The sequence below is a fragment of the Pelodictyon luteolum genome (assembly GCF_001622165.1).
In the GTDB taxonomy this organism is placed as follows: domain Bacteria; phylum Bacteroidota; class Chlorobiia; order Chlorobiales; family Chlorobiaceae; genus Chlorobium; species Chlorobium luteolum_B.
This window is the reverse complement of sequence record NZ_LVWG01000021.1, coordinates 1-55,991: the sequence shown is the minus strand read 5'-3', so window position 1 is coordinate 55,991 and position 55,991 is coordinate 1. Positions and strand designations below refer to the sequence as shown.

Annotated in this window: 52 protein-coding genes, 2 tRNA genes and 2 pseudogenes (1 of these 56 running past the window's edge); 27 read left to right on the top strand and 29 right to left on the bottom strand. The window is 58.2% G+C overall.

Annotated elements, in window-relative coordinates:
- Window positions 1-569, top strand: partial view of a DNA-directed RNA polymerase subunit beta' gene (rpoC, locus tag A3K90_RS03515; RefSeq protein WP_303681202.1) — the 3' end only. The gene continues 3,928 nt to the left of window position 1, outside the view; only the last 569 of its 4,497 coding nucleotides appear in the window; its start codon lies beyond the left edge, outside the window; the stop codon is at window positions 567-569.
- Between the two features lie 289 nt (window positions 570-858).
- Here the strand turns inward: rpoC and accC are convergent, their stop codons facing one another.
- The 3 genes from accC to efp are packed head-to-tail and all read right to left on the bottom strand — an operon-like array spanning window position 859 to window position 3,267.
- On the bottom strand, window positions 859-2,202 hold the full coding sequence (accC, locus tag A3K90_RS03510; RefSeq protein ID WP_303681265.1) for an acetyl-CoA carboxylase biotin carboxylase subunit: 1,344 nt from the start codon (window positions 2,200-2,202) through the stop codon (window positions 859-861).
- 21 nt (window positions 2,203-2,223) lie between these two features.
- Window positions 2,224-2,682 (bottom strand): acetyl-CoA carboxylase biotin carboxyl carrier protein, encoded by a 459-nt coding sequence (gene accB / locus A3K90_RS03505; RefSeq protein ID WP_303681201.1) that lies wholly within the window; start codon window positions 2,680-2,682, stop codon window positions 2,224-2,226.
- 18 nt (window positions 2,683-2,700) lie between these two features.
- The gene (efp, locus tag A3K90_RS03500) at window positions 2,701-3,267 is read right to left on the bottom strand and encodes an elongation factor P (RefSeq protein WP_303681200.1); all 567 of its coding nucleotides are present in this window, start codon (window positions 3,265-3,267) and stop codon (window positions 2,701-2,703) included.
- A gap of 217 nt (window positions 3,268-3,484) precedes the next feature.
- Here efp and A3K90_RS03495 point away from each other — a divergent pair, with 217 nt between their 5' ends.
- Complete coding sequence (locus A3K90_RS03495) at window positions 3,485-3,760, top strand: HU family DNA-binding protein (protein ID WP_303681199.1); 276 nt, start codon at window positions 3,485-3,487, stop codon at window positions 3,758-3,760.
- Between the two features lie 140 nt (window positions 3,761-3,900).
- The gene (locus A3K90_RS03490) at window positions 3,901-4,908 is read left to right on the top strand and encodes an acetyl-CoA carboxylase carboxyltransferase subunit alpha (protein WP_303681198.1); all 1,008 of its coding nucleotides are present in this window, start codon (window positions 3,901-3,903) and stop codon (window positions 4,906-4,908) included.
- A gap of 120 nt (window positions 4,909-5,028) precedes the next feature.
- Here the strand turns inward: A3K90_RS03490 and A3K90_RS03485 are convergent, their stop codons facing one another.
- The 3 genes from A3K90_RS03485 to A3K90_RS03475 form a co-directional block, all read right to left on the bottom strand.
- Complete coding sequence (locus A3K90_RS03485) at window positions 5,029-6,057, bottom strand: 2-oxoacid:ferredoxin oxidoreductase subunit beta (RefSeq protein ID WP_303681197.1); 1,029 nt, start codon at window positions 6,055-6,057, stop codon at window positions 5,029-5,031.
- Between the two features lie 3 nt (window positions 6,058-6,060).
- Window positions 6,061-7,944, bottom strand: coding sequence for a 2-oxoacid:acceptor oxidoreductase subunit alpha (locus A3K90_RS03480; RefSeq protein WP_303681196.1), 1,884 nt, complete (start codon window positions 7,942-7,944; stop codon window positions 6,061-6,063).
- 205 nt (window positions 7,945-8,149) lie between these two features.
- Window positions 8,150-8,443, bottom strand: coding sequence for a hypothetical protein (locus A3K90_RS03475; RefSeq protein WP_303681195.1), 294 nt, complete (start codon window positions 8,441-8,443; stop codon window positions 8,150-8,152).
- Between the two features lie 265 nt (window positions 8,444-8,708).
- On the opposite strand from A3K90_RS03475, the gene alaS reads away from it, so the two are divergent.
- The 4 genes from alaS to A3K90_RS03455 all read left to right on the top strand — a co-directional run bounded on the left by alaS (window position 8,709) and on the right by A3K90_RS03455 (window position 13,843).
- Window positions 8,709-11,372: an alanine--tRNA ligase gene (gene alaS, locus A3K90_RS03470; RefSeq protein ID WP_303681194.1), complete on the top strand. Its 2,664-nt coding sequence runs from the start codon at window positions 8,709-8,711 to the stop codon at window positions 11,370-11,372.
- Window positions 11,373-11,417: 45 nt separating this feature from the next.
- Window positions 11,418-12,800, top strand: coding sequence for an FAD-dependent oxidoreductase (locus A3K90_RS03465; RefSeq protein ID WP_303681264.1), 1,383 nt, complete (start codon window positions 11,418-11,420; stop codon window positions 12,798-12,800).
- Between the two features lie 180 nt (window positions 12,801-12,980).
- On the top strand, window positions 12,981-13,271 hold the full coding sequence (locus tag A3K90_RS03460) for a ferredoxin family protein (RefSeq protein WP_303681193.1): 291 nt from the start codon (window positions 12,981-12,983) through the stop codon (window positions 13,269-13,271).
- A gap of 62 nt (window positions 13,272-13,333) precedes the next feature.
- Window positions 13,334-13,843 carry a ferredoxin family protein gene (locus tag A3K90_RS03455; RefSeq protein WP_303681192.1) on the top strand — a complete coding sequence of 170 codons (510 nt, stop codon included), beginning with the start codon at window positions 13,334-13,336 and terminating at the stop codon, window positions 13,841-13,843.
- A 71-nt stretch (window positions 13,844-13,914) separates the two neighbouring features.
- Here the strand turns inward: A3K90_RS03455 and serB are convergent, their stop codons facing one another.
- From serB to A3K90_RS03430, 5 genes are read right to left on the bottom strand one after another with little or no spacing between them, the layout of a single operon-like run.
- A complete protein-coding gene (gene serB / locus A3K90_RS03450) occupies window positions 13,915-15,135 on the bottom strand; it encodes a phosphoserine phosphatase SerB (protein ID WP_303681190.1) in 1,221 nt (406 codons plus the stop codon).
- Window positions 15,136-15,172: 37 nt separating this feature from the next.
- The gene (locus A3K90_RS03445) at window positions 15,173-15,961 is read right to left on the bottom strand and encodes a sulfite exporter TauE/SafE family protein (protein ID WP_303681189.1); all 789 of its coding nucleotides are present in this window, start codon (window positions 15,959-15,961) and stop codon (window positions 15,173-15,175) included.
- Between the two features lie 9 nt (window positions 15,962-15,970).
- Window positions 15,971-17,512, bottom strand: coding sequence for a glutamine-hydrolyzing GMP synthase (gene guaA / locus A3K90_RS03440; RefSeq protein ID WP_303681188.1), 1,542 nt, complete (start codon window positions 17,510-17,512; stop codon window positions 15,971-15,973).
- Window positions 17,513-17,533: 21 nt separating this feature from the next.
- Complete coding sequence (locus tag A3K90_RS03435) at window positions 17,534-19,792, bottom strand: penicillin-binding protein 1A (protein WP_303681187.1); 2,259 nt, start codon at window positions 19,790-19,792, stop codon at window positions 17,534-17,536.
- A 10-nt stretch (window positions 19,793-19,802) separates the two neighbouring features.
- Complete coding sequence (locus A3K90_RS03430) at window positions 19,803-20,702, bottom strand: alpha/beta fold hydrolase (RefSeq protein WP_303681186.1); 900 nt, start codon at window positions 20,700-20,702, stop codon at window positions 19,803-19,805.
- 84 nt (window positions 20,703-20,786) lie between these two features.
- Here A3K90_RS03430 and A3K90_RS03425 point away from each other — a divergent pair, with 84 nt between their 5' ends.
- The 7 genes and pseudogenes from A3K90_RS03425 to A3K90_RS03395 all read left to right on the top strand — a co-directional run bounded on the left by A3K90_RS03425 (window position 20,787) and on the right by A3K90_RS03395 (window position 25,823).
- Window positions 20,787-21,449, top strand: a complete 663-nt coding sequence (locus tag A3K90_RS03425) for a DedA family protein (protein ID WP_303681185.1) — start codon at window positions 20,787-20,789, stop codon at window positions 21,447-21,449.
- A gap of 360 nt (window positions 21,450-21,809) precedes the next feature.
- Window positions 21,810-21,883, top strand: a tRNA-Pro gene (locus tag A3K90_RS03420).
- A 57-nt stretch (window positions 21,884-21,940) separates the two neighbouring features.
- Window positions 21,941-22,291: pseudogene (locus A3K90_RS03415) on the top strand (putative DNA modification/repair radical SAM protein); the annotation flags it as partial.
- A gap of 140 nt (window positions 22,292-22,431) precedes the next feature.
- On the top strand, window positions 22,432-23,169 hold the full coding sequence (locus A3K90_RS03410; RefSeq protein ID WP_303681184.1) for a TIGR03915 family putative DNA repair protein: 738 nt from the start codon (window positions 22,432-22,434) through the stop codon (window positions 23,167-23,169).
- Window positions 23,170-23,331: 162 nt separating this feature from the next.
- A complete protein-coding gene (gene glpK / locus A3K90_RS03405) occupies window positions 23,332-24,783 on the top strand; it encodes a glycerol kinase GlpK (protein WP_303681183.1) in 1,452 nt (483 codons plus the stop codon).
- Between the two features lie 54 nt (window positions 24,784-24,837).
- On the top strand, window positions 24,838-25,071 hold the full coding sequence (locus tag A3K90_RS03400; protein ID WP_303681182.1) for a cysteine-rich CWC family protein: 234 nt from the start codon (window positions 24,838-24,840) through the stop codon (window positions 25,069-25,071).
- Window positions 25,072-25,166: 95 nt separating this feature from the next.
- Window positions 25,167-25,823: an SRPBCC family protein gene (locus tag A3K90_RS03395; protein WP_303681181.1), complete on the top strand. Its 657-nt coding sequence runs from the start codon at window positions 25,167-25,169 to the stop codon at window positions 25,821-25,823.
- On the opposite strand, the gene A3K90_RS03390 is transcribed toward A3K90_RS03395, so the two are convergent.
- Entirely contained in the window at window positions 25,810-26,652 is an 843-nt protein-coding gene (locus A3K90_RS03390; protein WP_303681180.1) for an MBL fold metallo-hydrolase, read from the bottom strand. The two genes, A3K90_RS03395 and A3K90_RS03390, sit on opposite strands and share 14 nt — an antisense overlap.
- Window positions 26,653-26,739: 87 nt before the next feature.
- Between A3K90_RS03390 and A3K90_RS03385 the strand changes: the two genes are divergently transcribed.
- From A3K90_RS03385 to A3K90_RS03375, 3 genes are read left to right on the top strand one after another with little or no spacing between them, the layout of a single operon-like run.
- A complete protein-coding gene (locus tag A3K90_RS03385; protein ID WP_303681179.1) occupies window positions 26,740-27,555 on the top strand; it encodes an SDR family oxidoreductase in 816 nt (271 codons plus the stop codon).
- On the top strand, window positions 27,555-28,889 hold the full coding sequence (locus A3K90_RS03380; protein ID WP_303681178.1) for a cobyrinate a,c-diamide synthase: 1,335 nt from the start codon (window positions 27,555-27,557) through the stop codon (window positions 28,887-28,889). The genes A3K90_RS03385 and A3K90_RS03380 overlap by 1 nt, the downstream gene beginning before the upstream one ends.
- A gap of 46 nt (window positions 28,890-28,935) precedes the next feature.
- A complete protein-coding gene (locus A3K90_RS03375) occupies window positions 28,936-29,478 on the top strand; it encodes an AAA family ATPase (protein ID WP_303681177.1) in 543 nt (180 codons plus the stop codon).
- Window positions 29,479-29,536: 58 nt separating this feature from the next.
- On the opposite strand, the gene A3K90_RS03370 is transcribed toward A3K90_RS03375, so the two are convergent.
- Window positions 29,537-30,004 carry a hypothetical protein gene (locus A3K90_RS03370; RefSeq protein ID WP_303681176.1) on the bottom strand — a complete coding sequence of 156 codons (468 nt, stop codon included), beginning with the start codon at window positions 30,002-30,004 and terminating at the stop codon, window positions 29,537-29,539.
- Window positions 30,005-30,360: 356 nt separating this feature from the next.
- Here A3K90_RS03370 and A3K90_RS03365 point away from each other — a divergent pair, with 356 nt between their 5' ends.
- Together A3K90_RS03365 and A3K90_RS10280 are read left to right on the top strand one after the other, a co-directional pair.
- Entirely contained in the window at window positions 30,361-32,904 is a 2,544-nt protein-coding gene (locus tag A3K90_RS03365; RefSeq protein ID WP_303681175.1) for an ATP-dependent Clp protease ATP-binding subunit, read from the top strand.
- 372 nt (window positions 32,905-33,276) lie between these two features.
- Window positions 33,277-33,558, top strand: coding sequence for a hypothetical protein (locus A3K90_RS10280; protein WP_369690405.1), 282 nt, complete (start codon window positions 33,277-33,279; stop codon window positions 33,556-33,558).
- A 222-nt stretch (window positions 33,559-33,780) separates the two neighbouring features.
- Here A3K90_RS10280 and A3K90_RS03355 read toward each other — a convergent pair whose 3' ends face one another.
- The 5 genes from A3K90_RS03355 to thiL form a co-directional block, all read right to left on the bottom strand.
- The gene (locus tag A3K90_RS03355) at window positions 33,781-34,062 is read right to left on the bottom strand and encodes a Txe/YoeB family addiction module toxin (protein WP_011358642.1); all 282 of its coding nucleotides are present in this window, start codon (window positions 34,060-34,062) and stop codon (window positions 33,781-33,783) included.
- Window positions 34,044-34,673, bottom strand: a complete 630-nt coding sequence (locus A3K90_RS03350) for a type II toxin-antitoxin system Phd/YefM family antitoxin (RefSeq protein ID WP_303681173.1) — start codon at window positions 34,671-34,673, stop codon at window positions 34,044-34,046. Before A3K90_RS03350 ends, A3K90_RS03355 begins: the two co-directional genes overlap by 19 nt.
- Window positions 34,674-34,740: 67 nt before the next feature.
- On the bottom strand, window positions 34,741-36,108 hold the full coding sequence (locus A3K90_RS03345; protein ID WP_303681172.1) for a TrpB-like pyridoxal phosphate-dependent enzyme: 1,368 nt from the start codon (window positions 36,106-36,108) through the stop codon (window positions 34,741-34,743).
- Between the two features lie 447 nt (window positions 36,109-36,555).
- A tRNA-Leu gene (locus A3K90_RS03340) sits at window positions 36,556-36,644 on the bottom strand.
- 97 nt (window positions 36,645-36,741) lie between these two features.
- Window positions 36,742-37,806: a thiamine-phosphate kinase gene (gene thiL / locus A3K90_RS03335; RefSeq protein ID WP_303681171.1), complete on the bottom strand. Its 1,065-nt coding sequence runs from the start codon at window positions 37,804-37,806 to the stop codon at window positions 36,742-36,744.
- A 486-nt stretch (window positions 37,807-38,292) separates the two neighbouring features.
- Here thiL and A3K90_RS03330 point away from each other — a divergent pair, with 486 nt between their 5' ends.
- Complete coding sequence (locus A3K90_RS03330; RefSeq protein ID WP_303681170.1) at window positions 38,293-39,345, top strand: ATP-binding protein; 1,053 nt, start codon at window positions 38,293-38,295, stop codon at window positions 39,343-39,345.
- A gap of 227 nt (window positions 39,346-39,572) precedes the next feature.
- Window positions 39,573-40,526, top strand: coding sequence for a signal recognition particle-docking protein FtsY (gene ftsY, locus A3K90_RS03325; RefSeq protein ID WP_011358637.1), 954 nt, complete (start codon window positions 39,573-39,575; stop codon window positions 40,524-40,526).
- Between the two features lie 4 nt (window positions 40,527-40,530).
- On the opposite strand, the gene A3K90_RS03320 is transcribed toward ftsY, so the two are convergent.
- Window positions 40,531-41,106: a DUF123 domain-containing protein gene (locus A3K90_RS03320; RefSeq protein ID WP_011358636.1), complete on the bottom strand. Its 576-nt coding sequence runs from the start codon at window positions 41,104-41,106 to the stop codon at window positions 40,531-40,533.
- A 95-nt stretch (window positions 41,107-41,201) separates the two neighbouring features.
- Here A3K90_RS03320 and A3K90_RS03315 point away from each other — a divergent pair, with 95 nt between their 5' ends.
- Both A3K90_RS03315 and A3K90_RS03310 read left to right on the top strand, forming a co-directional pair.
- Window positions 41,202-41,870, top strand: a complete 669-nt coding sequence (locus tag A3K90_RS03315) for a protein-L-isoaspartate(D-aspartate) O-methyltransferase (RefSeq protein ID WP_303681169.1) — start codon at window positions 41,202-41,204, stop codon at window positions 41,868-41,870.
- 33 nt (window positions 41,871-41,903) lie between these two features.
- On the top strand, window positions 41,904-44,009 hold the full coding sequence (locus A3K90_RS03310; protein ID WP_303681168.1) for a peptidylprolyl isomerase: 2,106 nt from the start codon (window positions 41,904-41,906) through the stop codon (window positions 44,007-44,009).
- Here A3K90_RS03310 and A3K90_RS10275 read toward each other — a convergent pair.
- Window positions 43,951-44,235: a HipA domain-containing protein gene (locus A3K90_RS10275; protein ID WP_369690404.1), complete on the bottom strand. Its 285-nt coding sequence runs from the start codon at window positions 44,233-44,235 to the stop codon at window positions 43,951-43,953. The two genes, A3K90_RS03310 and A3K90_RS10275, sit on opposite strands and share 59 nt — an antisense overlap.
- A 372-nt stretch (window positions 44,236-44,607) precedes the next feature.
- Here A3K90_RS10275 and A3K90_RS03305 point away from each other — a divergent pair, with 372 nt between their 5' ends.
- From A3K90_RS03305 to A3K90_RS03295, 3 genes are all read left to right on the top strand, one after another.
- Window positions 44,608-45,777, top strand: coding sequence for an ATP-binding protein (locus A3K90_RS03305; RefSeq protein WP_369690403.1), 1,170 nt, complete (start codon window positions 44,608-44,610; stop codon window positions 45,775-45,777).
- Complete coding sequence (locus A3K90_RS03300) at window positions 45,764-46,063, top strand: hypothetical protein (protein WP_303681166.1); 300 nt, start codon at window positions 45,764-45,766, stop codon at window positions 46,061-46,063. The genes A3K90_RS03305 and A3K90_RS03300 overlap by 14 nt, the downstream gene beginning before the upstream one ends.
- 178 nt (window positions 46,064-46,241) lie before the next feature.
- Complete coding sequence (locus A3K90_RS03295; RefSeq protein WP_157858189.1) at window positions 46,242-46,490, top strand: hypothetical protein; 249 nt, start codon at window positions 46,242-46,244, stop codon at window positions 46,488-46,490.
- 325 nt (window positions 46,491-46,815) lie between these two features.
- Here the strand turns inward: A3K90_RS03295 and A3K90_RS03290 are convergent, their stop codons facing one another.
- From A3K90_RS03290 to coaBC, 9 genes are all read right to left on the bottom strand, one after another.
- Window positions 46,816-47,139 carry a type II toxin-antitoxin system PemK/MazF family toxin gene (locus tag A3K90_RS03290; RefSeq protein ID WP_011358631.1) on the bottom strand — a complete coding sequence of 108 codons (324 nt, stop codon included), beginning with the start codon at window positions 47,137-47,139 and terminating at the stop codon, window positions 46,816-46,818.
- Complete coding sequence (locus A3K90_RS03285) at window positions 47,136-47,348, bottom strand: antitoxin MazE family protein (RefSeq protein WP_041464212.1); 213 nt, start codon at window positions 47,346-47,348, stop codon at window positions 47,136-47,138. The genes A3K90_RS03290 and A3K90_RS03285 overlap by 4 nt, the downstream gene beginning before the upstream one ends.
- Before the next feature lie 179 nt (window positions 47,349-47,527).
- Complete coding sequence (locus tag A3K90_RS03280) at window positions 47,528-48,181, bottom strand: hypothetical protein (RefSeq protein ID WP_303681164.1); 654 nt, start codon at window positions 48,179-48,181, stop codon at window positions 47,528-47,530.
- Window positions 48,182-48,201: 20 nt separating this feature from the next.
- Window positions 48,202-49,527 (bottom strand): type II toxin-antitoxin system HipA family toxin, encoded by a 1,326-nt coding sequence (locus A3K90_RS03275; protein ID WP_303681163.1) that lies wholly within the window; start codon window positions 49,525-49,527, stop codon window positions 48,202-48,204.
- A complete protein-coding gene (locus tag A3K90_RS03270) occupies window positions 49,527-49,769 on the bottom strand; it encodes a helix-turn-helix domain-containing protein (protein WP_011358627.1) in 243 nt (80 codons plus the stop codon). The genes A3K90_RS03275 and A3K90_RS03270 overlap by 1 nt, the downstream gene beginning before the upstream one ends.
- A 414-nt stretch (window positions 49,770-50,183) precedes the next feature.
- Entirely contained in the window at window positions 50,184-51,989 is a 1,806-nt protein-coding gene (ptsP, locus tag A3K90_RS03265; protein ID WP_011358626.1) for a phosphoenolpyruvate--protein phosphotransferase, read from the bottom strand.
- A gap of 12 nt (window positions 51,990-52,001) precedes the next feature.
- A complete protein-coding gene (gene dnaB, locus A3K90_RS03260) occupies window positions 52,002-53,537 on the bottom strand; it encodes a replicative DNA helicase (RefSeq protein ID WP_011358625.1) in 1,536 nt (511 codons plus the stop codon).
- Window positions 53,534-54,133 carry a uracil-DNA glycosylase gene (locus A3K90_RS03255; protein WP_303681161.1) on the bottom strand — a complete coding sequence of 200 codons (600 nt, stop codon included), beginning with the start codon at window positions 54,131-54,133 and terminating at the stop codon, window positions 53,534-53,536. The genes dnaB and A3K90_RS03255 overlap by 4 nt, the downstream gene beginning before the upstream one ends.
- Window positions 54,130-55,386 (bottom strand): bifunctional phosphopantothenoylcysteine decarboxylase/phosphopantothenate--cysteine ligase CoaBC, encoded by a 1,257-nt coding sequence (gene coaBC / locus A3K90_RS03250; protein WP_303681160.1) that lies wholly within the window; start codon window positions 55,384-55,386, stop codon window positions 54,130-54,132. The genes A3K90_RS03255 and coaBC overlap by 4 nt, the downstream gene beginning before the upstream one ends.
- A 115-nt stretch (window positions 55,387-55,501) precedes the next feature.
- On the opposite strand from coaBC, the pseudogene A3K90_RS03245 reads away from it, so the two are divergent.
- Window positions 55,502-55,732: pseudogene (locus tag A3K90_RS03245) on the top strand (hypothetical protein); the annotation flags it as partial.
- Window positions 55,733-55,991 lie beyond the last annotated feature (259 nt).

The window sequence follows — 55,991 nt, the reverse complement described above, 5'->3', positions numbered from 1 at the left end:
TTGAGGTGATCGTTCGCCAGATGCTGCAGAAGGTCCGTGTCGAGGAGCCCGGTGATACTGAACTGCTTCCCGGTGACCTGATCGACCGTAGCGTCTTCCTTGAAGCCAACGAAAACGTGTCCGAAAAGGTGCGCATCACCGAGCGGGGTGATGCTCCGCCGAGAATCCAGGATGACCAGCTCCACCGCCTGCGCGAAATCACCAAGCTCAATCGTGACCTGCGCAAGAACGAAAAGCAGCTCATCGCGTTCGAGCCCGCCCTTCAGGCGACCTCGCATCCGGTCCTGCTCGGCATCACCAGCGCTGCCTTGCAGACCGAGAGCGTGATCTCAGCAGCCTCTTTCCAGGAGACTACAAAGGTGCTCACCGATGCGGCAGTCGCCGGAAAGGTCGACCATCTTGCAGGCCTGAAGGAGAACGTCATCGTCGGCAAGCTGATCCCTGCCGGTACCGGTCTGAAGAAGTATAAGGCCATACGCCTCGCAGGAGAAGCGGTAGAAGCCTCTGAAGCCGTAGCAGCAGCCGCAGAAGCTGAAGCCCAGGCCCGTCGTGAAGCGATGGACGAGTAGAATCCGCTTCATGGTAATAAAGAGATCTCCAGAGAGAACAAGTAAAGCCGCCTTCGGGCGGCTTTACTTGTTTATGCCGCGGCACATCCTGTCTTAAGTGGCTGTTGGTCCGGCTGTTGGTCCGGCTGTTGGTCCGGCTGTTGGTCCGGCTGTTGGTCCGGCTGTTGGTCCGTTAATAAGGGCCGGTTGTGGTGGGGAATAAAAAAGGCCGCCTATCGGGGCGGCCTTTGTAAAAGCGACGTATGCCACTGCGTGCAGAAACCGGAAAACTCCGGGGCACAGTCCCTGCTTACTTCTTTTCAAAGCGGAAGCTGTCGAGGAAGCTGGTATCGTAGTCGCCACTGCGGAATACAGGGTTGTGCATCACCTGCTTGTGGAAGGGAATGGTGGTGCTTATGCCGACGACGATAAACTCATCGAGCGCGCGTGACATACGTTCGATGGCTTCTTCACGGGTATGAGCGGTGACGATCAGCTTTGCAATCATGGAGTCGTAATTGGACGGCACTACGTAACTTGCGTAGCAGTGCGAATCGACCCTCACCCCGTGACCTCCGGGGGTGTGGAACACCTGAAGTTTGCCGGGAGAGGGGCGGAACATGTGCTCAGGGTCCTCAGCGTTGATGCGGCACTCGATGGAGTGGCCCTTTGGGGTGAATACCCGTCCTTTGAGGGATTCACCGGCAGCTGCAAGGATCTGTTCCTTCACGATATCCACATCGTAGCGTTCTTCGGTGACCGGATGCTCCACCTGGATGCGGGTGTTCATCTCCATGAAATAGAAGTCCTTGTGCCGGTCGAGCAGGAACTCGATGGTGCCGGCGCCTTCGTAGTTGATCGCCCTTGCGGCTGCGACAGCTGCGTCGCCCATCTTTTTGCGCAACGCTTCGTCGACGACCGGAGATGGTGTTTCTTCGATCAGCTTCTGGTGGCGGCGCTGTACGGTGCAGTCACGCTCACCGAGGTGTATCGTATTGCCGTGCTGGTCCGAAAGAATCTGGATTTCGACATGGCGGGGGTTTTCGAGGAACTTCTCGATATAGACGCCGCTGTTGCCGAATGCCTGCTCAGCTTCGCTTCTTGCCGTGTTAAGTGCCTTTTCAAGCTGGCTCTCTTCATGAACGACACGCATGCCCTTGCCTCCGCCGCCGGCGGTTGGCTTTATGATGACCGGGTATCCGGTTTTGTTCGCTACTTCAATGGCTTCCTTGAGGTCGGTGACAAGGCCGGGGCTGCCGGGAACGACCGGGACGTTGGCGGCAATCATGGTCGACTTGGCGGTGTTCTTGTCGCCCATCTGGTTGATCATCCTGGCTGAGGGCCCGATGAACTTGATGCCGGCAGAAGCGCAGACGTCTGAAAAATCGGCGTTTTCAGCGAGGAACCCGTAACCGGGATGGATTGCATCGGCATTGGTGACCTCTGCAGCAGCCATCAGGCGCGGGATATTGAGGTAACTCTCCCTTGACAGAGCTGGTCCGATGCAGACAGCTTCGTCAGCATACTTCACATGGATTGAATCGGCATCTACCTTTGAGTAGACTGCAACCGTGCTGATGCCCATTTCACGGCAGGTCTGCATGATGCGAAGGGCGATTTCGCCCCGGTTTGCGACAAGGATTTTCTTGAACACGGTTGTAGGGGATGGCATGTGTTAGGGTTTGATACGGAAAAGCGGCTGGTCGTACTCGATCGGCTGGCCGTTTTCAACAAGGATTTCGGCAATAGTTCCGGAAATCTCGGCTTCGATCTCGTTCATCAGCTTCATTGCTTCGATGATGCAGAGGATATCGCCTTTCTTGATGGTGTCGCCGACGGCGACGAACGGTGCAGAATCAGGTGAGGATGCCTGGTAGAATGTGCCTACGATCGGAGAGCAGACGTCGATGAGCCCTGCTGCCTGAGCGGTGAGGGTGGTTTCGAGGGGAGGCGCCGGAGCTGCGGCGGGTGCTGGTGCTGCAGCTGCTGCCGGAGCAGGAGCCGGTGCGTATTGCACACTCTGGGGTACGTTACGGCGAAGGATGATCTTGAAATCACCTTCTTCGATGATGGCTTCCTGAAGATCAGAGCCGTTAACGAGGCCGATGAGCTGTTTGATTTCGCTGAGATTCATGATAGGTGGGGCTTAAGGTTATTTTTTGACCCGCTCAATATACTCCCCGCTGCGGGTGTCGACGCGGATGATGCTGCCGGTCTGTAGAAACATGGGAACATTGACCTCGGCGCCGGTTTCAATCACCGCGGTCTTGGTGCCGCTGGTTGCGCGGTCGTCCTTTGTGGCAGGACTGGTCTCTGTGATCTCAACTTCGACAAAGGTCGGAAGTTCGACGCTGAGGATTGTTCCGTCGTCGGAAAACACAATCATGGCGTTCACACCGTCCTTGAGGAAGCGGACAGCAGGGCCGATCGCTGATTCGGGGACATTGATCTGGTCGAAGGTTTCATTGTCCATCATGACGAAGTCGCTTCCGTCAGGATAGAGGTACTGGTACTCCTTGCGTTCGGTGACGATGAGGTCGACGGACTCGGTGGCGCTGAAGCGGTATTCGACGTTGCGGCCGCTCTTGAGGTTGCGCATGCCCGCCTGGTAAAATGCACGGAGGTTGCCCGGCGTGCGGTGCACAAGGCTTTCCACGATATGGGGTTCCCCCTTGAAACGGATGATGGAACCTTTGGAGATATTGCTTATTGACGTCATTGCTCAGGTGAAATATTTGCGTACCGGGGCGTCATTCTGTAACCCCCGAATCAAAGATAGTGAATATAACATAGCGCACGGCGAACTTCAAATCGCCGAATCTATTGGCTTTTATGGGTAAAAACAGATTGCATCTTTATGAAGTACTGTTTAAATTCATTCCATTAGTACCTTTGCATTATTGATCGGGATTTATTTCAACAAAAAACAATGCCACATGTCAAAAGCTGAGTTAGTAGAGAAGATTGCCGCACAGGCCAAACTCACCAAAGTCGATGCTGAGCGCGCAGTCAACGCTTTCATCAATGTCGTGACCTCCTCCCTCAAGGGTGGCGACGATGTCACTCTCGTTGGCTTCGGCACCTTCACCACGGGCGACAGAGCTGCACGTCAGGGCCGCAACCCCCAGACCGGCGAGGCCATCACCATTGCTGCCAAGAAAGTTGTGAAGTTTAAGCCTGGCAAGGCGCTTAAGGATGAGGTCGGTGGATAATCACTCCTCTCCCGCTTTGTGCTGTATTATTATAAAAAAGTCCATCCGGGCATCTGCCTGATGGACTTTTTTTATCTCTAACCGCTTCCGGACCCCAGTCGGGGCAACGGGGGCGACCATCTTACCTTATACTTCGCACTATGGCTACGAAAGTCGTGCTGGATTTTGAACGGCCCGTTGTTGAACTGGAGGCTAAACTGAACGAGATGCGCCAGTGTCTCCGGAGCAGCTCCCGCGAACAGGCACCCGTGGAGAGCGATGCGCTCTCGAAAGAAATTGAAACGCTGGAAATGAAGGTCGACGCTCTGCGCCAGTCGATCTACAAAAACCTTACCCGCTGGCAGAAGGTGCAGCTGGCCCGCCACCCTGAACGCCCCTATACGCTTGACTACATCTACATGATGACCTCCGACTTCGTTGAACTTGCCGGTGACCGGCATTTCAGCGATGATAAGGCCATCGTCGGCGGGTTCGCCCGTCTGGAAGACCGTGCATCAGGCTTCATGCAGCCGGTCATGGTTATCGGTCACCAGAAGGGGCGCGATACCAAGTCGAACCTTTACCGCAATTTCGGCATGGCCCAGCCAGAAGGCTACCGCAAGGCTCTCCGGCTGATGAAGCTCGCCGAGAAGTTCCGGAAGCCTGTCATAACCCTCATCGATACCCCCGGTGCCTTTCCCGGCATCGAGGCTGAAGAGCGCGGACAGGCAGAGGCTATCGCCAGGAACCTCTATGAAATGGCCAAGCTTACTGTTCCGGTTATCGTCGTCATTATTGGTGAGGGCGCAAGCGGCGGCGCAATCGGTCTTGGTGTCGGCGACCGCATTCTCATGGCTGAAAACAGCTGGTACTCGGTCATCTCCCCCGAGAGCTGCTCGTCCATCCTGTGGCGGAGCTGGAACTATAAGGAGCAGGCGGCCGAGGCGCTGCAGCTCACAGCAGAAGACCTGCTGAAACAGGGTATCATCGACCGCATCATTCCTGAACCGATGGGTGGTGCGCATACAAATCCCGAGGCTATGGCCTCCACCTTGAAGGGTATGCTCATCGAAGAACTGCAGGCGCTTATGCCGGTGCCGGAAAAGGAGCTTGTCAATAACCGGATCGAAAAGTTTTCCGCCATGGGCGTATGGAATGACGAGGGCTGAACACCCGACTGGTCCCGGGTGTCCCTGACTTATCGTTCCTGGATGAGGTGATAAACAGGAAAAGCCGGCTGTGAAGCCGGCTTTTCCTGTGTTGCCCCGTCCTGTTTGCTCAGGGAGGGGTTACTTGATGGTCCAGGTGCTGTTGCCTGCCAGCAGGGCTTCGAGGGTACCTTCGCCGTTCTCCTGAGCTTTTTCGACCTGTGCGGTGAGCGCGTCTTCGTAAGTGAAGCGGTCTTCCACATAGAATATGCCGAAGGGTCTCGGAAGAAAGTCCTCTGAAGCATTCGGATCGTCGAAGAAGCGTGAGAGGATGTTGGCTTTGTTGAAGTCTCCCTCATCGTGGATCCAGAGGTCGTTTTTCGAGACCGAGGAGTCGTTGAGGTCCACCTTGACCGGCTTGAAGCCGTCGAGGCGGATGCCCTTGTCGCTTTCCTTGCCGAATACCAGCGGCTGACCATGCTCTACATACAGCGTGGTGTCGGCCTTACGCTCGCGGTCGGTGAAAGCCGAGAAGGCATTGTCGTTGAAGATCGGGCAGTTCTGATAGATTTCAATCAGCGAGGTGCCGCGGTGTTCTGCACCACGCTTGAAGATTTCGCGCATGAACTTGCCATCGCGGTCGGTCACCCTTGCCACAAAGGTGCCGCCTGCTCCGAGGGTCAGGGCAATGGTATTGATCGGGTGGTCGATCAGGCCGTTTGGTGAAGTGACGGTGCGCTGACCGATCTTTGAAGTCGGAGAGTACTGGCCCTTGGTCAGACCGTAGATCTCGTTGTTGAGCAGGATCACGTTCAGGTCAGGGTTGCGCCTGATGGTGTGGATATAATGGTTGCCGCCGATGGACAGGGCATCGCCGTCACCGGTTGCTACCCAGACGTTCAGCTCGGGACGGGCGGCTTTCAGGCCGCTGGCAACCGGCAGGGCGCGGCCATGGATGCCGTGCACCCCATATGTGGCCACGTAGTATGGGAGGCGGGAGGAGCATCCGATGCCGGATACCACGACAACCTCTTCAGTCTTGAGGCCTAAATCGGCCATAGCGCTTTTCAGCTGCTGCAGGACTGCATGGTCTCCGCAGCCCGCGCACCATTTCGGCTCCTGATTGGAGGTAAAATCCTTGGCGGTCAGGGTGGTTAGTGTATCGGTCATGATTTAAAGCTCCTTTACGATATCGGTGATTTTTGCTTCGATTTCCATCTCGTTGAACGGCAGTCCCTCGACCTTGTTGAAGGCTACAGGATCGATGAGGAACTGGTCCCTGATCATGAGCAGCAGCTGGCCGCAGTTGTTCTCGGGGATGAGCACTTTCTTGTAGTTCCTGAGAATCTCGCCGAGGTTTTTCGGGAAGGGATTCAGGTAGCGCAGGTGTGCGTGTGCAACGCTGTGTCCCGCCTCGATGGCGCGATTGACGGCAATCTTTATGGCGCCGTAGGTCGAACCCCATCCGAGCACGAGTAGGTCGCCCTTCTCGGGACCGTTGTCGATGGTCTGGAGCGGGATGCAGTCGGCGATGCTGGCAACCTTCTCCATGCGGAGATCCGTCATCAGCTGATGGTTCAGAGGGTCGTGCGAGACGTTGCCGGTTTCATTGGCCTTCTCAAGTCCGCCGATGCGGTGCTCGAGGCCCTTGGTGCCGGGAATGGCCCATTCCCTTACGCCGCGCTGGTCGCGCTTGTAGGGCAGGTAGGGGGCGTCGCCTTCGTTTCGGGGCTTTGCGAAGACAGGTTTCACTTCAGCAAGGCTGTCGGGCGAGGGAATCAGCATCGGTTCGGAGCTGAATGCGAGGTATCCGTCGGTGAGGCAGATGACCGGGGTCATGTGCTCGACGGCGATCTTTGCGGCTTCGTAGGCTGCGTAGAAGCAGTCGACCGGCGAGTAGGCGGCAATCACGGGAACCGGTGCGTCTCCGTGGCGACCGTACATGGCGATGAAGAGGTCGGACTGCTCGGGCTTGGTCGGCAGGCCGGTGGAGGGGCCGCCGCGCTGCACGTTTATGACGACAAGCGGTACCTCCATGATGACGGCAAGGCCGAGCGCCTCGGATTTGAGTGCAAGGCCCGGACCGGATGTGCTTGTTGCTGCCAGCGCGCCGCCGTATGATGCGCCGATGCTTGAGAGCACGCCGGCGATTTCATCTTCAGCCTGGAAGGTCTTTACGCCCCACTTCTTCATGTTGGCGAGCGCCTGGAGGATCTCGGTAGCAGGGGTGATCGGGTATGAGCCGAGGAAGAGTTTCAGGCCGGCTTTCTTCGATGCGGCAGCTAGGCCTATTGCCGCTGCCTCATTGCCTGTGACGCGGCGGTAGGTGCCCTTCTTCATCTCTGCAGGACCAACTTCGAAGCGACCGAACTGTGCGAACATGTCTGTTTCGTCACCGAAATTGTAGCCGGCCTGTACTGCCTTGATGTTGGCATCGGCAATGTCGGCCTTGTTCTTGAATTTTGTCTGCAGGGTCTTGACGGTGGTGTCGATCGGCAGGCTGTAGAGCCAGTAGAGGATGCCGAGGATGAACATGTTCTTGCAGCGGTCGATGTTCTTCACGCTGAGCCCGGTGTCGGCAAGTGCCGCGCGGGTGAGTGAGACGACCGGGATTTCAAAGAGAGTATAGTCCTGAAGCGATCCGTCCTCAAGCGGGCTGTTGCCTTCGCCGTAGCCCGAGAGCTTCAGGTTCTTGGCATCGAATCCGTCGGTGTCGGTGATGATGATGCCGCCGTGGTGAAGCTTGTCGATGTTCGACTTCAGTGCGGCTGCGTTCATGGCGATGAGTACGTCGAACTTTGCGCCGGGAGTATAGACGGCTGTGCTGCCGAACTGCATCTGGAAGCCCGATACGCCCGAGATCGTGCCGGCCGGGGCGCGGATCTCCGAGGGGAAGTTCGGGAAGGTATTCAGGTCCGACCCGTACACCGCGACGGTGTTGGCGAACTGCGTGCCGGTCAGCTGCATGCCGTCTCCAGAGTCACCGGCGAAGAGCACCGTGACGCTGGTTTTCGATGTCACATTGACCTGTCGTTTTGTCGTTTTTGTGTCAGTCATTGTCCCTTAATTACTTTTCAAGGTTGATAAACAGCAAAATCCTCCCAGCGGTGAACATCCCCTCATGGCGTTCATCGGGTCGCTGTATGGTGAAATGTATTGCTGGCGGGTGAAGAGATACAGGGCGCCACCTGTGCATTCTACGCTAAAGGATAGAATATAAGGCATCATTCGGGCTTACGCAAGCCCGAATATCCAGCCTCGGCTATCTCAGGTCGGCGGGCGCCGCCCCTTCCTCTTTGTCTGGATTTTTTTCAATGACGATGTTGTTCGCCTTCAGATAGGCCTGCCACTCGGACTCTTCGCGGATAGGGCAGTCGGAGGCGAGGTCGCAGAAGTCGCAGCGCTGCATGCCGTACATCTGTTCCATCCAGCATCCGCTGTCGCTTTTTTTGACATCGTTGACGTGATTCGGGTTTTCACGCATGATCTTTTCGGAAAGATCCATCAACGCTTTCACCCCTTTGCGGCGGGCTTCATCTTCAACTCCCCAGCTCATAGCGATCCTCCCTTTGGTGTTCAGTATGGCCCCCCGGAGCGGGGGGCTCCATGAATATAAGTCTTTTTTACGGAAGATGGGGGGATTGCATCTGCAGCTCTCTGCCGCCGGAAGTGATGGTTACCGGCGTGAAAAACAATACATATTTAGTTGGCAACAAGGACGTAAAAAGGTTAACTTTGTGGCCGAAAGAGCCAGCCCATTGCGCCTCTAAGGCACATGTCAAGGCATGAACGGCCCTACAGAAACCAGATTCATCCTCGCTATGCATTCCCGAGAAATCAGGCAGTCCTTCCTGGATTTTTTTGCCGCAAAGAACCACACCATCGTCCGTTCAGCTCCGGTCATCCCTGCCGACGACCCGACGCTTCTTTTTACCAACGCCGGCATGAACCAGTTCAAGGACGTCTTTCTTGCCAAGGGCACGAGGCCCTACACCCGTGCCGCCGACACCCAGAAGTGCATCCGCGCGTCGGGCAAGCACAACGATCTTGAGGATGTGGGGCGCGATACCTACCACCACACCTTTTTCGAGATGCTCGGCAACTGGTCGTTCGGCGACTATTATAAAGAGGAGGCCATCAGCTGGGCCTGGGAGCTCCTCACCGAAGTATGGAAACTGCCGGCCGAACGCCTCTACGCCACCGTCTACCATGACGACGATGAAAGCGCCCGCATCTGGGCGGAGAAAACCTCCATCGATCCCTCCCACATCCTCCGCTTCGGTGACAAGGACAATTTCTGGGAGATGGGTGAAACCGGCCCCTGCGGCCCCTGTTCGGAAATCCATATCGACCTCACCCCCGACGGAACCGGCAAAGAACTCGTCAACGCCGGCGACCACCGGGCCATAGAGTTATGGAACCTCGTTTTCATCCAGTATGACCGCCAGCCGGATGGACGGCTTGAGCCGCTGCCGCAGCGCCATGTCGACACCGGCATGGGCTTTGAGCGTGTCTGCGCCGTCATGCAGTCGAAGGCCTCCAACTATGATACGGATGTTTTCCTCCCGCTCTTTCAGCGCCTCTCGGAGCTGACGGGCGTTACCTACACTGCATCCATGGACGGGCGCCAGGATATCGCCATGCGGGTGATAGCAGACCACGCCCGCACCCTCACCTTTGCTCTCTCCGACGGCGCCATGCCTTCGAACGAAGGGCGCGGCTATGTGCTTCGCCGCATCCTGCGCCGGGCGCTTCGATATTCAAGGGACCTCGGATGCCGTGGCCCCATCCTCCATCAGCTTGTCGGTACGCTTGCCGATTCCATGGGTGACGTGTTCGCAGAACTCCGCGACCGGCGTGATGCGGTCGAGCGCATCATACGGGCAGAAGAGGAGAGCTTCATCACCACGCTGGACCGCGGCATGGAAATCTTCGCTGAACTGGCGGCCGTTACCTCCCGGGCGGGAGGCAGGATGCTTAAGGGAGAAGATGCCTTCAAGCTGTATGATACCTACGGGTTCCCTTTCGATCTTACCAGGCTTCTTGCGTCTGAAGCGGGTCTCGAGGTAGACGGCGAAGGCTTCGAGCATTGCATGCAGGAGCAGAAATCCCGTGCCAGAAGTGACAGGCGTGAAAAACAGCAGACCGGAGACGGTGCCGGCAGCTGGCAGTGGTTCAGCGACAGCCATGCCACCACGTTTCTCGGTTACGACCGCCTTGAAATGCCCTCAACCCTCATTGGCGCCGCCCATGCTTCGGGCAATCTTCTTCTGGTCCTCGCCGAGACTCCTTTCTATGCCGAAAGCGGCGGCCAGACAGGCGACCGGGGATGGCTGGAGAGTGCTGCCTACCGCATGCAGGTGACCGACACCCGGAAGGACGGTGACTCATTCGTTCACGTGGTCAGCCGCGCCTTCGACAAGGTCCGTGACACCGAGATCGATCCTATGGACATAGTGATTGAAGAGGCCACTCCCGTTGAGGCATCGGTTGAGCGCCTCCTCCGTCAGGAGACCGAACGCAACCATACCGCAACCCACCTGCTCCACGCCGCTCTCCGCCGGATCCTCGGCAGTCACGTGCAGCAGAAAGGCTCCTTCGTCACAGCTGAACGGCTGCGGTTCGACTTCAGCCACTTTTCAAAAATGACGCCCGAAGAGATACAGGCTGTTGAGGCTGAAGTGAACGAACATATCCGCTGTGCCGCGCACGTTTCAAAGCATGCCGACCTTCCTTACGACGAGGCCATCGCCAAAGGCGCGCTGGCATTCTTTGGAGACAAGTACGCTGATCGTGTCAGAATGGTCGAAGTGCCGGGAATCTCTGCGGAGCTCTGCGGCGGCACCCATGTCGACAACATCGGCCAGATCGGCATCTTCAAGATCATCAGCGAGTCCTCCGCTGCCGCAGGCATACGCCGTATCGAGGCGCTCACCGGCCGTGCGGCCGAAACCCTTCTCTGGAATGAGTACCAAGAAATCCAGAATGTGCGCCAGCAGCTCAAGCTGAGGGCGGACGAGCCTGTCGCAGAGAAGTTGGCCGAGCTGCAGGAGGAGAAGAAGGAACTCGAAAAACAGCTGACAGGAATCAAAAGCGCTTCGGTGATCGATGCCCTCGTCCGTGATGCGGCATCGGCCGAGGAGATAGGGGGCTGCAGGATCGTGACGAAGGTGCTTGAGGGTATTGAGGCCGACACCCTTCGTTCATCGGCCATGGCGCTTCGCGAACAGTTTCCTATTTCGGCCGGCCTGCTCTGTAGCGTCGTCGACGGAAAGGTTTCGCTTGCGGCGTTTTCATCGGACGTGGCGGTAAAGGAAAAAGGAATCGACGCAGGAAAGCTTATCCGGCTCGTAGCAGCAGCCGTCAAGGGTGGCGGAGGCGGCAAGGCGGAGCTTGCAACAGCAGGCGGGAAAAATCCCGAAGGGGTGGCGGAAGCATGCAGGATTTTTGTTGAAGAAGTTCGTAGGATAGCTGGTGCAGTTTAACCGTAAAGTAATGCAGTACTAAAAAAACAATAAGAAGGGACGATGATGGAAAAGAGCGTAGATGTTCTCGTAATAGGCGGCAGTGCCGCCGGTATAGCCGCAGCCACGACAGGCAAGGCGTTTTATGCCGCCAAAAGTTTTCTGATCGTCAGGAAGGAAGCTGAAGCCGTGGTTCCCTGCGGGATTCCCTATGTGTTCGGTACCCTTCAGGGCATCGAGCAGAACGTGATCCCGAATGCACATATCGAAGGTGCCGGTGTCGAGCTCCTCATCGACGAGGTGGTCTCACTCGACCGTTCGACAAAGACCGCAACCACAGCCAATGGCGTGACCATCACCTTCGACAAGCTCGTCATTGCCACCGGCTCACTGCCGAGGGTGCCGGGCTGGCTCAAGGGGCGCGATCTCCAGAATGTCTTCACCATTCCTAAAGACCGCAATTATCTTGCCGATGTGCGTCAGCGCCTTGAATCATGCGAGCGCATCGTCATCATCGGCGGCGGGTTCATCGGCGTCGAGATGGCCGATGAGCTCTCAAAGAAAGGTAAACATATCACGCTCGTTGAAGTGCTGCCGCATGTGCTCAGCCTCGCATTCGACAGCGACCTGTCGCTGCAGGCCGAAGGAATCCTGAAGAATCGCGGCATTGTGCTCCGCACCGGTGAAAAGGTCCATGAGCTTGCTGGGGAAGAGGGTAAGGTGTCAAGGGTGCTGCTTGAGAGCGGCGACTCGGTTCCTGCCGATGCCGTCATCCTCGCCACCGGCTACGCCCCGAACGTCACACTTGCCGAAAAAGCCGGCATCAAGCTCAACGAGCTCGGAGCCATCCGTGTCGACGAGTATATGCGTACCGAGGACAAGGACATCTTCGCCGTTGGCGACTGCGCCGAGAAGTTCTCCTTCATCACCCGCATCGTCAAGGGCCTGATGCTCGCCTCAACAGCCGTGTCGGAAGCAAGGATCGCCGGTATGAACCTTTTCGGCCTCTCCCGTCTCCGCACCTTCGGTGGCACCATCTCCATATTCTCTACCGCGATCGGCGGCATAACCTTCGCAGCTGCCGGGGTGACTGAATGCCTCGCCAAAGAGCGCGGGTTCGATGTTGTGTCTGCAGGGTTCGAGGGTATTGACAAGCACCCGAAATCCATGCCCGGCACCGCTACGCAGTTCGTCAAGCTCATCGTCAACCGTGAATCCGGCCTCGTACTCGGCGGTGCGGTCACCGGCGGCAACAGCGCAGGTGAGCTGATCAATGTCATCGGTGTCATCATCGAGACGAAGATGACCATCAACGAACTTTTGACCCTTCAGTTCGGCACCCATCCCCTGCTTACCGGCCCGCCCACCGGCTACCCGCTGCTCAAGGCTGCCGAAGCCGTGGAAATCAAGCTCCGCCATCTCGACCGTTGCATCGAGAAACAGAGCTGAGGGTTCTGCCTCGAAACATTTGCATCCTCTCTCCGGCCTGCACCCCCCTGGTGCAGGACCGATGGGGGGATAGGCTTTTCAGCGTTCTTTCACATGAGAGAAGCGAACCATGTGACCTCTCAATGACTCTCTCAATGACTCTCTCAATGACGCTCTCAATGACCACCCAATGACCACCCAATGACCACTCCACGACAGAAAAAACGCCTCACAGCTCCGCGTGAAGAGATTGCATGGTTTCCCGTGATCGATCCAGAGCTCTGCAACGGATGCGGCGAGTGCCAGGATCTCTGCCGGCCAGGGGTCTTCGGCCCCGCGCTTGAGGTTGGTGCAGGGCGTCCGAAGATGACGGTCATGAACCCTTACAACTGCGTGGTGCTCTGCACCCGTTGTGAACCCCGGTGCCCTTCAGGGGCTATAAGGCTTCCGGCTGTCGCCGATTTTGAACACTTTGTGGAACTCATCCATTGAACCCGTAACGACAAGAGCTCTGGTGGCTTCGTATGGAGCCTCCAGGGGTCCCGAGACTCTGTATGCTGATTCTTGACTGTTATTTCGGACGGTGTGAAAAACCCTCCTGCGAGGGTTGCCTCTGTCGACCCGTCCGCTCTCTGCGGCGGATGCAGAAGTCACGCTCCATGGGCGTTTTCGAAGCCGATGCCATTGCTTCTGCTGCCCCGCCCTCGGTTCCGCCAGCCTCCTCATCGGCGCCCGTCTGCCCCCCGAAACCCGCAACGGTGGAGAGTAAGGCTCAGGTAAAAAAGAAGAAACGCCTCACGGTTCCAAGAGAGGAGATCCCCTGGTACCCGACCATCAAGCCTGAGCTCTGCAACGGCTGCGGCGACTGCCGGGTGCTCTGCCGGCCGGGGGTATTCGAGCTGGGACCTCCCGACCCCGCCGGAATCCACCGCCCGAAACTGGTTGTAGCCAACCCCTACAACTGTGTGGTGCTTTGTACCCGCTGCGTGCCGATCTGCACTTCAGGCGCGATCACTCTTCCTCCCGCCGCCGACTTCCAGCAGTACGTGGAATACGTCGACTGATCGAGCCCCTCAGGGCCGCAGCGTGAAGGGAGTCTGTGCGGTGTGTCCTCGTGGTCGGGCGGGTATTGAGATTATCGCAGGTTGTCGCGGTCGCGGAAGCCCATGAGGTAGAGAATGGCGTCGAGGCCGAGGGTTGAAATGGCCTGTCGGGCGCTTTCGCGCACAATGGGTTTGGCGCGGAAGGCGATGCCCAGTCCGGCCTTTGCGAGCATGGGGAGGTCGTTGGCCCCGTCACCGACCGCAATCGTCTGCTCGAGACGGATGTTTTCCTTCCCTGCGATGTGCTCCAGAAGTTCCGCCTTCCTTTTTCCGTCCACCACCGGTCCGATCACCTTTCCGGTGAGTTTGCCGTCCTTTATTTCCAGTTCGTTGGCGTAGACGTAGTCGACCTGCAGCTTCTTCTGCAGGAACCTGCCGAAATAGCTGAACCCGCCGGAGAGGATTGCTGTTTTAAAGCCGAGGTTGTGCAGGTTATGGAAAAGGGTTTCGGCTCCTTCGGTGAGCTGGAGGCGCCGGGCGACTTTCTCAAGGACACCTTCTTCCAGTCCCTGCAGTTTCATGACCCGCTGGCGGAGGCTTTCAGAGAAGTCCAGTTCACCGCGCATCGCACGCTCTGTAACGGCGGACACTTCAGCCCCTGCACCCGCTTCAAGGGCCAGTTCGTCGATCACCTCGGAGGTGATGACGGTTGAGTCCATGTCGAAGACCACGAGGCGCCGGTTGCGGCGGAAGATGTTGTCTTCCTGGAATGCGATGTCGATGCCGAGCGTGTCGGTGACGATGAGCAGTTCCTCGCGGAACTTCGCTTCATTCTGGAGGGTGCCGCGCACCGAAAACTCTACGCAGGCTTTCGTTATGTCCTCATTCGTCCCGTTTTCGAGAGGGACACGCCCGGAGAGGCGGTTTATGGTGTCGATGTTCAGGCCGTGGGCGGTGACTATGGAAGTCACCTGTCCGAGGTGTTCTGCGGTGATCCTGCGTCCGAGCAGCGAGAGCAGGTGGCGGGTTTTGCCCTGCTCGTCGACCCACCGGGCGTACTCGGTCTCGGTGACCGGCGTGAAGGTGAGCTGCAGGCCGAGGGTGTGCGCTTTAAAGAGGAGGTCCTTCATGATGGCGGCCGAGTCCGATCCGCCGGGGATTTCCACCAGCATGCCGAGTGCGAGATGGTCGTGGATGACGGCCTGGCCGATGTCGAGCACCGGAATCAGGTGGCTGGAGAGCACCCCGGTGATGGATGCGGTGAGGCCCGGACGGTCCGGGCCTGAAATATTGATGAGGAGGAGTTCTTTCATGCCTTCTCGTTACAATGGATGTTCTTGGTGGAGGTGTTTACTGGTGCTTCCATACCTTGAGGGCGGACAGCAGCAGAAGCAGGACGAGCATCGGGATCAGTACGGTTTCAGAAACAACGCCGAGTAAACGGCCTCCAATCCAGGTTCCGGCGATGGAGCCCGCCGCTATAAGGAAGAGAAACGGCTTATTGGCGCCGAGGACTGAAAAACTCCGGTCGCGGCTGTAACGGGTAAAGCTGACCAGCATGGTTGGCAGGCTGACGGCTAGAGACAGGCTGCCGGCAAGCTTGATGTCGACGCCGAAGAGAATCACGAGCGTCGGGATAAGCAGTTCCCCGCCGGCAACACCGAGCAGGGCGGCAACAACGCCGATGGCGAACCCTGCAACTGCTCCGCTGAGTGCCAGCAGTAGAGCGTTCTCCAGCATCGGTCTGCCGGCACCCTCCATCATATGGCTGCTGATCATTATGGCTGCGATGACGACAAGAAGGATGGCAATGATTTTGTATAACCCTTTTGATCGAAGCTTTGTGGCCCATCCCGCACCCGTCCAAGCTCCCAGCAGGCTTCCTGCAAGCAGGTTCATGACAATCTGCCAGTTTTCGGCAAGCAGGCTCCATGAGACAGCCCCTGCCCTGAACGGCAGCGCTGATGCTACGACCACCAGGCTCATCGCCTTGTTCAGAATCACTGCTTCCAGTGCCGGAAAGCCAAAGAATCCAATCAGGAGCGGCAGGCGGAACTCAGCACCGCCCAGCCCGATAAGGCCGCCTAGTGTTCCAATGATGACGCCGGCAAGAAACCCGTAAGCATTTTTCTGCTGCATGCTACTGTATTATTCCCATTCGATTGTGGCCGGGGGTTTCGATGAGATGTCGTAGGCGACACGGTTGATGCCGCGGACCTCGTTGATGATCCGGTTCGATACTTTTGCGAGGAAGTCGTGCGGGAGGTGGGCCCAGTCGGCCGTCATGCCGTCGGTGGACTCCACGGCACGCAGCGCGAGCACGTTCTCGTAGGTGCGCTTGTCGCCCATCACGCCGACCGACTGGACCGGAAGCAGTACGGAGAACGCCTGCCATACCTGCTGGTAGAGGCCGCTGGACTTCAACTCGTCGATATAGATTTCGTCGGCTTCACGGAGGATGTCGAGTCGCTCCCTGCTGAGTGAGCCGAGCACCCTGACGGCGAGGCCCGGGCCCGGGAAGGGGTGGCGCATAAGGATGTCTTCCGGAATGCCGAGCTCGCGGCCGACGGCGCGAACCTCATCCTTGAAGAGTTCCCGGAGCGGTTCGATGAGTTTCAGTTTCATGCGCTTCGGCAGGCCGCCCACGTTGTGGTGCGACTTGATGGTCTCCGAAGGTCCTTTCACGCTCTGGCTTTCAATGACGTCGGGGTACAGGGTCCCCTGGACGAGGAACTTCTCCTCGTTGATATGCTCTTCAAAGACGCGGATGAAGGTGCGGCCGATGATCTTGCGTTTCTTTTCGGGAGAGGCCACCCCTTTAAGGCGTCCGAGGAACAGGTCCGCGGAGTCGGCAAGGGTGATGTTCAGGCCGAGGGGTTTAAGGAACTCCATCACCTTCCGGGCTTCGTTCTTGCGGAGCAGGCCATTGTCGACGAAGACGCAGTGCAGCTGTTTGCCGATGGCTTTGCTGACAAGGACAGCCGCCACAGTGGAATCAACTCCGCCGCTGATGCCGCAGATGACCGTCGCCTTGCCTGCGCGCATGCCGATATCCTCGATCTGGTGCTCAATGAAGCTTTTCGACGACCAGTCGGGCCGGATGCCGGCGATATCGATAAGGAAGTTCGAAAGGAGCTGCTTGCCGTAGAGGGTATGCTGTACCTCGGGGTGGAACTGCAGGCCGTAGACCTTGAGCGCGGCCTTCGGGCCGAAGCTCTCGATGGCGCACATTTCCGAGTTGCCGCTGCTTGCCGTGATCCGGAACCCTTCGGGCATGCGGGTCACCTTGTCGCCGTGGCTCATCCATACGTCTGAATCCGGAATGCCCTTGAACAGCATGCTTTCGTGTCCTTCCGTTCTGTCAACCAGTATTTTTGCACGGCCGAACTCCTGCTTAGAAGAGCTTTCAACCGAGCCCCCGAAATGGTTTGCGATGGCCTGCAGGCCGTAGCAGATGCCGAGAACGGGGAGGCCGAGCGAGAAAATCCCGGGATGGGGCAGGATGGCCGATTCGCCGTAGACGCTCGTGGGGCCACCGGAGAGGATGATCGCCTTGGGGTTATGTTCCCGTATGGCCTCAGGCGTTGTGCTGTATGGGAGGATTTCGGAATAGATGCCGAGTTCGCGGATGCGGCGGGCGATCAGCTGGGTGTATTGTGATCCAAAATCCAGTACCAGGACAGATTGCATGGGAGCGCGGTTGTGGTTGTGTTAGAGTGAAGGCTGTTCAGCGGGAATGGCCGCCGGATTCATAGAGGAGTCCGGTACGGCGTTCTGCGTACGATCGGGATGCTTCTGATAGTTCTCGAACCCTTTCGGAGTGAAGTACTCGATATAGACATCGCTGTCGAACAGGTCGGAGGGCCGGTTGGATGTCGACGATAGCGGCACGGCGATGACGTTCTCAGGAATGCGGAAATATCGGTTCTCAAGGCGGAGTGCGGGATCGGTGTAGCAGCGCTTCATGAAGCCCGCCCATATCGGAAGAGATGCGCGTGCGCCCTGGCCGTACTCCATGGAGGTGAACTTTATGCGTTCATCATCAAACCCGGTCCAGACCACTGCGACCAGTTGCGGGGTGAAGCCGGCGAACCATGCATCGCGGAGGCTCTGGGTTGTACCGGTCTTTCCGGCAGCTTCCATTTCAAGGCCGTAGCGGGCCCGGACTGCGATGCCGGTGCCTTTATTGATGACGTCCTTCAGCATCGAGACCATAACGAAGTTGGTGGTGGAGTCGATGGCGAAGCGGCTGTTGGGTACATATTCAGAGATGACATGGTGGTTCTTGTCCTCAACCTTCAGAATCGACACCGGCTGGTTCCATACACCGTTGTTGGCGAAGGTAGAGAATGCGCCTGCCAGTTCAAGCGGAGACACTTCTGCCGTGCCGAGCGCGATGGAGAGGTTCGAGGGAATGGGAGAAGAGATGCCCATCTTTCTGGCATAGCTGATGATGTCGGCGGTGCTGAGCTGTTCATAGGCGAGGCGCACCGTCACCTGGTTCAGTGAGCGGGCAATGGCCGAGCGCAGTGTGGTCCATCCACCCGAAGAACCGTCCGAGTTCCGGGGCGACCATATGCCGCCTCCGCTTTGCAGCGAGAGGGGCTTGTCGAGCACCTGGAAGTTGGCTGGGATGCCCTTGTCTATCGCTGCTGTGTAGACAAACGGCTTGAAGGTCGAGCCGGGCTGGCGGCGCGCCTGCCAGACATGGTCAAACTGGTACTTGTAGTCCTCGGAGGCGAACTGGTTGCCGCCGACCCAGGCTTTTACGTGACCGTTGGAGGGGTCTATCGCCACGAGTGCGACCTGAATGCGGGTCTTGTCGCGGAGCAGGCCGTTCAGCCAGACCCTGTCTCTCTTGAGTTTTGCCATGGCTGCGGCGTCGGTGAGGCCGTCCTCCTCGCGCATTTCCTTGTAGCGTGCGCTTTCGCGGATCAATTGGTTCTTCAGCGGTTCAGTCCAGCGCCAGGACAGGTCGAAAGTAGCCTGAAGCTTTGCAAGGTGCTCTCTGGCAGCCTCTTCGGCATACTTCTGCATGCGGCTGTCGAGGGTGGTCTGTATGGTCAGCCCGTCACGGTAAAGGTTCACATCACCGAGCATCGAAGCGGGTTTTACGGTCTGGCGGATGTACTCGGTGAAATACGGTGCTTCGCCGTGGTGGGTCGCCGGGGTGTACTTGAGTGCCAGCTTTGCCTGTTTTGCCCTCGAAGCCTGTGCCGCGGTTATGAACTTCTCCTTGGCCATGAGCGAGAGTATCAGGTTCCGTCTGCCGATGGAGCCTGCGGGATTTTTGGCCGGGTTGTAGGCGGTCGGGTTTTTCAGGGTTGCTATGAGGGTTGCGCTCTCCGGCAGCGTCAGCTGGCTCGCAGGCTTGCCGAAGTAGGTCCGTGCAGCGGCTTCGACCCCGTAGGCTCCCGATCCGAAGTAGACGGTGTTGAGGTAGAGGGCGAGAATCTCGTTTTTCGTGTAGGTTTTTTCAAGTTCGACGGCCGTGACGAACTCCTTCATTTTGCGTGTGACGGTCCGTTCCTGAGTCAGGAAGAGGTTCTTTGCCAGCTGCTGGGTGATGGTGCTTGCCCCGTGCCAGCGGGTTCGGCCCTTCAGGATGTTTTCGCCCATGGCGAGCACCAGGCGGCGCATGTCGACGCCCCAGTGGCGGTAGAACTCCACATCCTCGGTGGCGATCAGCGCATTGCGGACCGACATCGGAATCGTACGCAGGGGGACGAAGGTCCGGTTCTTCAGGAAGAACTTGTGGAGGAGCACACCGTCTTCTGAATAGACGAGGGATGCGAGGTCCGGGTTCGGGTTTTCGAGCTCTTCAAGGCTCGGCAGGCCAAGAATCGATGCGCCTGCCCGGGCTTCGGGCGGGTTCGAGGCGATGGCTGCTAGAGAAAGAGAAAGAATGACGAAGAGTCTTGCTAATGAGGTGTGCACGTTCAGGTTCAGTCTTGAAATTGTTGCATCCATTGCTTTGGCGTTATCCTATCGGGGCTGTCGCCTTTTTATGAAAAAGAGACGAGGAATCAAAATGTTTTTTTAGACCATCGGCAAATCCAGCCGTGTTTTCGAGCATCGGCAGGTGCCCGAGGTCCTGGAACTTGAGGAGTGCTGTCGGTGCCGAAGACTTTTTCTTTCGGGTATTGTAAAGCGTTATGGTCCCTTCGGGAGGGATGGTGTGGTCTTCCATGCCGACACAGCAGAGCACCGGAGAGGGGATTTCTATGACATGGCGCGTGTATGCCCGCAGTGCTTCGGGGTCGATCGAGAATTTCCCCACGGCGATTGTCGCGTCGCGGTCTGAGCTGGTGAAGTCCTCTATGATGATGTCGCTGTACTCTTTGCCGATGTCCTTTGCCGCTGCGCGCTTTATGAAGAGCGTCTTCATCGGGCCGGCCTGGAAGATGTTGCGGAAGTTCAGGGAGACATCGATAAGCCCACCGAGGAAAAAGAGCCCGAGCGAGGTGTAGGGGGTCTCTTCAAAGATGCCGCAGGCAATAATGGTTGCCGAGAGCAGTGCGTCCCGGTAACGGAGCGCGAGTTCAGTTGCCACCATGCCGCCCATCGAGTGGCCGACGATGTGGAGGTTCTTCGAACGGTCGAGACCGAGATGCTCGATGAGTGCCCCGGCTTCCTCGGCAAACCCCGCAATCGTGAACGACGGGCTGTGGCCTTTGATCACCGTCCGTCCAGTTCCGCTCTGGTCGTAGGTGATGCAGCGGTAGGAGGGGGAGAGCAGCTCCACCACCGGCTTCCAGTACCGGGCGGAGATGGCCCAGCCGTTGACGAAGAGTACTGCAGGGCGCCCTTGGGCCGAAGGATCCGATTCAGCGGTATCCTCATAATAGAGCCGGCATCGCTTCGTCGGGAAATAGCTCATGGGGTGCATCAGTTCTTTTGCGGGAAGAGAAAAGTTAATATAATAACTAATAATACTTTTTTTCAGCCACCCCCCCCTTTCCCGATGCACTATTCGCCGCTCGACCTCACAAGCGCCCTCGTCGATTTCATCATGCATATCGACACCCACCTCCAGGTGCTTGCCGCAGAGTACGGTCTTTGGCTCTACCTGATCCTCTTCCTCATCGTGTTCGCTGAAACGGGCCTTGTCGTCACGCCGTTCCTGCCGGGTGACTCGCTGATCTTCGCCGCCGGGTCGCTGGCATCTGTCGCCGGTTCCGCCCTTGATCCGCACCTGCTCTTTCTTGTCTTCTTCGCGGCCGCAGTGCTCGGCGACACCCTCAATTACTGGATAGGCCACAAGGTAGGCCCAAAGGTGTTCGATTACGAGCGCTCAATGGTTTTCAACCCCTCACACCTCATCAAGACCAGGCATTTTTTTGAGAAATACGGCGGCAAGACCATCATCATCGCCCGTTTTGTGCCGATTGTCCGCACCTTCGCTCCATTCGTCGCCGGCATCGGCGCCATGGCCTACGGCCGCTTCATCCTTTTCAATATCACGGGCGCTCTCCTCTGGGTCGGACTCTTCTGTTACAGCGGATACTTTTTCGGGCAGCTCTCGTTCGTGCAGGAGAACTTCAAGCTGCTGATCCTCGCCATCATAATCTTCTCCATCCTTCCTCCCGTTGTGGAATACCTGAAGCATCGTTTTCTGCGCCGCTGAAGCCCCGAAAGCCCCGCCCTCTCTGCTGTTCCACAAGTTGTCCACAATGTTGAAAGAATGTTGACAACTTGTGGAACAACTGTCCACCCTCTCAGGTCTGCAATGGAGTGTTGTGCCGACAGGTGATTCTGGTTATCGGTTAAGTTGTTTTATTTTATTGTAATACCGGTTTCTTCCGGGTTCCGCTGTATCGTTTTGCGTCACCAGGCTGGATCTGATTTTTTCTGACAGAAATGTGGACTGATGTTGACAACTTTTGCTTGGAGGCGAGCGGGTGCTCCGCTGGCTGGTGCTGAAGGGAAAAAATATTATAGTAATCCACAGATTTTTTTTATACTTTCTACCCGCATTGACATGTATCGGCGTATAGCGCAGCCTGGTAGCGCACTTCCTTGGGGTGGAAGGGGTCGTGGGTTCAAATCCCGCTACGCCGACAGAAAATACCCGCACAAGCCGCCTTTAAGGGCGGCTTGTTTTTTTATATTCAGGGTATGGACACCCTCTCCAAACTGCGTATTCTTTCGGGCGCGGCGCGTTATGATGCAATGTGCGCTTCCAGCGGAAGCCGGCGGAATGGCGCGTCCTCCGGCACCGCCAACGCCAACGCTTCTTCGGGTGGTATCTGCCACGGCTGGTCCGACGATGGACGCTGCATATCCCTGTTGAAGATCCTTCTTTCCAACGACTGCTCCTATGACTGCGCATACTGCGTCAAGTGCAGGAGCAGCCAGGTGGAGCGCGTCTCGTTCATCCCGGTGGAGGTCGTCTCCCTTACGCTCGATTTCTATCGCCGCAACTACATTGAGGGGCTGTTCCTCAGTTCCGCCGTGCTCGGAAGTCCTTACTCGGCATTCATCTCCGTCAACGATGACAGCCGTCTTCCTGCGCAGCCAACTCCTCCGCTGCTTCGCGAGCATCGGCTCCTTTCACCGCCGTCGGAGCCACGCCAGCTTGTGCTTCCCGGCCTTTCCCCTATGCCTGCATGAACAGCTATCTTTACGACGGAACCGCCGAAGGCCTGCTTTCGGCCATCTCCTTCATTCTCGATACCGATGCCCACCCGGAGGAGGCTGTGCTCGCTGTACGGGAGGACACCCTGTTCGAGGAGGGGGCGATGGTGCCGACTGATGCCGAAAGGGCCTCGGAATTCTTCCTGCGGCTCCGCCACGATGCACCCGAAGCGGCCCGAACGCTCTTCACGTTCCTGCTCGCTGAAAAAAAGGGGATGGAGGGGAGCCTCGTTTGCTACCTCATGCTGTCGCTCCAAAGCGGAGCGGACGTCAACGCTTTTCTCACCGACCCTTCAGTGAAGGACATTGTCGCAACTGCAAAAAAAACATCTCGTGAGCTGCACCGCATGAAAGGACTCCTGCGCTTTGAAAAGCTCCGTGACGGAGCCTACCTCGCCAGAATGGAGCCCGAGAGCAACATCCTCCAGCCGCTTGCCTACTATTTCAGCAGGAGGCTCAAGGCGGAGGATTGGTTTATTTATGATGCTGGCCGTCGTACCGCCGCCCGCTGGCACCAGCGGGAGCTCCGTTTCGGCGCCATCGAAGAGTTTACGAACCCGCCCCACAGCGAGGACGAAATGAAGGTGCAGGCGCTCTGGAAGGTCTTTTTCAGCTCAATAGCCATCGCTGACAGAAAGGACTCCCGGCTCCAGAAGTCGAACATGCCGATGAAGTACTGGAAGTATCTGGTTGAAAAGCCGGGGGAGTGAGGGTGCTTGTGCCACTTTTATTCATTGTCGTGCATTAAAATGTCCCACTTTTATGCATAGATATGCATTAAAATGGTTGATTCGCTAAGGGCTTGATGACCCGTCGGTCATGTCGCATATGTTGCATCAGCAGGATTCATCCACTTCATTCGTTGCACATCCATGGCCATTCTCTCCATCGACCAGGGAACCACCGGAACCACCTGCATCGTCTACGATGCCGAAGGAGCTTCAGTTTCGAGAAGCTACCGTGAACTTACCCAGCACTACCCCCGGGAGGGGTGGGTGGAGCATGACCCGATGGAGATATGGCGGAGCGTTCTGGAGTGTGTAGGGGAGGTTCGCCGCGAGTATCCGGGCCCCATTGCGGCCCTTGGCATCACCAACCAGCGGGAGACCACCATCGTATGGGACCGGGTGAGTGGCCGGCCGGTCCACAACGCCATCGTATGGCAGTGCCGTCGCACCGCCGACATCTGCCGCCGCTACCAGACCGAGCAGGAGCGGATCACTCTTGCGACCGGTCTTCCGCTCGATGCCTATTTCAGTGCCACCAAGATCCGCTGGATACTCGAGGCCCATCCCGAGCTCGATCTCGGCACCCTCCTTTTCGGTACCGTTGACAGCTGGCTCGTCTGGAATTTGACGGGAGGCCGCACCCATGCCACCGATTTCACCAACGCATCGCGGACCATGCTCTTCGATATCCGCTCAAAGCAGTGGGACCCCGGCCTTCTGGAGCTGTTCGGGGTGCCGGCCTCCATGCTGCCGGAGGTACGCGGTTCCATGGACGGGTTCGGTAGGGTTTCGGATGTTCCGGGGCTCCGGGGCGTGCCGATTGCCGCTGTCGTGGGAGACCAGCAGGCGGCCCTGTTCGGGCAGTGCTGCTTTGAGGCTGGAAGCGTCAAGAACACTTACGGCACCGGCTGTTTCATGGTGATGAACACCGGCGGCGAACTGGTCCGCTCTAAAAGCGGTCTGCTCTCCACCCTTGCCATACAGCCTGACGGCCGGCCCTGCTATGCCCTTGAGGGCTCCGTGTTCATCGGTGGAGCTGTGGTGCAGTGGCTGCGCGACGCTCTCGGCATCATTGGAAGTGCTGCCGAAACCGAAGCCATTGCCGTGGAGGCGGGCTCGAACGGCGGGGTATATATGGTGCCTGCCTTCACCGGACTCGGCGCTCCGCACTGGCAGATGGACGCACGTGGAACGATTGTCGGCCTCACGAGGGGGAGCGGCCGCCCCCAGATTGTGCGTGCTGCACTGGAGTCCATTGCCTACCAGTCCGCCGACGTGTTTGAGGCCATGCGGGCCGATACGGGCATGGCTGCAGGCTCGCTCACCGTGGACGGCGGAGCGGTATCGAACAGCTTTCTTATGCAGTTCCAGGCCGATATCCTCGGCATCCGGCTGAAGCGTCCGAAAAACATTGAGTCGACCGCCCTCGGAGCCGCTTCGCTTGCCGGCCTGCAGTGCGGATTCTGGCAGCGGGCCGATGAGCTTCCGGCACTCCAGATGGAAGGGGACCTGTTTCTTCCAGCGATGGAGGACGGGCTTCGCCGCTCTCTCTTCGATGGATGGCGTAAGGCCCTTTGCCAGACGCTTGCTTGCTGAGGGAGCTATCGGAGAGACAATCTTAACCGACAACCAAGACAACATTCAGGCCTGATGACACACAGCGATGCATCCCATGCCGGCACACCCTTACAGCGCACCTGCCCGAATTGCGGCGCTGTCTTCACCTGCTGGAACTCACCTTCCTGCTGGTGCGCAGGGCGCACCCTCCCGGAGTCCGTAAAAAGCTGGCTTGCCGACCGCTACGCTACCTGCGTCTGCCCCGCCTGTCTCGATCGCCTCATTGCCGAAGATGCTGCAGGTATGCAGAATGAGCAGGATGGATAGGGGATCTCTCTCAAGCGGGTATGCGGCCCCCCATAACACCCATCATAAAACCCGTCATAAAACCCATCATACAACTCATCATAACACCCTTCAAGATGCTGACATGCCGGATCCAGAGGAGTGCTGCGAGAATAATGGCCCCGGGCGCCGCGTTTCTCGTGTGGTTCATGCTGATCTTGCCGACGACGGCCCCGGCGCTTCCCTCCGTGCCTGCGCTCTCGGCTGGAGAGCTCGAGGAACTGCAGCGGGGGGAGGCCGTGGTCACAGCCGAGTCGATGGGAGATGGCCTCACCGGCGTCACCGGCCGGATCCGGGTGCAGGCCGCCGCCGATCAGGTATGGGACGTCATTACCGATTATGATCACCACTGGCAGTTTCTGCCGAACGTGAAAGAGAGCGGCCTGTTGTCCGACAACGGCCGCGAGCAGGAGATGTTCCAGACCGGCCGCACCGGGGTGCTGCTGTTCCGGAAGACCGTGCATATACAGCTGCGCCTGAAGGGCGAGCGGCCGCACCGGCTCGTGTTCCGTCAGACGAGAGGTGACTTCAAGGTCTATAACGGGGAGTGGCGGATCAGCGATGATCCTCTTGGCCGGGGGGTGCTTTTGACCTTCGTTGCGGAAATCAAGCCGGATTTTTTCGCCCCTGCGATGTTTGTCAGGAAGGTTCAGAAAAAAGACCTTCCCGGACTTTTGAAAGCCATGAAAAAGCGGGCCGAGCATCTGCAGCCGCCTGCATTCAAGGCAGAGTAAGGCGCATGCCGGCAAGGCTTCCTTCAACCGGGCATGCCAGCAGCTCCCTGAACTGTTCCGTTGCCGCCTCACCCGTGCAGTGGCTTGTGACCACACGCCGGACGCCGAGGCGCTTGAGCTCCCCGGCCGTTCGCAGGATCCGTTCCTGAGAGGCCGAAGAGAGGTGCAGTCCGCCCATCACGGCCGCTATCCGATGCTCTCCTGTGGTACGGGTGATGAACTCCAGGGTGTTTATGATGCCCGAGTGGCAGCATCCTGCCATTACCACAAGCCCTTCCGGGGTTTCAATCCAGAGCGACATGTCGTCTTCAATCGGGTCCGGAATCTTGCCTTCCGTGTCGAGGAAGAACGGTCCGCCCGGGTCCTCGAACTCCCTCAGCCTCGGCACCGGTCCCGTCACCCACACTCCCGGAGCGAGCTCCGTAGGGCCAATAGCGTAGCATACCTGTTCTTCCCTGAGCGCCTTGATGGCGTTTCGTGAGGATTCGGGCATTGAGGTCGGTTTTGCCGTGCCTCCGCGGATGCTCCACCGGTCGGTGAACGCCCCCCTGTGGAGGCACACCCTTGCATGCGGTGCTGCCTCGAGTGCTTCACGGACACTGCCGGTATGGTCGTAATGGCCGTGGCTGAGCACCAGGGTGTCCATGGTCCTGAGATCTATGCCGAGCTGCAGGACGTTCGGCCGGAATGCGGGGCCGAGGCCCAGGTCAAACAGCATCCTCATCCCCGATGTTTCAATCCATAGCGAAAAGCCGTGTTCTGCGGCGAAGCCCGGAAGGGCGTTGTTGTCGACGATGACCGTGACGGTGATGTTTCCCTTCACTGGCATTGGGGTGAATGGTTTAGCGAATGGTTTATAAATGCTTAAAGCTATGTATATTTGCCCACATTCCGAATTAACCATCAACATACACCAATGCAGAACGAATCCATAAGCATCCTCGGCTGCGGCTGGCTGGGCCTTCCGCTCGCAGCGGAACTGTCTTCGCGGGGCTTCCCGGTCAAAGGATCCACGACCTCCGAAGATCACATCCCTCTGCTTCAGGAGGCGGGCATCGAACCCTATATCCTCAGCCTCGATCCGGAGCTTGAGGGCGACGAGGCCGCGGACTTCCTGCAGAGCGACACCCTCATCATCAACTTCCCGCCGGAGCGCAGAGATGATATTGAAGAGTACCATGTGCTGCAGTTTTCCTCGCTGATTGACGCCATCCGTCTCTCTCCGCTCCGTCATGTCCTTATGGTAAGCTCCACATCGGTCTATCCTGCACTCAACCGTGAGGTTGTGGAGGAAGATGCCCTTGAGCCGGATTCCCCGTCGGGCCGCGCACTCCTTACGGTAGAGGAGATGCTCATGCAGGAGAGAGGGTTCCAGACGACGGTGCTGCGATTTGCAGGCCTCGTCGGATACGACCGTACGCCCTCTAACTACCTCGGGCGCATGAAGGAGATTACGGCACCCGCTCAGCCGATGAACCTCATCCACCGCGATGACTGCATCGCCATCATGATGGAGATCATCCGGCTCGGCCAGTGGGGGGAGGTGTTCAACGCCTGCAGCCCCGTGCACCCGAAGCGCATCGACTACTACACGAAAGCTGCCGAAAAGGCCGGTGTACCCCTGCCCCCGGCAGCCGGAGGAGACGCTCCCTTCAAGATTGTCAGCAGCCGCAAGCTGGAGAATGCGATCGGCTACACCTTCCTCTACCCTGATCCGATGGCCGACCTCTGATGATTGCCCCCTTCAGCGCGTTCCTCATTGCCGCCCCCTCCAGCGGTTCGGGTAAAACGACCCTGACGCTTGCCCTCCTCCGCCTTCTTTCAAGACGGGGGCTCGGGGTGCAGCCCTTCAAGTGCGGCCCCGACTACCTCGACACCCGCCTGCACGGCATGGCTGCTTCAGTTGAGGGGCGTGAGCGCCTGGGCATCAACCTCGATACCTTCATGGCTCCTCCGGCTCACGCCCGGGAGCTGTTCGGCCGCTGGTCAGCAAACGCCGGTGTGGCGGTGGTGGAAGGGGTGATGGGGCTGTTTGACGGGGCGGAAAAGGACCGTGGCAGCAGCGCGGAAATCGCAAAACTGCTCGGCCTTCCGGTGGTGATGGTTGTCGACGCCCGGAGCATGGCTTATTCAGCCGCACCGCTGCTTCACGGGTTCCGCACCTTTGACGCGCGTCTGAATCTCTCGGGCGTCATCTTCAACCGGGTCAACACCCCGTCGCACTACAGCTATCTGGAAGCCGCAGCCCGTGACGCCGGTGTCGAACCGCTCGGCTATGTGCCGAAAAATGAAGCTATCGCCATCAGCGAACGCCATCTCGGCCTGAACACCTCCGTGTCGTACGACCGGGAAGGCGTGATTGAACGCATGGCCGACCATGTTGCCGAAACCCTCGACATCGAGCGCCTGCTGGCTCTCTCGGCGGTGCCGCGTCCAGAGGCGCCTGCCGCCCTTCCTCGAGGGACCGGCAGGAACCGGGTCATTGCCGTAGCGCGCGATGAGGCATTCAGCTTTCTCTACCACGAAAACCTCGAGGTGCTCCGGCGCTACGGCCGCATCGAGTGGTTCAGCCCGCTTGAGGACAGCCGCCTGCCGGAAGCAGACCTTGTCTGCCTTGCAGGAGGCTATCCTGAACTCTATGCGGAGCAGCTCGCACGCAATACGGCGATGCGCGGGGCCGTTGCCGCATACTGCCGTTCGGGCGGGCGCACCTGGGCGGAATGCGGCGGGATGATGTACCTCGCAGAAGCCATCACCCTTTCCGACGGAAGCCGGCACCCCATGTGCGGTGTGCTTGACCTCGAGACCACGATGCAGCAGGCCTCCCTCACCCTTGGCTACCGCTCACTCAAGCTTCAAGGCTATACGGGGGAGCTGCGCGGCCACGAGTTCCACTACTCGAAGCTGCTCCGTTCAGGCCCGCTTGAGAGCATCGCCAATGTCACTACGGCAAGCGGCAAGGTTTCCGGGACCCCCGTCTACCGCGAAGGGAACACCTTCGCCTCCTATATCCATTTGTACTGGGGGGCGGAGCCCGGGTTTCCCCTGTGGCTTCTTGAGCCATGAGGGGAGAAGATAACGCAGCAGTGAAGGTAACTGTGAGGGCAGCGGTATGAAAGGAGGGCGCTTCATCATCACCGGTGGTCCCGGCAGCGGGAAAAGCACCCTCATCGAGGAGCTTCGTAAGCGTGGGCTCGCCTGTTACCGGGAGGTGTCGCGGGACATCATCCGCCGCGAAGCCCGCCGTCCGGGCGGCGTATTGCCATGGACTGATCTTGAAGCGTTTTCCCGCCTCGCCCTGCGCGCCATCCTTCGCCAGCACGCCCATGCGCTGAGGCGCCAGGAGGCCTGTTTTTTTGATCGGGGCCTGCCGGACGTGTTCGGCTACCTCCGCCATGCCGGGCTTCCTGTTCCTGACGACTACCTTGATGCACACAGGGGATGCCGTTACAGCAAGATGGTGTTCATCCTTCCTCCCTGGCCGGAAATCTATGTCAACGACCGGGAGCGCCCGCAGTCAGAGGCTGAATCCGCCGCTCTCAGCCGTTCGCTTCACGATACATACAGCTGGCTCGGCTACCGCATCCACGAAGTGCCCCGGGCCGGGGTCGAAGAGCGAGCCGACTGGCTGCTGGAGGAGGCAGGCATCGGCTGAGGCCTTCCTCGTGGCCTGCGTCCGATGAGAATCCGCCCACATTCCTTTCCAGTGTTTCCTACAGGATGAACTCGAGGTCTTTGCCTTCCCGCTCCACCCGCCGCACGAACCCTTCCATCCGGTCGAGGAACAGGAGAAAGCGTTTCGGGTAGATGTCGCGCAGGTACGCCGCCGGTGGCTCCTCCTGCCACCCGAGCAGGATGGTTTCCGGGTTTTCGGGATCGATTCTCTCACGCACCTCCAGGATGATCTTCAGCATTGCCGGCAGGCTGCTGCAGTGCAGGAACACCTCGTCCCAGCTGTCGAACCCGTTGCCGCTTTCTGAAATGAACGGCAGTTCCCGAAGCGCCTCCGGCAGGCCGTAGTGGAACATGGCCGCGTAGTCGTGGAAGTCTATCGGGATCGACTCGTACACCCGGTACGAGCTGTCTTCGAGCTGCACGCTGTTCAGGGCACCGCTTCGGCAGATCGAGAGCGAGCGGTGCAGTGCGTTACCATCGTCGATGAGGATGTAGGTTATGTCCATGGGCTCGGTGGCGGTCGGTATGGGGCAAAGAGAACCTTTTGAGGGTTTCCCGGGTTCTGTTGTCAATATAAGGCGCGTTGCGGCATCTTTACTCCGGTATGCTCATCGGGGGACATTTCATCGGGAATATGCATACTTCAGTGCCGGTGGTGAGAGAATTTCCTGTGGCCGTCGTCAAAGGAAGATAGGGCGCTGGAAGGGCGCCTGCAACCCTTGGAAGATGTCTGGACGGGGAGTGAAGGGAAGGAACGGCTCTTTCGTGATTGTTTTTGAACCGCTGTCTTCATATAATATTGCAGTATGCGGACCCTGTCGCCAGAGGGCGCACCGCCAACACTTTTACCAGCACATACCACATGGAAGGAAATTTCTCGAACAGAGTCCAGGATGTCATCCGCCTCAGCCGTGAGGAGGCCCTCCGGCTCGGTCACGACTATATCGGCACCGAACACCTCCTGCTCGGCCTCATCCGCGAGGGTGAGGGGATCGGCGCCCGGATACTCAAGAGCCTCAAGATAGACCTCTTCAAGCTGAAGCAGAAGATAGAGGACAGTACGCATCCGAAAGTGCCTGCCACACAGATGGGTAATGTCCCCCTTACGAAGCAGGCTGAAAAGGTGCTAAAAATCACCTACCTCGAAGCCAAAATCTGCAAGTCCAGCGTGATTGGCACCGAGCATCTGCTGCTTTCGATTCTCAAAGGCGAGGACAACATCGCCTCACAGATCCTTGAACAGTTCGGGGTCACCTATGATATGGTGCGCGACGAACTGCAGACCATCAGCGACAGCGCCGGCGAGCCCGACGAACCTCCGATGGAGGAGTCGTTTTCATCGGGAGGCAGCGAGCGTCCTGTAAGCAAGGGGGCGGAACGCAAGAGCGAGCGCACCAAGACACCCGTGCTCGACAACTTCGGCCGCGACATCACCCGTCTTGCCATCGAGGACCGGCTTGACCCCATCATCGGGCGAGAGAAGGAGATCGAGCGGGTTGCCCAGGTGCTCAGCCGCCGCAAGAAAAACAACCCGGTGCTCATCGGCGAGCCCGGCGTCGGCAAGACCGCCATTGCTGAAGGTCTCGCCTTGAAAATCGTGCAGCGCAAGGTGTCCCGGGTGCTCTACGACAAGCGCGTCGTGGCGCTCGACCTTGCCGCTCTGGTGGCCGGCACGAAGTACCGCGGGCAGTTCGAGGAGCGCATGAAGGCGCTCATGAACGAGCTGGAGAAGTCACGCGACGTCATTCTCTTTATCGACGAGCTGCACACCATCGTCGGAGCCGGCGGCGCTTCGGGTTCGCTCGACGCAAGCAACATTTTCAAGCCCGCGCTCGCACGCGGAGAACTCCAGTGCATCGGCGCTACCACGCTTGACGAGTACCGCCAGTACATCGAAAAAGACGGTGCGCTCGACCGCCGGTTCCAGAAGATCATGGTTGAACCGGCCTCTGTTGATGAAACCATACAGATCCTCGGCAACATCAAGTCGAAGTACGAATCGCATCACCACGTCCGCTACTCGGACGAGGCAATCGAAAAAGCCGTCAAGCTCTCTGACCGCTACATACCCGACCGCTTCCTGCCGGACAAGGCGATAGACGTCATGGACGAGGCCGGAGCCCGCGTACACCTGAGCAATATCCATGTGCCACAGGAGATCCTCGAGCTCGAGAAATCGGTCGAAGAGGTGAAAGCCGAGAAGAACCAGGTCGTGAAGATGCAGAACTTCGAGGAGGCCGCCAGGCTCCGCGACAGGGAGAAGAGCCTCATCGAAGCGCTCGATCATGCCAAGCAGGAGTGGGAGGACCAGGCTTCCGAGACCGTCTACGACGTATCCCTTGAGGACATCACCTCGGTGGTGGCCATGATGACCGGCATACCGGTCGACCGGGTCGCCCAGTCTGAATCGAGGAAACTGCTTGCGATGGAGGCCGACCTCATGAAGGAGGTCATCGGGCAGGATGAAGCCATCAAGAAAATCACCAAGGCCATCCAGCGCACCCGCGCCGGCCTCAAGGACCCGTCCCGTCCGATCGGCTCGTTCATTTTCCTCGGACCAACAGGCGTCGGCAAGACGGAGCTTGCAAAAGCGCTTACCCGTTACATCTTCGATACTGAAGACGCCCTTATCCGCGCCGACATGAGCGAGTATATGGAGAAGTTCTCCGTCAGCCGCCTCGTCGGGGCGCCTCCCGGTTACGTGGGGTACGAGGAGGGAGGGCAGCTCACCGAGAAGGTGCGCCGCAAACCCTATTCCGTGGTGCTGATCGATGAAATCGAAAAAGCGCATCCGGATGTGTTCAACATCCTGCTCCAGGTGCTTGATGAGGGTGTGCTCACCGACGGCCTCGGCCGCAAGGTGGACTTCCGCAATACCATCATCATCATGACCTCGAACATCGGGGCCAAGGACATCAAGAGCATCGGCGCCGGCATGGGGTTCAGTGCTCCGGATGACGCCGTCGGCAGCAGCTACAAGGCGATGAAGTCCACGATCGAGGATGCCCTGAAACGGGTCTTCAACCCCGAGTTCCTGAACCGCATCGATGATATCGTGGTCTTCCACCAGCTTGAGAAGGAGCATATCTTCAAGATCATCGACATTACCGCAGGCAAGCTGTTCCGGCGCCTCCGGGAGATGGGCATCGAGGTCGAGATCGACGAAAAGGCCAAGGCGTTCCTTGTCGACAAGGGATACGACCAGAAATACGGGGCCCGGCCGCTGAAGCGTGCGCTCCAGAAGTATGTCGAAGACCCGCTGGCTGAGGAGATGCTCAAGGGCCGTTTCAGTGAAGGCAGCACCATCCACATCAGCTTCGACGAAAAGGAGAACGAGCTCCGCTTTCTCGACGGTGGCGCGGAACCCGCCAAAAAAGGCAGACGCGAAGAGAAGCTCGACAAGTAATCCGTTTTTTCCACTCCCCCATACCCGGCTCCGGCTACGCCCGAACCTGCAGAGATGCAGGGTCGGGCGGCCGGTTGCTGCTGCCGCTGAAAGGGTTGCTGCGGTTGCGGCGTTTTTCTCATCCAACCCGGAACTACTATACCAAGGGGGAACAATACCATGCTGAAGAGACACACGTTTGCATTGCCGATCCTTGCCGGAGCGCTCATCCTGGGACCGGCAATGGCGTCTGGGGCCGAGGAGGCCGCCGAGCCGGCAGCCAAGGCGGCAACAACCGGGGCTGCGCCCGCACCGATGAAATCCGCTGCCGCAAAGTCTGTAGCAGAGGGAGCTGTGAAGCCTGCCGCGAAGGTGGCACCCGCTCCAGTCGCAATGCAGCCGAAGGCCGACGCTCCGGCACCGGCGTCAGCCAAAGTGGCAGAAGCGCCCATCTACGGCAGCCAGCTGATGACGCCGGCCGAACGTAACGACTACCGGATGCGTATGCGCGCCGCCACCACTGACGAAGCCCGGCAGAAACTCCGCCTCGAACACCATACACTGATGCAGGAGCGTGCAAAAGAGCGCGGTATGACTCTTCCTGACATGCCCCCCGCAGGTGGCGGCGGCATGGGTCCCGGAATGGGTGGCGGAATGGGCGGCGGCAAAAAATAGCGTCCGGTAAGGGCGCTGTGGGAGTTCCCTCTGCCGCCATCGCAAAAAAGCTGACAGCTTCTTCGTTGGATTACTGGCGGGGGGAACAGAGAAGCCGCTCTTTTTTTGAGCGGCTTCTCGCATCTGGGGAGGCCGGCTTCGTCACCGAGGGGCTGTCAGGCATGTTCGTGGCGTCCGTCCCCCGCCCGGGGGGCGAGGGTTGAAGGTCAGGCAATGGGGATGTTACTTGTTGTCGTAATGCCCTTTACCTGAAAGAACATAGACAGTAACAATACCGTCGTCAATTTCATAAATCATTCGATGTTGCTGGTTTAGTCTTCGTGACCATAGCCCGGCTAAATCACCTTTCAGTAGCTCAGGCTTACCTATCCCTGTGGTTGGGTGGTTTTCCAGCTCAAGCATCATCTTTCCAATCTTCTTGATTATAGCTGTATTTCCGACTTTTTTCCAGTGAGCAAGGTGTTTGTCAAACTCCTCAGTAAGCTCTACGTGATATTTGCCCATAAATCCTTTACGCCGGTAAACTTACGCGTTCTTCCCGCTTTGACGTCAGCACGACCACGGAGGATTGAGTCACGCACCTCAGTCTGTTCAAAATACGTATCGTTCTTCTCCTCCTTTTCAGAGAGGCTCTCACTAACGGGCTCAAGAGTCAACGTAAACAGCCTCTTGTTCCTGTAACGGACAAGTACTTGTTCCTGTTTTTTTGTGGCCATATCCAGATATTTGCCAAAGTTTCTTCGCAATTCTGTGCTGGTAATCTCTATCATAGCTAAGGTGTTCATGGTTGAATGACAATTTACAAATACAACGGCTTCATCTGCAATAACGTTCAATAATCCTATCCGACCTTCGCTTCCAGCAGCGCCACCTGCCCAACCTTGGCAGAAGCGCCCATCTACGGCAGCCAGCTGATGACGCCGGCCGAACGTAACGACTACCGGATGCGTATGCGCGCCGCCACCACTGACGCAGCCCGACAGAAACTCCGCCTCGAACACCATACACTGATGCAGGAGCGTGCAAAAGAGCGCGATATGACTATTCCTGACATGCCCCCCGCAGGTGGCGTGGGGAACAGAGAAGCCGCTCTTTTTTTGAGCGGCTTCTCGCATCAGGGGAGGCCCGGCTTCGTCACCGGGGGTCTGCCGGGCATGTTCGTGGCGCCCTTCCTCCGGTCTCTCAGGGCGTTGGCGGATGGTCCTTCAATGCCTCCAGAGAGCGCTGCAGCATCTCCTCCGGCAGCGGAAAGTCGCTGATTTTACCCGACATATATGCGTCATAGCCCTGCAGGTCCATCAGGCCGTGTCCCGACCAGTTCATGAGGATCACCTTCTCTTTGCCTTCCTCTTTTGCCTTTTTCGCTTCCCGGATGGTTTGAGCGATGGCGTGCGAGGTTTCCGGTGCGGGTATGAACCCTTCGGTGTGGGCGAACAGCAGGGCTGCCTGGTAGCACTCGGTCTGCGGCAGGGCGGTGGCTTCAATGAGTCCCAGCTGGCGTACATGGCTCACGAGCGGCGCCATGCCGTGGTAGCGGAGGCCTCCGGCATGGATGGCCGGCGGGATGAACCCGTGGCCGAGGCTGTGCATCGGCAGGAGCGGCGTCATTTTGGCAACATCTCCCGAATCGTACACATAGGGTCCCCTGGTCAGGGTCGGGCACGCTTCCGGCTCCGTGGCAATCACCTGCACCTCTTTGCCGTGGATCTTGTCGCAGAGGAACGGGAAGCTGATGCCGGCGAAGTTCGAGCCGCCTCCTGCGCACCCGATCACCACGTCGGGATACAGTCCCACCTTTTCGAGCTGCTTTTTGGCCTCAAGGCCGATGATGGTCTGGTGCAGCATTACATGGTTCAGTACACTGCCGAGTGCGTAACGGGTGTCTTCGCGTTCTACGGCCTGCTCGATGGCTTCGCTGATGGCGATGGCCAGGCTTCCCGGGGTATCGGGCATTTCAGAGAGGATTTTGCGGCCCACCGCTGTTTCCATGCTCGGGCTCGGGATGCAGTCGGCTCCCCAGGTCTTCATCATGATCTTGCGGAAGGGCTTCTGATCGAAACTGATGCGCACCATGAACACCTTGCACTCGATGCCGACGAGCTTGCAGCTCATCGCAAGTGCGCTGCCCCACTGCCCGGCACCGGTTTCGGTGGTGAGGTACTTGATGCCGAACTGCTTGTTGTACCACGCCTGCGCTACCGCGGTGTTCGGCTTGTGGCTTCCGGCCGGAGACACCCCCTCGTTCTTGTAGTAGATCTTTGCGGGGGTTCCGAGTGCGGCCTCCAGGCGGTGAGCCCGGTAGAGCGGCGAGGGGCGCCACAGTTTCAGGATTCCCAGGATCTCCTCCGGGATGTCGATCCACCGCTGGGTGCTCATCTCCTGCTCGATCAGGTTCATCGGGAACACACGGGCGAGGTCGTCAGGACCGATGGGTGTGCCGTCAAGGCCAACGGGAGGGGGGAGCGGTACGGGGAGGTCGGCCTGGATGTTGTACCACTGGCGCGGCATCTCATCTTCGGTAAGGAGGATCTTGGTGGGCTCTGTACTCATGAGGCGGTGGGTTTTGTGTGGATGTTCCGTGTCCGTTTCGGGGTTCTCTAAAGAAAAGAAAGTCTTTGGCCGCTTCCATAGGGAAAACGTCGGAGGATGGGTTGTTGGTGCGATTTTTTTTGTTGCGGCAGCCTAGGGCGTATGGTGCTGGAGGATGACAAGCGCAGCTGGAAAGAGATCAATGGGGAGGTCGATCTTGGGGATGGGCGGGTGTGAGGGTGTTTGGGGCGGGGCATGCAAAACCCCCGCGGGTGAGGCGAGGGTTGGTTTTCTGCAATCGTGCTTTACTTACGGCGCTTACGCTCCAGATCCTGCTTGGCATGCTGGGGCTCGGGGCGCTCTACCTGCCGTCATACTCACTGGACTTGAATTAATCGCCGGCTACCCTGCGGGGTTCCCTTATCTGCAAGGGTTTCAGGACTGTTGCTTATGTAAGCCTATGCTGGGTGGTGCCGAAGACGGGGGTCGAACCCGTACGCTCATTGCTGAACACGGGATTTTAAGTCCCGGGCGTCTACCAATTCCGCCACTTCGGCCAGGCCAGGTAAAGTTACACTCTTCCCTCATTTTCACAAGCAGAATGCGCCACCCTCCATGTGTTGCTGATTATTCCTGTACCCGTCCCCTCCCTCATCATCGGAAGTGGTCGAATCCGGGGAGCGACTGGAGGTCTATTTCGATGCCGTAGATGTCTTTGAGCAGTATGCCCTGTTCCTTGGGGGTGATTTCGCCGATTACCGAGATGTCGCGGTTGTCGGCGATCTTCTGGTATTCCTCATGTGGCATGGTGAAGAGCAGCTGGTAGTCTTCTCCTCCGCCTATCGCCCAGCCGAGGGCATCGTCCTGCAGCTCGTCGGCAATCAGCCGGGCGGTGGAGTTGACCGGGATGCGGTTCTCCTGCAGGAGCGCGCCGGTGCCCGATGCGCTGCAGATGTGGCCGAGGTCCTGGCCGAGTCCGTCGGAAACATCAATCATGGCCGAGGGGTGCGCCCGGCGTTCGTGGAGGAAGCGGACGATGTCGAGCCGTGCAAGCGGGAGCAGGTGCTGCTGAATGGCGCCGCTGTACTCCTTGAGGTCGGCCATGATGCTGCCTTCGTACGCTTCATTGTGTTCGATATGCTCCATCATGATGAGCTTTTCGCGCGTCAGGACCCTGAGGCCGGCCGCCGAGCCGCCGAGCGTGCCGGTGAGGCAGATGAGGTCTCCCGGTTCGGCCCCTTTCCGGTAGGTTACATTGGACTCTTCGGCTTCCCCTGTTACCGTGACGGAAATCACGAGTCCGGAAGGTGAGCGCGAGGTGTCGCCACCGACGATGGCGATCCCGTACTCCCGGGCGGCGGCCTCCATGCCGCGGTAGAGCTCCTCGATCATTTCGACTGGAAATGACGGCGGCACGGCTATGGAGACGAGGGCGTGGCGCGGTATGGCGTTCATGGCGCAGATGTCGGAGACATTGACGCTGATTGCCTTGCTTCCGAGGTGCTTCACGGGGGTGGTGAGGAGGTCGAAGTGGACCTGCTCCAAAAGCAGGTCGGTTGAAGCCACTTCATTCATGCCCGCCGCCGGATGCCAGACGGCGCAGTCGTCGCCGATGCCGGCGATGAGGCCGGGTGAGGCCGCAAGGGTGGGCTTGACGATGGCGGAGATTCTGTCGATGAGGCCGAACTCTCCGACCTCAGCGGTTGTTTTGTGTGTCATGCTTCAAGGTGCTGTGCACGGTAATGTGGTTCTGGATGATGGGGCGTTACCCTCAGGGGCGTGACGCCTTCCGCACCTCTCCCGAAGTCAGTTGGACGCGCCATTCCGAATTGTATGTATTTTCCCCGGGAGAAACAACATCTTCGCTTCTGTGGCCAGAGAGCCTCTCTACGAAGCAAATCCAGATTTCTCTTGAATCCGTCGGCGTGCCGATGGCTTTGCGGATGCGACAAAAAGCTGTTTTCCGCTCCGATTCCGGTCGCTCGTTCCCGTTGGTGAGGGAACGTGCTGTCTGTCTGATGTTGGTATGAAGATTCGGAGACGGACTCCGAATCTTCATATATTTCCGTCATGATACCAAGAAAAGGCCCTGTTCAGGATCTTGTCCGACAGCTAGCCGCTTTTCCCGTGGTAGCTATTCTCGGACCCCGGCAGGCAGGCAAAACCACGCTGGCCAGGTAGCTTGCAGCCGCCTGGCAGGGCCCCGTGCACCGCTTTGACCTGGAGGATCCTGACGATCAGGCCCGCCTCAGCGATCCCTCGTTTGTGTTGCGGCCATTGACCGGCCTGGTTGTACTGGATGAAATACAGCTTCGTTTGGATCTTTTTCCTCTCTTGAGGGTGCTTTCCGACCGCGAGGAACTGCCTGCCCGCTTTCTGATTCTCGGCAGCGCCGCGCCTGAACTTCTTAAGCAGACATCGGAAAGCCTTGCCGGACGGGTGGCTTTTCATGAACTTGACGGCCTTGGGTTGGACGAATATGCGCCTGCAGCAGCCAAAAGCGACTGGCTGGATGAGCGCTGGCTGCGGGGCGGCTTGCCGAGTGCATTGCTTGCGCTCGACAACGCCGGCAGTCTGGAATGGCGGGAATCCTTTATCCGCACCTATCTTGAGCGCGACCTTCCGCAACTGGGCATCAACTTGCCGGCCCTGACGCTGCGGCGTTTCTGGACCATGCTGGCTCATTATCACGCCCGGACCTGGAGCGGGAGCGAACTGGGTCGTTCGCTTGGCGTCAGCGACAAAACGGTCGGCCGTTATCTGGATATCCTGGAAGGCACGTTCATGGCGTTTCGCCTTCTTCCGTGGCATGCCAATACGGGCAAGCGGGAGGTACGGTCGCCGAAGGTGTATGTGGCCGACACCGGCATTCTTCACAGCCTTCTGAAAATCGGCGGGCGGGACGATCTGCTGGCCCATCCGAAATGCGGCGCCTCGTGGGAAGGGTTCATGGTACAGGAGCTTATCCGGCGGACCCATGCGGAGCGTGGCGAGGCTTTTTTCTGGGGCCTGCATGCGGGTGCGGGACTGGACCTGTTGATCGTAAAAAACGCTCAGAGGGTGGGATTTGAAATCAAGCTTACCCGGTCACCGCAAGTCACGCTGTCGATGCGCAGGGCCCTGAAGACGCTTGAGCTCGACCGTCTTTTTGTCATGTGCCATGCTGAAGGAGAGCCGTGGGCGATGGCTGAGGGGATTGATGCTGTACCGGCATCGATGCTTGCTTCAGCAGAATGGCAGCCGTTGAAACAGCCTTAGGGCTGCTTCGTGAGGTGTTGTACCATTCGAGCGCAACCGGCCGCTTGCCGCACCGGGCCTCGACGGACGGGGCGGGTTTAGAGAGAGAGAGAGACTGCCGCTTTTTTTATGCAGGGTGGCATGCCGTTATGGCTGGAGTGCTCGTTATATTGACTGGATCGGCTGCAATGGGTGCGCCGCGTGGGGGAACTCAATTGCCTTTCGGGGCTGGATTAACATGACTGCATATGGGTTTTTTTGACAAGTTCAAACTCTCACGGCTGACTGAAGGGCTCGGCAAGACGCGCGAGACGCTTCGCGAGAAGCTGGCTGTGGTGACGAAGGGTAAAACGGAAATAGATGACGAGTTCCTTGAGGAACTCGAAAACATCCTCGTCGGGGCGGATGTCGGCGTGGAGATGACGCTCGACATCGTCGAGGCCATCACCCTGCGGGCGAAACGGGAGACCTACCGTTCTGAAGAAGAGCTGAACCGGATGCTGCTCGATGAAATCTCGGGCATGCTCAGGGACAGCAGCCTTGAGCATCCGGTCGAGTTCGACGCACCGCTTGCGGCCAGGCCCCATGTAATCCTCATCGTGGGGGTGAACGGCGCGGGCAAGACCACGAGCGTGGCCAAGCTTGCCTCCAACTACGAGCGGGCGGGGAAGAAGGTGGTCATTGCCGCCGCTGACACGTTCCGCGCAGCGGCCTATGAGCAGCTGCAGGTATGGGCCGAACGGGCCGGCGTGCCGCTCATCGGCCAGGGGCAGGGTGCAGATCCCGCCTCGGTGGTGTTCGATGCCGTCAGCTCGGCCGTGGCGCGCGGCACTGACGTGGTGCTGGTCGATACGGCAGGCCGGCTGCACAACAAGAGTCATTTGATGGAGGAGCTTGCCAAGATCATGCGGGTGGCCAAAAAGAAGATCCCCGAGGCCCCGCACGAGGTGCTGCTGGTGCTTGACGGCACCACCGGCCAGAACGCCGTGCAGCAGGCCCGGGAGTTCATGAAGTTCGTGCATGTGACGGGTATCATTGTCACCAAGCTTGACGGTACGGCCAAAGGCGGCATCGTGCTCTCTATATCGCGGGAACTCAAGCTGCCGGTGAAGTACATCGGTGTGGGAGAGAAGATCGACGACCTGCAGCTCTTCGACCGCCGGCAGTTCGTCGCCGCACTGCTCGGCCGTCTGGAGGAGTAGTTCTTCAGTTCCCCGTCAGATGGAGCGCAGCGTTCTCCATGTCGGCCATGACGGCCGCGGTGTCGTAAAGCCGGAGCAGGTGTGCGCCCTGTTTACGGTCCTGAGCCCCGAGACGGGGAGCGAGGGCTTCGGCGGCAGGGTGCGTGTTCAGGACGACGGAGAGCGCGTCCTCGAGCCGCAGGGGGCTGCGGATTGCGATTACCCGGAAGAGTTCAGCTTCCCGCCGCTCGAGCAGGTAGTCGACGTGCCAGCGGAGATGTTTAAGGGGGTGGCGGGCGGAAGGTCCGCTTGTGAGGCCGGCGGCCTGGAACTCCCGGAGCATAAGGCGCCGGATCGGGTGCGCGGGTTTTTTGCCTGAACGGGAGGCGTGACGCAAGAGGCGCAGGGCAAGCGGTGAACCCGAGGCCCGCTCTCCGAGAGCTGAGCCGACGTAGACGTAGTCGCCCTCCGGGGCCTCGACGGGTCGGCCGCCCATGAACCGCCCGAACGGAATCAGGAGCGGAGCCTTGAGGCGGATGAAGAGGATGTAGGTTCCCATCCTGCACCCTTCACCCAGTATCGTGCACTGCAGTTCGCTCATGGCGGCTCTCTTTGTTTGGCTTTTTCCCCTTTTGATGCAATATTAGCGGAGCGTTCCCCCTGCGCCTGTGTCTCTAAAGATAAAGGATTTCAGGTATGGAATGGAGCGAATCGGTATTTGACGGAAGGCGCAGGGAGATGGTCGAGGGACTTCGGCGCTCAGGCATCATGAATGCAAGGGTCCTCGAGGCGTTCCTGGAGGTCCGCCGCCACCTTTTTTTCCCCGAAAGCGAGCGGGAGCACGCCTACGACGATGCGGCGTGGCCCATCGGGCACGGCCAGACCATCTCGCAGCCCTATACGGTGGCCTACATGACGAGCCTGCTTGCCGACAGGGTGCCGTCCGGCAAGGTGCTGGAGGTCGGCACCGGATCGGGTTACCAGTCGGCCATCCTCGATGCCATGGGCTACAGGGTCTTTACCATCGAGAGGGTCCTGCCGCTCTACAGTGATGCCCTGGGGCGCTTCAGGCGGTTTGCCCTCCCCGTTGCAGCAAAACTCGGGGACGGCTCAGAGGGTTGGCCGGAGGAGGCCCCCTTCAACGCCGTCCTGGTCACCGCCGCAGCACCGAAGGAGCCCGAAGCGCTCCTCCGCCAGCTTTCGGACAACGGGTGCCTCGTCATTCCGCTCGGGGGGATGGATGTGCAGCAGATGACCGTCATTACCCGCCGCGGCGAGGTCTTTCTGAGGGAACGGTATCATGAATTCGCCTTCGTGCCGCTCATCGGCAGGGAAGGCTGGGAAGAAGAACAGGAACAATCGTAACACAAAAGCAGCAACCATACACAGGGAAGTCTTATGGCACTCATGACGAGCATGCGCGATAAAACGCATATCATCCTCTACACGCTCCTTGCCGCATTTCTCGCACTCATCGTTTTCGAATGGGGCATGAACTTCAGCGGTCCTGCCGGCCGCAACGGACAGGCGGGAAAGGTAAACGGCACGCCGGTGCCCTACAGCGAGTATGAGGAAATCTACCGCCAGTACAGCGAAAACTACCGCCAGAGCAACCCCGGCGGCGACATCTCGCCCGAAGCGGAGCTTGGTCTCAAGGAACAGGCCTGGAACACCCTTGTCGACCAGAAGCTGCTTGAAGAGCAGTTCCGGAAGTTCCGGATCACCATCGAAGATTCTGAAATCCTGGCTGCCATCCAGCGCCCCGATCCGCCCCAGATCATCGCACGCAACTTCATGGACCCCGCTACCGGCGCCATCGACCGCGCACGGCTTGACAGCGCCCGCAAGGATCCCCGGAACAAGGAAATGTGGGTACAGGTCGAGGACATCATCCGCCGTGAACTGAAGATCCAGAAGCTGCTTCGTGCGCTCGGCACGATGGCGCACGTGACGGACCGGGAGGTCGATGAACTCGTCCGCCGCCAGTACACCCGCATGTCGGCTTCGTTCATCCCCGTTCCCTACAGCTACGCCGGAGATGATGCCAGCTTCCCGGTGAAGGATGATGAACTGCGGAAGTATTATGACGAGCACAAGGAGATGTTCCCTCAGCCTCCTTCGCGTTCGGCTGAGTACGTCTTCTTCCCGCTCGTTCCTTCAGCAAAGGACAGTCTGCTGGCCCGCAGTGAACTCGAGTCACTCAGGAGCGACTTTGCCTCTGCCTCCTCCGACAGCGCGTTCGTGTCGGTGCAGAGCGACGAGTCCCGTGGTGCCGACATGGTGTTTGACCGTTCCGCTTTTTCACCTGCAGCAGGTTCTGCTGTTTTCGGCTCCCCTTCCATGCGGCCGGGCGGGATGATCGGCCCCGTCGCAGACCAGGGAGCCTACTGGCTTCTGAAGGTGAAGCAGATCGTGACGGCTCCACGACCCCTGGCCCGTGCGTCGCACATCCTCATCGGCTTCAACCCCGCTAACAGGGCCGAGCTCCTGCAGGCACAGGCGAAGGCGGAGATGATTCTCCGGCAGCTCAAAGCCGGTGCTTCGTTTGCTGACCTTGCAAGCCGCTACTCCGCTGACCCCGGCAGCGCCCGGAGCGGTGGCCAGCTTGGCTGGTTCCGGAGTGATCGCATGGTGCCGGAGTTCGCCGATGCGGTCTTCAAGGCAGCGCCGGGAACGATTGTCGGTCCGGTTGCAACCCGCTTCGGCTTTCATATCATAAAGGTTGAAGGGTTTGACAGCAGCGCATTTATCGGCTCCGCCCTTACCCGCAGCATCCGTCCTTCTTCCGAAACCACTGAAAGCGTGCGGCGCATCGCCATGGCGTTCCAGATGGATGCGAAGGATAAGGGATTTGCGAAGACAGCCGAAACTGAAAAACGCGAGATTGCCAAAACCGGCGACTTCACCCGCAACATGCCGATTCCCTCCATCGGCTACAGCGAAAAGATTGCTTCATTCGCCTTCAAGGCCGGTGAGGGGGATCTCTCCGACGTACTTGATACCGAGCGGGGATTCTATGTCATGAGCCTTACCGGGAAGAACGACACCGGTTACCGCAAGCTTGACGATGAGCTTGAATCGGCCATTACCACGGAACTGAAACGGGAGAAAAAGGGGGAGTTCATCAAAAAGAAGCTGCAGGCGCTGGTCTCGGTTCCCGGCGCCACGCTGCAGAAGATCGCTGCCGCGGACAAGAACTTCAGCCTCTTCACTGCCGACGACATCCGCTGGAGCGACGGGTTCATCCCGGGCTACGGGGTTGACCGTCCCCTTGTGGAAGCCATGGCCGGCATGCCGGTGCAGAAGCTCTCCCTGCCTGTCAGGGGTAATGACGGCTTTGCCGTCTTCATGGTGCAGAAGAAAGCCCTTCCCGAAGGGCTGGACCCCGCCCTTGAAAAAGCGGCTGTCGCCCCCCGTCTCCTGCAGATGAAGCAGGAACAGCTCTTCAGCGAATACTTCGCTTCCATCCGCAAACAGGCCAAGATCGAGGATACCCGCCCCTGAACGGGGCGGGGTTCGGGAAACGGGGGAAAGCCTCCATCCGCTCCGGCGAGCGGAGAAACAGATGGTTTCTCAGATGAAGGTCGCGATGTGCTGTATCGACATTGAATGCAGTCCGGGTGAAAAGCTCATGCAGGTCCTGGTTGACAGCTGCAGGTTCCCCGTATGAAGCAATGAACTCCGCGATTTCCAGATAACCGGCATCATCGCTATCGATATGGTGCAGCATTGTCATGCACCGGGTGCCATGGGATGACGCCTCTGTTCTTCTGCAGGAAGGGCTTCCCGCCGCAGTATCAGCTGTTGGCCCCGCCGGTCGGGACATGAGTCCATGAAGACCCCGAAATTTGAATCCACAGGGTAGAATACTCCTTCTTTGAGGATAACTGTTTATTGCTGTATATGTGTTCTTTCTAAATGATGGTTATCGTTATCTGGTCATTATGCTGTCCCCGCCTGCATGGTAGAAAGAATGGCACCCTGATGGATGAAGACAGGCACTGGAAGCCGCGTCGGTTGTTATGATGCATCCTACGGGTTTCTGTTTGGTACTTGTTCTGAAGTATGTAATATTCAAGTTGAACTTGAAAATTGCATAACAATGATCCAAAGACATCTTGCTCCTACCATGAAGGAGAGGTCAAGGCAGTACCCGATCGTCACCCTCACCGGGCCCCGCCAATCTGGAAAAACGACTCTCTGTAGGCAATGCTTTCCAGAAAAGCCATACAGCAACCTCGAACGGCCGGATACGAGGACATTTGCACAGTCCGACCCCCGGGGGTACCTTGAGCAGTTTCCCGAGGGAGCCGTTCTTGATGAGATTCAGAGAGTGCCCGAACTGCTTTCCTGGCTTCAGGTCCGGGTTGACCTGCATAACCGCAAAGGCGAGTTCATCCTGACTGGCAGCCATCACTTCGAGCTTAGTCGTAGCGTCAGCCAATCTCTGGCAGGTCGTACGGCTCTGCTCGAACTTCTCCCCCTCTCCATTGCGGAGCTGCAGGGCGCTGGCGCCGACACCTCCATCAACCGAATGCTTTATGCCGGAGGATACCCGCGCATCCATGCCGACAGGCTTGATCCGACGGTCCTGCTCGGAGACTATTTTGCAACATACATTGAAAGGGATCTTCGCGAACTGATGCAGCTCCGCAATCTCAGCGCATTCGAAACCTTTGTGCGTCTTGCCGCCGGCAGGACCGGTCAGCTTCTGAACCTACAGAGTCTCGCGGCCGACTCGGGCATTTCGAGCCAGACGGCAAGGGCATGGATGAGCGTTCTTGAGGCATCTTTTATCGTTTTCCTTCTCCCTCCATGGTTCGCCAACATTGGCAAGCGCCTGACCAAATCACCCAAGCTCTACTTTTGTGATGTGGGTCTGGCCGCCTGGCTTATCGGCATCCGTGATGAAACGCATCTGGCTTCACACCCCCTTCGAGGGAACCTGTTCGAGAATCTGGTTGTCCTGGAGGTCGTGAAGAGGCAGAAAAATCTGGGGCGGCACTCCCGTCTCTTTTTTTACCGGGACAGCAACGGCAGGGAGGTTGACCTGCTCTTTGAAGATGGGGAGAAGATCGGTCTTGCCGAAATTAAATCAGGAATGACTGTTGCGAAGGAGGCCTTTACCTCGTTGCACGCTGTCCATAACACGCTCGGTGAACGCGTTCAGACGTTAAGCCTGATCTATGGCGGCACGGAACACCAACGGCGGAGTGATGTCGATGTGATCGGCTACCAAAGCGCCTCAAGGCTCGTCGATGAGCATGGATGAGGGGGGAGGGGGGCAACGACACCCGGGAGCCCTTAGCGGCATCACGGGTGATTACACACCCGCCCTCGACGGAGCGGGTCCTGCAGAATGCTTTCAGTTTTTTCAGGTTCCCGGCCTCTATAGCACCGTCCATGAACTTGACCTCGAACGGCACGAGTCGTTCGCCTGTGTCGGCGATGACATCAATCTCATGCTGGGTGGAAGGGTCTCTCCAGTACGAAAATGCGCCGCTCTCTTTGTGGTGGCATTCGAAGACGTGTTTATGCTGTTCCCGCCTGCATGGTAGAAAGAATGGCACCCTGAAGGATGAAGACAGGGACTGGAAGCCGCGTCGGTTGTTATGATGCATCCTACGGGTTTCTGTTTGGTACTTGTTCTGAAGTATGTAATATTCAAGTTGAACTTGAAAATTGCATAACCGGCAAAAGCCCTGCAGCCGAATTGAAATCAGGGCTTACAGGAAAATGCATCACACCGCCCATCTCCAGCGCCTGCAGAATCTCATCAAACCAGTAACCCCAACCTCATCACGCTCCACGGCCATCTCCCCCCACCCCAACAAAGGAATCATCCACATCTACGACTCCATCGAGCTGAACCTCCCGCAGCTGGCTCGTATGGGGCAGAATCGCCGAAATGGCTATCAGGCTGATGGGATACCGCATCCGGCAGCCCATGGCGGCCGGACCGCCCTACGAATGCAGTTGGAGTGAAGCTCACGCATTGTCACGCTTGCACCAAACAGAGCTGCCCTGCATGGTACTGAGTAGATTTACTCAGTACCATGCAAGGCGCTGCGTTCTGGTTGAGGAAAACGGCAAGGCTAGGATTAATACCACATGCAGAAGAATGGTGAAGCGCCTTTCGGGTCAACTCGAGAACACTTTCCATCGAAGGGCTGCAATGTGTTCGAGGTTTGGCGAAACCTACATCCTTGGCGATCCTTCGGCCTTGGAGAACGGATGTAATCGATGGTTGGGACGGGCTTAACAAAAGGCTGCGTAATCAACGCGGTCGTGAATGATTGGTGGGGCAAGCCTACGCAAACCCCAGCCACAAAGCCAATGCCCGGTTAATGGCGAGTAAGCTTGTATCATCGAGCCGTCCAAAAACAGGCCCCACCTTTTCAGAAGGGACGGTCTGGATTTTATCCACCATCACTTGGGAAAGCTTTTTCAGGTTGTTGTCTGCCGTCGGAGGAATCTCAATGCGAAACAACGGCGCTGAACGAAGTTCGCTGGTCACGGGCAGCACCGTCACAGAAGGATGTTCAGAAAAGAAATCAGACTGAACGACGAGGGCAGGGCGTGGCTTGCCGTAGTCGCCTGATAATGCAATGGAGACGAGCTCGCCCCGCTTCATGCCGTCCACCCTTCACGGTCTGCGGCCTTTTCCAGAAACTGCAGGACTTCCTTTTCCTGATGATCTTTTTTCAAAAGGGCCGATTGCCGCCTGCACTCCGCCGCGAACCCTGCCCGCCGGGTATCGGGAACCCATATTTGCAACGGGCGCATCCCGGCCTTGCGTAAGCCCGCCCTGTACTTTTGAACTCTTTCGGCTACCCCCGCCATAGTATCCATCCTTGAGTTATTGTTTGATCCTGTAACATGTAACATATACTAAAACATCGCTACATGCAACAAAATTCCGTATCGAAAAGACAGAAAAGGGGTCCCGACAAAAAGCCGGTAAAAAGTACGCCCCCGGCGAAAGTCTTCGATAATAATCGATTGATACATTCTCAGTGAGATCAGAGAGAAAAACAATATGGAATCAATCTCATGCTGGGTGGAAGGGTCTCTCCCGTACGAAAATGCGCCGCTCTCTTTGTGGTGGCATTCGAAGACGTGTTTGAAAAATGCTGTTTCAACAACCCGGCCAAGCGCTGTGGAGTCTTCCAGCAGGCCTTTCTCTCTCGGCCCCTCAGTATTTCCTTGCCGTAACCAGGCGGCTTCAGCCGGTATATCAGGTGAGCTGATTCAAGCAGCATCATGAAGTTGAGTACAGTCTTTTTATTGACATCAAGATTGTTGCAGCGTGTGGGGATGTCAAGCATCCCCCCGTCATGCTGGCAGAAATACAGAAATGTCTGCTCAAGCTCCTTGAGTCTCCTTACGCCGAACATGGAGCAGATGTCGCGCTTGAGGACTTTGTCGACAATGTCTTCACGAAGAAGTTTCTGTGCCATAGGGGTGCTTTCCAGTAGTGCGGTCTGGGGAAAGCCGCCACGAAGCAGGTAGCTATGAAACAACCCTGTCAGCGGCCGGCACTCCTCTCCAACCCGGCTGAAGCGGGGCCGCTCGGCCTCGAGCAGTTCCCCAGGAGATGAGAGTAGAGGGATGTCAGCGAGGGCCTCCTTTCTCAAGAGCATGTATTGGCGGAAAAGGCTGCCGTACGGTCTCATTTCAGGGCACAGGGCCTCTTTCATCCAATTCTTTCCAGTGACTGCTCCACACCGTCAAAGATTGCTCCGGCTACGCTTTCCGGGAACCCGGACGGGAGTTGTCGGGCGGTATCCATAAGAACCTGCGGCGTTCGCTGCAGCATATCATCGATGATGGTTTCGGCGGTACGCCCTGTAAGGCCGCAGCTTCTTGCGGTGGTGATGAAGTGGCGCCGTGTCATGCCTGCCCATCGGTACACACGGCTTTTACCCCAAAGAGCCATGGCCATGGTGATTTCTCCGGGAGGAAGCTGATTTCGGCCGTTTCCGATGACAGGAAAAGCCGAGAGGGTATCATAGAGGGGCGTGAGGTGGAACGTTCCTGTGGGACCAAGGAAGATGCTGAAGTTTTTTGCGTGCCCATCGATAGCCGCGAGAAGAAAAAAGGCAACCTGTGTCTGGAAGAACAGCTTCCGGTCATCCTCTGCACGCGCTGAGCCGAGGAGGAGCTGCATGATGGCTTCGATGCCCGGACCGCCATCGCTTTCGTATTTCTGCCAAGGCGGTGTCCCGGTGGCCTGGCAGAGGTCTTCCTGCGGGAGGCGCATGATCCAGTCCCCTTCACGGGACGGTTTTCTGTCGAAGCGTTCTACAACGAGCGATTTCACGTCGCTGAAGGTTTCGATGGTTGCTTTGGCGACAGGAAGTCCGTAAGCCTCGAGGATCTTCAGGGAGAGCCACTCGTTTTCGATCGACAAATCCATGTTGATATGGTTTTGGCCGATTGTGCCGAGTGGCAGTTTGAGGATATGGGTTGAGGGTGTGGTGCCGTGGGGAATCATCCACCGGCCTTCATGAAAAAGAAGGGCCGTTTTTTCCTTTGCCCCGGAAAGAGAAATCCTGAATTCGTCACCCGCCTGTTCTCTTTTGCCGAAGGCGGCGTCCCGGGTTGTATTATTGCAGAGGGATGCGATTCCTGCCGGGTCAAGAGCCGTTGCCCGGATGGTTCGGATATCTTCTCCTGTATCGTTTGGGGCGAGAAGCTGGATGGCGCCAACACAATCGCGTCCGGTTTCCTGCAGGAGCGAAAACGGATCGATGCCTCCGGCGGCAAAGCGGTTCTGGATTCTTCGCCTGATCTGGTCATTGTTCGGCAACAGGTTGTCGAAGTAGGCGTAGACCGCTTCACCACGGTAAGGTTCAGTTCGTAACGGCATGGAAAGAGAGATCGGCCGGGCATGCGGCAGGGTAAGCCACGAGGCTGTATAGCCGAACTCATGCATACCGTTTGGGCGGACAGTCCAGTTTCCGACATCCTCTCCATTCATCAGGAGCCGGAGCATTTTCGTGCTTGATGGTCTGCCCATTACCACTCGCCTTTGTCTGTTGATCCATCTGCTTTTCTTTTGAGCGAGAGTTCAAGGCCGAGGGCGGAAAGCAGTTTGAAGAGGTTTCCGATGGAGCAGCGTTCCGGGTGGTTTTCAAAGGCCGATACCATTTTTTGGCTCATCCCGACTCTCTCTGCCGCTTGCTCCTGTGACAGCTGCTGTTCCTTGCGATATCCCTGCAGCAGCAGTGCAAGTTGTTTCGTGGTGCGGATGGTGTTCATCTGGCGTCTTGTACGAATTTTGATGGTACCCTCGTTATGAGGGCCTTACTGTCAATGGCCAACACTCGATTATCCTTTATATGGGATAAAACCAATTTATCCCTTTTTCGGGATAAAACAACGAATCCTGCTGGTTGGATTATGGAAAAAAAGGGAAATCCGTCTGACGGCGGTGCCAGGAGTGCTACGGCTCTCTCTTGCTCTCTTCCTCTATCTCTGCCGGACGGGAGCGTCGGTAAAGGGGGGGGACGTCGCATACGGCTCTGGTATGAGGACGTGCAGGGGGCTGTATTCGTAATGAACGGGCACGGGTGAGCAGGCATCGTTCCATCTTCCCCTTGTCGGCGGAGCATACGCTGCCTGCAAGGGGTGTGCTGGGGGCCTGTGTTTTTACTGTGGAATCCAGGGCGGTTTTCAGTGCATGCTGCGGCACCGTTCAAGGCGGTCCTTGATGGCTTCTGCGGTGGTGAGCATCAGGCACTCACGGGCGAGCCCTTCGGTTTCTTCGAGCGTGTAGCGGCCGACGAGCGACTTGAGTTTTGCGATGTCGGAGCTGACCACGCTGAAGTGGCGGAGGCCGCATCCGAGGAGGAATGGAAGGGCGAGCGGGTCGGAACCCATGTCGCCGCATATGATCGCCTTGCAGCGGTTTTTCTGTGCCGTTGAAATAATGCGGTACAGCTGGCGGATGAGTGCGGGGTGGAACTTCTCGAACAGGTCCTGTACGATGACGTTGTTGCGGTCGACGGCAAGGGTGTACTGGGTGAGATCGTTGGTGCCGATGCTGATGAAGTCGACCACCCGGGTGATCTCCTCGATCAGCTCCACGGCTGCCGGCACTTCAATCATGGCGCCGAAGCCGGGTTTTTCGATCTGCAGTCCGCTTTTCTGTGAAATCTCCAGGTAGAGCCTGTCCAGAATGGCGCGTACCGCCGCAATCTCGTCAAGCGACATGATCATCGGTACGAGGATGTCGATGTTGCCGTGGAGGTTGGCTTTCAGTATGGCCGTGATCTGTGCTTCGATGATTTCAGGCAGGTCGAGCAGGATGCGCACGCCCCGCCAGCCGAGGTTGGGGTTGGGTTCCTTGACTGGCGAGTACATCAGCTTGTCCCCTCCGATGTCAAAAAGACGGATATCGAGCGGCAGGGGGGCGATGGCGTCGGCCATCTGGAAGTAGTAGCGTTCCTGGAGGGACTCTGAGGGTACTTTGGATGCGTCGGTGAACAGGTTCTCGCTCCGGAACAGCCCCACGCCTTCGGCGCCGGCAGCGCAGATGGCGTCGAGTTCCTCCTTGAAGTCGATGTTCGCGTAGAAGCAGATCCGTACGCCGCACTTCGTCATTGCGGGATAGACGGCCGCTTCCGACTCATCCTCTTCACTTTTCTGCTCGGCCTTCTGGCGGGCGGTGTATTCAGCAATGCTTTCTTCCGAAGGGTCGACAAGCACCGTGCCGGTGCTTCCGTCGATGATCATCTGCCGTCCTGCAACCACCTTCTGCGACAGTTTGCCGAGCCCGACGACCATCGGAATCTTCAGTGACTTGCAGATGAGGGAGATATGCGAGGTCTTTCCTCCCGTGTCAGTGACGAACCCCTTGATGTTGCTGCGGCTGAGTAGCACGATGTCGGCCGGTGAGAGGTGGTCGGAGGCTACAATCACCCCTTCAGGGATCCATGAGTGCAGTTTACGGACATGGAGATTGCGGATGATGCGGTCCTTGATGTCCTGCATGTCGTCGGCGCGCTCCTGGAACAGTTCGTCGTCCGACTTGCGGAACAGCTCAAGGTACTTCGAGAACTCCTCCTCGATGACGAGGTTCGCAGGCCGCATCTCAGAGCGGATGCGCCGGGTGACCGATTCGGTGAGCACGGGATCGTGCAGCACCATGATTTGCGCCTGAAAGAGGTTCGAGTAGCTTTTTCCGAGCTTCTTGATGGTGACGCGCTCTATTTTACGGAGCTCCTTCTCCGAGCGGCCGAGCGCAGTGAGGAACCGCTCGACCTCCGCTTCGGTCTTTTCGGGTTCCAGCTTCAGGGGAAGCGGAATCTCCGTCTCTTTTACGAACGCATAGCACTCCCCGATTGCGATGCCGCGGGATGCGGCGATGCCCGTGTAGCGCTCCTCCTTGCGCCGCCGGCTTTTTCGGGCGCCTGGTACTGCATCTTCCGCTCCTTTCCGGGTGGCGGGAGGCTCCTCGTTCGGTGTGTGTGCGGGCATGAGGTAATCAGGTTAAAACGGTGCTTCGTCATGATTGATATAGGCCCCCTCTCTGTCCGGCGGCTGGTCCGCTTCGGGCGCCCGGTAGTGGTCGGTGTTGCCGTAATCGACTTCGGATTCAGCTGCTGCGGTGATGTAGGCGTTGGCCATCGACTGGAACCGTCCGTGGTTCTTCAGGAACAGCAGGCGGATGTCGCCGATCGGACCGTTTCGCTGTTTGCCGATGACGATCTCCACCACGTCTTTGGTGGAGGAGCCGTCTTCGAAGGTCTGTTTACCGTACATCTCGGGGCGTGAGAGGAACATCACCACGTCGGCATCCTGCTCGATGGAGCCCGATTCACGAAGGTCGGAAAGCTGCGGGCGGCGGTCGCCGGTGCGCTGCTCGACGGAGCGGTTGAGCTGGGCGAGGGCGATGACCGGGATGTTGAGCTCTTTGGCCAGCGCTTTCAGTGACCTCGATATCTGGGCGATCTCCTGCTCGCGGTTGCTCTTGCCGTCACGCACGGGACTTACCAGCTGGAGGTAGTCAACGACCACCATGCCGATGTCATGCTCCTGCTTCATGCGCCGGGTCTTGGCGGTCAGCTCCATGATGGAGATGCCCGGCGTGTCGTCGATGAAGAGCTTTGCCTCGTTCAGCTTGTCCATATTGTTGATGATGCGTCCCATCATCTCGTTTGAAATCCTGCCGGTCCTCACCAGCTGCGACTCCACCATGGCCTCGGCGCACATGAGCCTGACGGCCAGCTGCACTTCGGCCATTTCAAGGGAGAAGAAGAGCACCGGTGTCTGGAAATCGACGGCCGCGTTGCGGGCGAGCGCCAGCGAAAACGCGGTTTTGCCGGCCGAAGGACGCGCAGCGATGATGATCATGTCAGAGCGCTGGAACCCGGCCGTCATCTGGTCGAGCTCCGAGAACCCCGATCCAACACCGGTCACCGATGACTGGGAGGCGCGGAGGGTTTCGAGCATATGGATGCCGTTCTTCACCAGCTCCTTGATGGGTGTGGCCCTTTTCTTGATGCCCGCCTGCGAGATGTTGAAGAACTGCTGGGAGGCGTGCTCCACAAGATCGAAGATGTCCATCGACGAACTGTAGGAGCTCTCCGAGATCTTCGTCGATATCGATATCATCCTCCGGTAGAGGAACTTCTCCTTTGCCAGGCGCGCATAGTACTCCACATTGGCAGCGCTGATCACCTTGCCGGAGAGTTCCGCCAGATAGTGTCTTCCGCCGATGTTGTCGAGCTCGCCCATCTTCACCAGCTCTTCGCTCACGGTGATGAGGTCGATCGCCTGCCGCTTGTTGTAGAGCTGCATCATTGCCCGGAAGATGATCTGGTGGCGCCGCTCATAGAACACCAGGGCTCCGCTGTCGGCGAAGATCTGCACGACCTGCTCTATCGGATCCTCCTCAAGCAGCAGGCACGCAAGCACCTCCTGCTCGATTTCCGTGGAGTAGGGCGGTATGCGGCTCTCTCTGGAAAAATCGATGTCCTGATCGAAATCTATGATGTTCCTGTCCTCTTTTCTGTCCCTTTTCATTCAGCCCCCGTCTCCTTGACGGGCATGGTAATGTTGTCATAATGGTGCCTGAGCAGCTGCACGTCCTCCCAGCACCCCCGCTTCCAGTTGGGGTTGCGGAGCAGTGCGGCCGGATGGTAGGTCACGAAGCAGTCGACTCCTTCCCACTGAAGCACCTGCCCCCGCATCGCACCCATCGAAAGCGAGTTCTGGAGGATGGTGTTTGCCGCAACCTTTCCGAGCAGGAGGATCACCTTCGGGCGGATGATTTCGATCTGGCTTTTCAGCCACGGGGTACATGCCGCTATTTCATCATGCGCCGGGTTGCGGTTCTGTGGCGGCCGGCACTTGACGATGTTGCAGATGAACACCTCCTCGCGGCTGAAGCCGATTGCCGCAAGGATTTTGGTGAGCAGCTGGCCCGAGCGGCCGACGAATGGCTTGCCTGTTGCATCCTCCTCGGCCCCGGGTCCTTCACCGATCACCACCAGCTTCGCTGCGGGGTCGCCTTCACCGAACACAACCGTGTTGCGGGTTTCGGCAAGCCGGCATTTCCGGCACTCGAGCGTTTCCAGGCGGAGTGCCCCGAGTGCTTCTGTGGCGGGTACGTCCTTCAAGCGTTCCCTCCCTCCGCCCCCATAATCCTGGAGACGGCCTCAAGCAGCTTTCCTGCGGCCTCGTCTTTCGTCATAAGGGGGAGCGCATCCGTTCTGCCGTTCCGCTCAATAAGGGTCAGGCGGTTCGTATCGCCCTCAAAGCCCGAACCCGGCTGTTCGAAGGTATTGAATGCGATGAGGTCGAGGTTCTTCGATTCGAGCTTGCCTTTTGCGTTCCCGAGGCCTCCGGCAGTTTCTAGCGCAAAGCCTACGGCGAGCTGTCCAGCCTTTTTCTGTGCTCCGAACCCGGCAAGGATGTCGGGGCTCAGCTGGAGCTGCACCGCCATCGTCTCTGCACCCTTCTTCATCTTGCCCTCAACCGCTTCCAGCGGACGGTAGTCGGCCACCGCTGCCGCCCCGATGAAGATGTCCGTGCCCTCGTACAGAGCGCGTGCGGCTTCGTCCATCTCCCGGGCGCTCTCGACCTTGATGCACACAATGCCTTCGGGGGTTGGAAGCTGCACCGGACCGGTAATCAGGCTCACACGGGCACCGCGACGGTAAGCCGCCCGGGCGATGGCGAAGCCCATCCTGCCCGAAGAGTAATTGGAAATGAAGCGCACCCCGTCGATCTTTTCGCGCGTCGGGCCGGCAGTCACCACCACATGTTTTCCTCTGAGGATAGGGTCCGGTGTGAGTGCTTCCTGAAGCTGGCGTACGATCTCTTCGGGATCAGCCATGCGGCCGAGGCCGCACTGGCCTGAAGCGAGTTCTCCCTGTTCGGGGCTGAACACCCGGCACCCCTGTTGAGAGAGGGTACCTGTATTGCGCTGCACCGAAGGGGATGCGAACATATAGCCGTCCATGGCGGGGAAGATGAGCACCGGCCGGTCGGGACGGAGGGTGATGAAGCAGGCGGTCAGCATGTCGTCCGACAGCCCTGCGGCCAGTTTGGCAATCGTATTGGCTGTTGCCGGCGCAATGACGAGGGCGTCGGCCCACTCTCCAAGCGAGATGTGGGTTGTATAGTCGACTCCGGGAGTGTCGGTTGCGGGGAACATGCTGCGGAGGACGGGTTCCTGGGACACGGTCGCAAGAGAGAGCTCGCTGACGAACCGCCCGCCGGCTTCGGTCAGCGCAACCCTCACCTCAGCGCCCGCCTTTTTCAGGAGACGCACCAGATGTGGTGTTTTATACGCGGCAATTCCGCCGCACACCCCCAGTACAATCCGCTTTCCCTTCACGCTGCAACCCCTGTTTAATGCAAAAACCATATACCCTTAATGTACAAAATTCCCTTCCACAAAAAAGGTTGCCAGATGCCCCCTTTGAACCGCCTGAAGGGCCGGACAGAGGAGGTCTGACGTCATAGTTATCGTCATAGTTATCGTCATGGTGATTCAGGCAGGCTACGCCTATGTGCCCTACAGTTCTCTGGAAAGCGTCATCGAGATCAACAAAGAGGCCTACTATCTGGCGTTGCGGCAGACTCAGGGCGCGATTCGGACCGACGTCGCCGACTGGCAACCGTGGCTCGTGTTCTTTCTGCGTTCGCTGGCCGGACAGGGCCATCTGACACAGCATGGCCGAGGGCGGGGCGTGTGGTACGAGCCTGCTTAAACTCGAGCAGATGTTGTCTGATGGCTGGGGTCCACTTCAGTTCATGAACTCGCGAGTGTCGAAGCTAGTGTCGAAGGTGTCGAAGTTAGTGTCGAAGGTGTCGAAGTCTCCGATATTGCCTCTTCCATGGTACCCCTGCTTCGGTGTTGCAATCTGCCTCGAACCAGAAAAGAGATACTGACGTACTGAGGACTTGCTCTGCTCACACTACGAAGTACAGTCGCCATATTCTTTCAGGGCTTTCCTGACTTGTGCCAAA

Bases quoted from the DNA above. Each gene is read 5' to 3' on its own strand.
- accB (WP_303681201.1), bottom strand. From the start codon at position 2,682: ATGAATCTCAGCGAAATCAAACAGCTCATCGGCCTCGTTAACGGCTCT.
- efp (WP_303681200.1), bottom strand. From the start codon at position 3,267: ATGACGTCAATAAGCAATATCTCCAAAGGTTCCATCATCCGTTTCAAG.
- A3K90_RS03495 (WP_303681199.1), top strand. From the start codon at position 3,485: ATGTCAAAAGCTGAGTTAGTAGAGAAGATTGCCGCACAGGCCAAACTC.
- A3K90_RS03490 (WP_303681198.1), top strand. From the start codon at position 3,901: ATGGCTACGAAAGTCGTGCTGGATTTTGAACGGCCCGTTGTTGAACTG.
- A3K90_RS03485 (WP_303681197.1), bottom strand. From the start codon at position 6,057: ATGACCGATACACTAACCACCCTGACCGCCAAGGATTTTACCTCCAAT.
- A3K90_RS03480 (WP_303681196.1), bottom strand. From the start codon at position 7,944: ATGACTGACACAAAAACGACAAAACGACAGGTCAATGTGACATCGAAA.
- A3K90_RS03475 (WP_303681195.1), bottom strand. From the start codon at position 8,443: ATGAGCTGGGGAGTTGAAGATGAAGCCCGCCGCAAAGGGGTGAAAGCG.
- alaS (WP_303681194.1), top strand. From the start codon at position 8,709: ATGCATTCCCGAGAAATCAGGCAGTCCTTCCTGGATTTTTTTGCCGCA.
- A3K90_RS03465 (WP_303681264.1), top strand. From the start codon at position 11,418: ATGGAAAAGAGCGTAGATGTTCTCGTAATAGGCGGCAGTGCCGCCGGT.
- A3K90_RS03460 (WP_303681193.1), top strand. From the start codon at position 12,981: ATGACCACTCCACGACAGAAAAAACGCCTCACAGCTCCGCGTGAAGAG.
- A3K90_RS03455 (WP_303681192.1), top strand. From the start codon at position 13,334: ATGCTGATTCTTGACTGTTATTTCGGACGGTGTGAAAAACCCTCCTGC.
- serB (WP_303681190.1), bottom strand. From the start codon at position 15,135: ATGAAAGAACTCCTCCTCATCAATATTTCAGGCCCGGACCGTCCGGGC.
- A3K90_RS03445 (WP_303681189.1), bottom strand. From the start codon at position 15,961: ATGCAGCAGAAAAATGCTTACGGGTTTCTTGCCGGCGTCATCATTGGA.
- guaA (WP_303681188.1), bottom strand. From the start codon at position 17,512: ATGCAATCTGTCCTGGTACTGGATTTTGGATCACAATACACCCAGCTG.
- A3K90_RS03435 (WP_303681187.1), bottom strand. From the start codon at position 19,792: ATGGATGCAACAATTTCAAGACTGAACCTGAACGTGCACACCTCATTA.
- A3K90_RS03430 (WP_303681186.1), bottom strand. From the start codon at position 20,702: ATGAGCTATTTCCCGACGAAGCGATGCCGGCTCTATTATGAGGATACC.
- A3K90_RS03425 (WP_303681185.1), top strand. From the start codon at position 20,787: ATGCACTATTCGCCGCTCGACCTCACAAGCGCCCTCGTCGATTTCATC.
- A3K90_RS03410 (WP_303681184.1), top strand. From the start codon at position 22,432: ATGAACAGCTATCTTTACGACGGAACCGCCGAAGGCCTGCTTTCGGCC.
- glpK (WP_303681183.1), top strand. From the start codon at position 23,332: ATGGCCATTCTCTCCATCGACCAGGGAACCACCGGAACCACCTGCATC.
- A3K90_RS03400 (WP_303681182.1), top strand. From the start codon at position 24,838: ATGACACACAGCGATGCATCCCATGCCGGCACACCCTTACAGCGCACC.
- A3K90_RS03395 (WP_303681181.1), top strand. From the start codon at position 25,167: ATGCTGACATGCCGGATCCAGAGGAGTGCTGCGAGAATAATGGCCCCG.
- A3K90_RS03390 (WP_303681180.1), bottom strand. From the start codon at position 26,652: ATGCCAGTGAAGGGAAACATCACCGTCACGGTCATCGTCGACAACAAC.
- A3K90_RS03385 (WP_303681179.1), top strand. From the start codon at position 26,740: ATGCAGAACGAATCCATAAGCATCCTCGGCTGCGGCTGGCTGGGCCTT.
- A3K90_RS03380 (WP_303681178.1), top strand. From the start codon at position 27,555: ATGATTGCCCCCTTCAGCGCGTTCCTCATTGCCGCCCCCTCCAGCGGT.
- A3K90_RS03375 (WP_303681177.1), top strand. From the start codon at position 28,936: ATGAAAGGAGGGCGCTTCATCATCACCGGTGGTCCCGGCAGCGGGAAA.
- A3K90_RS03370 (WP_303681176.1), bottom strand. From the start codon at position 30,004: ATGGACATAACCTACATCCTCATCGACGATGGTAACGCACTGCACCGC.
- A3K90_RS03365 (WP_303681175.1), top strand. From the start codon at position 30,361: ATGGAAGGAAATTTCTCGAACAGAGTCCAGGATGTCATCCGCCTCAGC.
- A3K90_RS10280 (WP_369690405.1), top strand. From the start codon at position 33,277: ATGCAGCCGAAGGCCGACGCTCCGGCACCGGCGTCAGCCAAAGTGGCA.
- A3K90_RS03355 (WP_011358642.1), bottom strand. From the start codon at position 34,062: ATGGGCAAATATCACGTAGAGCTTACTGAGGAGTTTGACAAACACCTT.
- A3K90_RS03350 (WP_303681173.1), bottom strand. From the start codon at position 34,673: ATGCGAGAAGCCGCTCAAAAAAAGAGCGGCTTCTCTGTTCCCCACGCC.
- A3K90_RS03345 (WP_303681172.1), bottom strand. From the start codon at position 36,108: ATGAGTACAGAGCCCACCAAGATCCTCCTTACCGAAGATGAGATGCCG.
- thiL (WP_303681171.1), bottom strand. From the start codon at position 37,806: ATGACACACAAAACAACCGCTGAGGTCGGAGAGTTCGGCCTCATCGAC.
- ftsY (WP_011358637.1), top strand. From the start codon at position 39,573: ATGGGTTTTTTTGACAAGTTCAAACTCTCACGGCTGACTGAAGGGCTC.
- A3K90_RS03320 (WP_011358636.1), bottom strand. From the start codon at position 41,106: ATGAGCGAACTGCAGTGCACGATACTGGGTGAAGGGTGCAGGATGGGA.
- A3K90_RS03315 (WP_303681169.1), top strand. From the start codon at position 41,202: ATGGAATGGAGCGAATCGGTATTTGACGGAAGGCGCAGGGAGATGGTC.
- A3K90_RS03310 (WP_303681168.1), top strand. From the start codon at position 41,904: ATGGCACTCATGACGAGCATGCGCGATAAAACGCATATCATCCTCTAC.
- A3K90_RS10275 (WP_369690404.1), bottom strand. From the start codon at position 44,235: ATGCTGCACCATATCGATAGCGATGATGCCGGTTATCTGGAAATCGCG.
- A3K90_RS03305 (WP_369690403.1), top strand. From the start codon at position 44,608: ATGATCCAAAGACATCTTGCTCCTACCATGAAGGAGAGGTCAAGGCAG.
- A3K90_RS03300 (WP_303681166.1), top strand. From the start codon at position 45,764: ATGAGCATGGATGAGGGGGGAGGGGGGCAACGACACCCGGGAGCCCTT.
- A3K90_RS03295 (WP_157858189.1), top strand. From the start codon at position 46,242: ATGCATCACACCGCCCATCTCCAGCGCCTGCAGAATCTCATCAAACCA.
- A3K90_RS03290 (WP_011358631.1), bottom strand. From the start codon at position 47,139: ATGAAGCGGGGCGAGCTCGTCTCCATTGCATTATCAGGCGACTACGGC.
- A3K90_RS03285 (WP_041464212.1), bottom strand. From the start codon at position 47,348: ATGGCGGGGGTAGCCGAAAGAGTTCAAAAGTACAGGGCGGGCTTACGC.
- A3K90_RS03280 (WP_303681164.1), bottom strand. From the start codon at position 48,181: ATGAGACCGTACGGCAGCCTTTTCCGCCAATACATGCTCTTGAGAAAG.
- A3K90_RS03275 (WP_303681163.1), bottom strand. From the start codon at position 49,527: ATGGGCAGACCATCAAGCACGAAAATGCTCCGGCTCCTGATGAATGGA.
- A3K90_RS03270 (WP_011358627.1), bottom strand. From the start codon at position 49,769: ATGAACACCATCCGCACCACGAAACAACTTGCACTGCTGCTGCAGGGA.
- ptsP (WP_011358626.1), bottom strand. From the start codon at position 51,989: ATGCCCGCACACACACCGAACGAGGAGCCTCCCGCCACCCGGAAAGGA.
- dnaB (WP_011358625.1), bottom strand. From the start codon at position 53,537: ATGAAAAGGGACAGAAAAGAGGACAGGAACATCATAGATTTCGATCAG.
- coaBC (WP_303681160.1), bottom strand. From the start codon at position 55,386: ATGGTTTTTGCATTAAACAGGGGTTGCAGCGTGAAGGGAAAGCGGATT.